Origin of the sequence: Streptacidiphilus pinicola (genome assembly GCF_003258295.1) — a bacterium.
GTDB classification, from domain to species: Bacteria; Actinomycetota; Actinomycetes; order Streptomycetales; family Streptomycetaceae; genus Streptacidiphilus; species Streptacidiphilus pinicola.
On the sequence record NZ_QKYN01000017.1, the window covers coordinates 1 to 57,671 of the forward strand.

The 57,671-nt window shown below is 72.4% G+C and carries 49 protein-coding genes (1 of these 49 running past the window's edge); 35 read left to right on the plus strand and 14 right to left on the minus strand.

The window, feature by feature from the left end:
• The 4 genes from DN069_RS03925 to DN069_RS03935 all read left to right on the plus strand — a co-directional run.
• Positions 1-1,035 (plus strand): alpha/beta fold hydrolase (locus tag DN069_RS03925; protein ID WP_111499443.1); only part of this gene is annotated, 1,035 nt, incomplete at its 5' end.
• A 49-nt stretch (positions 1,036-1,084) separates the two neighbouring features.
• Positions 1,085-1,618 (plus strand): tRNA (adenosine(37)-N6)-threonylcarbamoyltransferase complex ATPase subunit type 1 TsaE, encoded by a 534-nt coding sequence (tsaE, locus tag DN069_RS03930; RefSeq protein ID WP_111499396.1) that lies wholly within the window; start codon positions 1,085-1,087, stop codon positions 1,616-1,618.
• Between the two features lie 100 nt (positions 1,619-1,718).
• On the plus strand, positions 1,719-1,883 hold the full coding sequence (locus DN069_RS39805) for a hypothetical protein (protein WP_165845358.1): 165 nt from the start codon (positions 1,719-1,721) through the stop codon (positions 1,881-1,883).
• A gap of 259 nt (positions 1,884-2,142) precedes the next feature.
• Complete coding sequence (locus DN069_RS03935) at positions 2,143-4,059, plus strand: S53 family peptidase (protein ID WP_111499397.1); 1,917 nt, start codon at positions 2,143-2,145, stop codon at positions 4,057-4,059.
• Between the two features lie 72 nt (positions 4,060-4,131).
• On the opposite strand, the gene DN069_RS03940 is transcribed toward DN069_RS03935, so the two are convergent.
• Positions 4,132-4,716: a hypothetical protein gene (locus tag DN069_RS03940; RefSeq protein WP_111499398.1), complete on the minus strand. Its 585-nt coding sequence runs from the start codon at positions 4,714-4,716 to the stop codon at positions 4,132-4,134.
• Positions 4,717-4,826: 110 nt separating this feature from the next.
• Here DN069_RS03940 and tsaB point away from each other — a divergent pair, with 110 nt between their 5' ends.
• Genes tsaB through DN069_RS03960 form a run of 4 tightly spaced genes read left to right on the plus strand, consistent with a single transcriptional unit; the run spans position 4,827 to position 7,988 of the window.
• A complete protein-coding gene (tsaB, locus tag DN069_RS03945; protein WP_111499399.1) occupies positions 4,827-5,507 on the plus strand; it encodes a tRNA (adenosine(37)-N6)-threonylcarbamoyltransferase complex dimerization subunit type 1 TsaB in 681 nt (226 codons plus the stop codon).
• A 50-nt stretch (positions 5,508-5,557) separates the two neighbouring features.
• Positions 5,558-6,040, plus strand: coding sequence for a ribosomal protein S18-alanine N-acetyltransferase (rimI, locus tag DN069_RS03950; protein WP_111499444.1), 483 nt, complete (start codon positions 5,558-5,560; stop codon positions 6,038-6,040).
• Entirely contained in the window at positions 6,030-7,106 is a 1,077-nt protein-coding gene (gene tsaD / locus DN069_RS03955; protein WP_111499400.1) for a tRNA (adenosine(37)-N6)-threonylcarbamoyltransferase complex transferase subunit TsaD, read from the plus strand. The genes rimI and tsaD overlap by 11 nt, the downstream gene beginning before the upstream one ends.
• A gap of 18 nt (positions 7,107-7,124) precedes the next feature.
• Positions 7,125-7,988 (plus strand): polysaccharide deacetylase family protein, encoded by an 864-nt coding sequence (locus DN069_RS03960; RefSeq protein WP_111499401.1) that lies wholly within the window; start codon positions 7,125-7,127, stop codon positions 7,986-7,988.
• Here the strand turns inward: DN069_RS03960 and DN069_RS03965 are convergent.
• Complete coding sequence (locus tag DN069_RS03965) at positions 7,964-9,199, minus strand: class I SAM-dependent methyltransferase (protein WP_111499402.1); 1,236 nt, start codon at positions 9,197-9,199, stop codon at positions 7,964-7,966. The two genes, DN069_RS03960 and DN069_RS03965, sit on opposite strands and share 25 nt — an antisense overlap.
• Positions 9,200-9,400: 201 nt before the next feature.
• Between DN069_RS03965 and groES the strand changes: the two genes are divergently transcribed.
• Positions 9,401-9,709 (plus strand): co-chaperone GroES, encoded by a 309-nt coding sequence (gene groES / locus DN069_RS03970; protein ID WP_111499403.1) that lies wholly within the window; start codon positions 9,401-9,403, stop codon positions 9,707-9,709.
• A 105-nt stretch (positions 9,710-9,814) separates the two neighbouring features.
• Entirely contained in the window at positions 9,815-11,449 is a 1,635-nt protein-coding gene (gene groL / locus DN069_RS03975; RefSeq protein ID WP_111499404.1) for a chaperonin GroEL, read from the plus strand.
• A gap of 88 nt (positions 11,450-11,537) precedes the next feature.
• Here the strand turns inward: groL and DN069_RS03980 are convergent, their stop codons facing one another.
• Complete coding sequence (locus DN069_RS03980; RefSeq protein ID WP_111499405.1) at positions 11,538-12,191, minus strand: MOSC domain-containing protein; 654 nt, start codon at positions 12,189-12,191, stop codon at positions 11,538-11,540.
• Between the two features lie 54 nt (positions 12,192-12,245).
• On the opposite strand from DN069_RS03980, the gene DN069_RS03985 reads away from it, so the two are divergent.
• The gene (locus tag DN069_RS03985) at positions 12,246-13,136 is read left to right on the plus strand and encodes a LysR family transcriptional regulator (RefSeq protein ID WP_111499406.1); all 891 of its coding nucleotides are present in this window, start codon (positions 12,246-12,248) and stop codon (positions 13,134-13,136) included.
• Positions 13,137-13,261: 125 nt separating this feature from the next.
• Here DN069_RS03985 and DN069_RS03990 read toward each other — a convergent pair whose 3' ends face one another.
• Complete coding sequence (locus DN069_RS03990; RefSeq protein WP_111499407.1) at positions 13,262-13,579, minus strand: WhiB family transcriptional regulator; 318 nt, start codon at positions 13,577-13,579, stop codon at positions 13,262-13,264.
• A gap of 464 nt (positions 13,580-14,043) precedes the next feature.
• Between DN069_RS03990 and DN069_RS03995 the strand changes: the two genes are divergently transcribed.
• From DN069_RS03995 to DN069_RS04045, 11 genes are all read left to right on the plus strand, one after another.
• Entirely contained in the window at positions 14,044-14,655 is a 612-nt protein-coding gene (locus DN069_RS03995; RefSeq protein ID WP_030251459.1) for a response regulator transcription factor, read from the plus strand.
• 175 nt (positions 14,656-14,830) lie between these two features.
• Positions 14,831-15,451 (plus strand): sigma-70 family RNA polymerase sigma factor, encoded by a 621-nt coding sequence (locus DN069_RS04000; RefSeq protein WP_279387868.1) that lies wholly within the window; start codon positions 14,831-14,833, stop codon positions 15,449-15,451.
• Positions 15,452-15,720: 269 nt separating this feature from the next.
• The gene (gene guaB, locus DN069_RS04005; RefSeq protein WP_111499409.1) at positions 15,721-17,223 is read left to right on the plus strand and encodes an IMP dehydrogenase; all 1,503 of its coding nucleotides are present in this window, start codon (positions 15,721-15,723) and stop codon (positions 17,221-17,223) included.
• 100 nt (positions 17,224-17,323) lie between these two features.
• Positions 17,324-18,436, plus strand: coding sequence for a GuaB3 family IMP dehydrogenase-related protein (locus DN069_RS04010; RefSeq protein ID WP_111499410.1), 1,113 nt, complete (start codon positions 17,324-17,326; stop codon positions 18,434-18,436).
• A gap of 151 nt (positions 18,437-18,587) precedes the next feature.
• Positions 18,588-20,297, plus strand: coding sequence for a glycerol-3-phosphate dehydrogenase/oxidase (locus DN069_RS04015; RefSeq protein ID WP_111499411.1), 1,710 nt, complete (start codon positions 18,588-18,590; stop codon positions 20,295-20,297).
• Positions 20,298-20,393: 96 nt separating this feature from the next.
• Complete coding sequence (locus DN069_RS04020; protein ID WP_243638887.1) at positions 20,394-22,241, plus strand: serine/threonine-protein kinase; 1,848 nt, start codon at positions 20,394-20,396, stop codon at positions 22,239-22,241.
• A 4-nt stretch (positions 22,242-22,245) separates the two neighbouring features.
• The gene (locus tag DN069_RS04025) at positions 22,246-23,511 is read left to right on the plus strand and encodes a protein kinase family protein (protein WP_111499413.1); all 1,266 of its coding nucleotides are present in this window, start codon (positions 22,246-22,248) and stop codon (positions 23,509-23,511) included.
• Between the two features lie 211 nt (positions 23,512-23,722).
• The gene (locus DN069_RS39190) at positions 23,723-25,654 is read left to right on the plus strand and encodes a serine/threonine-protein kinase (protein ID WP_165845359.1); all 1,932 of its coding nucleotides are present in this window, start codon (positions 23,723-23,725) and stop codon (positions 25,652-25,654) included.
• A 71-nt stretch (positions 25,655-25,725) separates the two neighbouring features.
• The gene (locus DN069_RS04035; protein WP_111499414.1) at positions 25,726-27,129 is read left to right on the plus strand and encodes a dihydrolipoyl dehydrogenase family protein; all 1,404 of its coding nucleotides are present in this window, start codon (positions 25,726-25,728) and stop codon (positions 27,127-27,129) included.
• Positions 27,130-27,244: 115 nt separating this feature from the next.
• The gene (locus tag DN069_RS04040; protein WP_111499415.1) at positions 27,245-28,867 is read left to right on the plus strand and encodes a succinic semialdehyde dehydrogenase; all 1,623 of its coding nucleotides are present in this window, start codon (positions 27,245-27,247) and stop codon (positions 28,865-28,867) included.
• 116 nt (positions 28,868-28,983) lie between these two features.
• Positions 28,984-30,834 (plus strand): GMC family oxidoreductase, encoded by a 1,851-nt coding sequence (locus DN069_RS04045; RefSeq protein WP_111499416.1) that lies wholly within the window; start codon positions 28,984-28,986, stop codon positions 30,832-30,834.
• A 103-nt stretch (positions 30,835-30,937) separates the two neighbouring features.
• Here the strand turns inward: DN069_RS04045 and DN069_RS04050 are convergent, their stop codons facing one another.
• Entirely contained in the window at positions 30,938-31,810 is an 873-nt protein-coding gene (locus tag DN069_RS04050) for a hypothetical protein (protein WP_111499417.1), read from the minus strand.
• Between the two features lie 144 nt (positions 31,811-31,954).
• On the opposite strand from DN069_RS04050, the gene DN069_RS04055 reads away from it, so the two are divergent.
• The 5 genes from DN069_RS04055 (at position 31,955) to DN069_RS04080 (ending at position 37,170) form a co-directional block, all read left to right on the plus strand.
• Entirely contained in the window at positions 31,955-32,605 is a 651-nt protein-coding gene (locus DN069_RS04055) for a TMEM175 family protein (RefSeq protein ID WP_111499418.1), read from the plus strand.
• Between the two features lie 970 nt (positions 32,606-33,575).
• On the plus strand, positions 33,576-33,923 hold the full coding sequence (locus DN069_RS04065; RefSeq protein ID WP_111499420.1) for a chorismate mutase: 348 nt from the start codon (positions 33,576-33,578) through the stop codon (positions 33,921-33,923).
• Between the two features lie 90 nt (positions 33,924-34,013).
• Positions 34,014-35,609: a glutamine-hydrolyzing GMP synthase gene (gene guaA / locus DN069_RS04070; protein WP_111499421.1), complete on the plus strand. Its 1,596-nt coding sequence runs from the start codon at positions 34,014-34,016 to the stop codon at positions 35,607-35,609.
• Between the two features lie 117 nt (positions 35,610-35,726).
• Entirely contained in the window at positions 35,727-36,524 is a 798-nt protein-coding gene (locus DN069_RS04075) for a class II aldolase/adducin family protein (protein WP_111499422.1), read from the plus strand.
• A gap of 154 nt (positions 36,525-36,678) precedes the next feature.
• Entirely contained in the window at positions 36,679-37,170 is a 492-nt protein-coding gene (locus DN069_RS04080; protein ID WP_111499423.1) for a DoxX family membrane protein, read from the plus strand.
• Here the strand turns inward: DN069_RS04080 and DN069_RS04085 are convergent.
• Positions 37,119-37,349, minus strand: a complete 231-nt coding sequence (locus tag DN069_RS04085; RefSeq protein ID WP_111499424.1) for a hypothetical protein — start codon at positions 37,347-37,349, stop codon at positions 37,119-37,121. The genes DN069_RS04080 and DN069_RS04085 overlap by 52 nt on opposite strands.
• Positions 37,346-38,785 (minus strand): PspC domain-containing protein, encoded by a 1,440-nt coding sequence (locus DN069_RS04090; RefSeq protein WP_111499425.1) that lies wholly within the window; start codon positions 38,783-38,785, stop codon positions 37,346-37,348. Before DN069_RS04090 ends, DN069_RS04085 begins: the two co-directional genes overlap by 4 nt.
• Before the next feature lie 119 nt (positions 38,786-38,904).
• Here DN069_RS04090 and DN069_RS04095 point away from each other — a divergent pair, with 119 nt between their 5' ends.
• Positions 38,905-40,290, plus strand: a complete 1,386-nt coding sequence (locus tag DN069_RS04095; protein WP_243638888.1) for an ATP-binding protein — start codon at positions 38,905-38,907, stop codon at positions 40,288-40,290.
• On the plus strand, positions 40,287-40,955 hold the full coding sequence (locus DN069_RS04100) for a LuxR C-terminal-related transcriptional regulator (RefSeq protein WP_042451868.1): 669 nt from the start codon (positions 40,287-40,289) through the stop codon (positions 40,953-40,955). Before DN069_RS04095 ends, DN069_RS04100 begins: the two co-directional genes overlap by 4 nt.
• A 63-nt stretch (positions 40,956-41,018) precedes the next feature.
• Here the strand turns inward: DN069_RS04100 and DN069_RS04105 are convergent, their stop codons facing one another.
• The 3 genes from DN069_RS04105 to DN069_RS04115 all read right to left on the minus strand — a co-directional run bounded on the left by DN069_RS04105 (position 41,019) and on the right by DN069_RS04115 (position 43,867).
• Complete coding sequence (locus tag DN069_RS04105) at positions 41,019-41,960, minus strand: PhzF family phenazine biosynthesis protein (RefSeq protein ID WP_111499427.1); 942 nt, start codon at positions 41,958-41,960, stop codon at positions 41,019-41,021.
• Between the two features lie 10 nt (positions 41,961-41,970).
• On the minus strand, positions 41,971-43,020 hold the full coding sequence (locus DN069_RS42315; protein WP_111499428.1) for a C40 family peptidase: 1,050 nt from the start codon (positions 43,018-43,020) through the stop codon (positions 41,971-41,973).
• A gap of 298 nt (positions 43,021-43,318) precedes the next feature.
• Positions 43,319-43,867 (minus strand): RNA 2'-phosphotransferase, encoded by a 549-nt coding sequence (locus tag DN069_RS04115; RefSeq protein ID WP_111499429.1) that lies wholly within the window; start codon positions 43,865-43,867, stop codon positions 43,319-43,321.
• Between the two features lie 96 nt (positions 43,868-43,963).
• On the opposite strand from DN069_RS04115, the gene DN069_RS04120 reads away from it, so the two are divergent.
• Entirely contained in the window at positions 43,964-44,452 is a 489-nt protein-coding gene (locus DN069_RS04120) for a low molecular weight protein-tyrosine-phosphatase (RefSeq protein ID WP_207892040.1), read from the plus strand.
• A 43-nt stretch (positions 44,453-44,495) separates the two neighbouring features.
• A complete protein-coding gene (gene pcrA, locus DN069_RS04125) occupies positions 44,496-47,108 on the plus strand; it encodes a DNA helicase PcrA (protein WP_111499431.1) in 2,613 nt (870 codons plus the stop codon).
• Between the two features lie 31 nt (positions 47,109-47,139).
• Here the strand turns inward: pcrA and DN069_RS41275 are convergent, their stop codons facing one another.
• On the minus strand, positions 47,140-48,441 hold the full coding sequence (locus DN069_RS41275; RefSeq protein ID WP_243638890.1) for a M23 family metallopeptidase: 1,302 nt from the start codon (positions 48,439-48,441) through the stop codon (positions 47,140-47,142).
• 108 nt (positions 48,442-48,549) lie between these two features.
• Complete coding sequence (locus DN069_RS04135; RefSeq protein ID WP_111499432.1) at positions 48,550-49,347, minus strand: esterase/lipase family protein; 798 nt, start codon at positions 49,345-49,347, stop codon at positions 48,550-48,552.
• A 316-nt stretch (positions 49,348-49,663) separates the two neighbouring features.
• Here DN069_RS04135 and icmB point away from each other — a divergent pair, with 316 nt between their 5' ends.
• Positions 49,664-50,077, plus strand: a complete 414-nt coding sequence (gene icmB / locus DN069_RS04140) for a coenzyme B12-dependent isobutyryl CoA mutase small subunit (RefSeq protein WP_111499433.1) — start codon at positions 49,664-49,666, stop codon at positions 50,075-50,077.
• 63 nt (positions 50,078-50,140) lie between these two features.
• Here icmB and DN069_RS04145 read toward each other — a convergent pair whose 3' ends face one another.
• Both DN069_RS04145 and DN069_RS04150 read right to left on the minus strand, forming a co-directional pair.
• Positions 50,141-51,688: a DUF5691 domain-containing protein gene (locus DN069_RS04145; RefSeq protein ID WP_111499434.1), complete on the minus strand. Its 1,548-nt coding sequence runs from the start codon at positions 51,686-51,688 to the stop codon at positions 50,141-50,143.
• 227 nt (positions 51,689-51,915) lie between these two features.
• Positions 51,916-53,274 (minus strand): SWIM zinc finger family protein, encoded by a 1,359-nt coding sequence (locus DN069_RS04150; RefSeq protein WP_111499435.1) that lies wholly within the window; start codon positions 53,272-53,274, stop codon positions 51,916-51,918.
• Positions 53,275-53,495: 221 nt separating this feature from the next.
• On the opposite strand from DN069_RS04150, the gene DN069_RS04155 reads away from it, so the two are divergent.
• The 3 genes from DN069_RS04155 to DN069_RS04165 form a co-directional block, all read left to right on the plus strand.
• Positions 53,496-54,626, plus strand: coding sequence for an ATP-binding protein (locus DN069_RS04155; RefSeq protein ID WP_111499436.1), 1,131 nt, complete (start codon positions 53,496-53,498; stop codon positions 54,624-54,626).
• Between the two features lie 72 nt (positions 54,627-54,698).
• A complete protein-coding gene (locus tag DN069_RS04160) occupies positions 54,699-57,185 on the plus strand; it encodes a DUF5682 family protein (protein WP_111499437.1) in 2,487 nt (828 codons plus the stop codon).
• An 11-nt stretch (positions 57,186-57,196) separates the two neighbouring features.
• On the plus strand, positions 57,197-57,671 hold the 5' portion of the coding sequence (locus tag DN069_RS04165) for a vWA domain-containing protein (protein ID WP_111499438.1). 731 nt of this gene lie beyond the right edge of the window; the window shows 475 of its 1,206 coding nt (coding positions 1-475); its start codon is at positions 57,197-57,199; the stop codon falls past the right edge of the window.

Below are 57,671 nucleotides of genomic sequence, written 5' to 3' on the forward strand. Positions count from 1 at the left end.
GCGCGGCCCCGAGCCACGTCCCGACCCCGGACAGCACCCCGCCTGCGCGGCTGGCTGGGGCGACGGCGCGGCGGGGCGGCGGAGCCGCAGCCGGGGCCGCTCGGCGGGGTGCTGTCCGGGGTCGGGACGTGGCTCGGGGCCGCGCCGACGCCGCCGCTGACGGTCGTGTTCGTGCACGGCTACTGCCTGAACCAGGACAGCTGGCACTTCCAGCGCGAGGCGTTCCGCGACGGCCTGCGGCTGGTCTTCTACGACCAGCGCAGCCACGGCCGGTCCGAGCGGTCGCGCAGCTACCTCGCCGGGGAGCCCGCCTCGATCGACCAGCTCGGCGGCGACCTCGGGGCGGTCATCGACGCCGTCGCGCCCACCGGCCCGCTGGTGCTGGTCGGGCACTCCATGGGCGGGATGACCGTGATGGCGCTGGCCGACCAGCGGCCCGAGCTCTTCGCCGAGCGGGTCGCCGGCGTCGCGCTGCTCGGCACCACCGCGGGGAACTGGCGCGACGTCACGCTCGGGCTGCCCGGCGTCGGCGCGAAGGTGTTCCACCGGGTCGGACCGGGCGTCATCAAGGCGCTGGGCAGACAGGCCGGTCTGGTCGAGCGCGGCAGACGTCTCAGCAGCGAGCTCACCTCCGCCGTCTACCACCGGTTCTCCTTCGGCACCGACGACGTCGACCCGGCCCGCGCCCGCTTCGCGCAGCTGCTGCTGGAGTCGACGCCGGTGGACGTGGTCGCGGAGTTCTTCCCCGTCTTCTCCGCCCACGACAAGACCGCCGCGCTCGCGGTGCTGCGCGACCTGCCGGCGCTGGTGCTGGCGGGAGACCGGGACCTGCTCACCCCGCCCGCGCACAGCGAGGCCATCGCGGAGCAGCTGCCCGAGGCCGAGCTGGAGATCCTGCCCGACACCGGGCACCTGCTGATGCTGGAGCGCCCGGAGCTGGTCAACGCCCGCCTCGCGCGGCTGCTGGAGCGGGCCGCCGCCCACTGCGGCGCCGCGCTGCCGCCGCCCGTGCACCTGCTCGCCGAGCAGGCCTGAACTTCGCAGGAACGCAGCACCCACGCACAAGGAAGGACCGCCGAACGCCATGGGCAACGTCGCCACCCTCACCGTCCCGGACCCGGCCGCGATGCAGGAGCTGGGCCGCACCCTGGCCACCGTGCTGCACCCGGGCGATCTGGTGCTGCTCTCGGGCGAGCTGGGCGCCGGCAAGACGACGCTGACCCGTGGGCTCGGCGAGGGCCTGGGCGTGCGCGGCGCGGTCACCTCGCCGACCTTCGTCATCGCCCGGGTGCATCCCTCCCTGGTCGGCGGCCCGGCGCTGGTCCACGTGGACGCCTACCGGCTCGGCGGCGGGCTGGACCAGATGGAGGATCTGGACCTGGACGTCTCGCTGCCGGACTCGGTGGTCGTCGTGGAGTGGGGCGAGGGCAAGGTCGAGGGGCTGTCCGAGTCCCGGCTGGAGGTCCGCATCGACCGGGCGCTCGGCGGCGAGGAGGCGCTCTCGCTGGAGCAGGACCTCGACCCGGAGGTCCCGGACGAGCGCACGGTGACGCTCGACGGCGTGGGTCCGCGCTGGGCCGGGGCCGACCTCGCGGCGCTGGCCGTCGCGCGCGCCTGAGCCGCCCGGAGGGGTGAGGCCCGCCGGTCGGCGGTTGTGTTCCCGACGCACTGTCGGGAAGATGAACCAAGCCAGCGCCGACACCCCTCGGGGAGCCCGCATGCCCGGTATGACCCCCCTCGCCCGGATCGCCGCCGATGCCCGGGAAGTCCCCGCGCACGGTCAGGAGAGCGACCAGAACCCGGCTGTCGCGGCCGAGGTGACGGTGGCTCGACTGCTCGCCTGCAACGCCTCCGTGGCGGCGGTCTCCCAGCCGCCCGAGTGACGGCACATCATTTTTTGTGCATGACACGTCATTTGCGGTAAAGGGATTTGTCGACTCGTGCGAATTGTTGCCGATTGTTAAATCCGGCGGTGCCACCACTCCACTCGGTAACACCTCGTCTCGCACTCTTGACCGCTGAATCATTCCCCGGTTCGATTCCCCCTATCACAACGGGGGGATCGACTAGGCCCTCCGTTCACGGCCCGGGGAGGGACGTTCCATGCACATCAGGGGAGTAAACCGGCGCGCCGGCGTGGCGATGGCAGCGACGCTGCCGCTGCTCGCCGCCGCCGTGGCCGCGGGATCGCCCGCAGTCGCCGCCGCGTCGCCCCAGGGGCACGTCGTCGCGGGTGGCAAGCCGGCGTGGACCGCTGCCGCCGCCGACCGCGGGCAGACCGCGGCGAGCCACACCGTCAACGCCCGCGTCTATCTGACGGGCGACCAGGCCGGGCTGGAGCAGTACGTCGCCCAGGCCTCCAACCCGAGCAGCAGCGCCTACGGGCACTACCTGAGCCCCGCTCAGGTGCAGCAGCGCTTCGGCGCCACCAAGGCGCAGATCGCCAAGGTCGTCGCCTGGCTGAACGGCGCCGGTTTCCACACCTCCGTGGACCCGGCGGGCACCTTCGTCTCCGTCTCCGGTGACGCCACCGCCGCGCAGCGCGCCTTCGGCGTGAAGCTGCACGACTACGCGGTCTCCGGCCACGTCTACCACGCCCCGGCCGGCGCCACCGTCGTGCCGGCCGCCGTGGCCGACGCGGTGCTCAGCGTCACCGGCCTGAGCGACAAGCCGACGATGGCGACGCACGACGACAGCCTGCCCGGCCCCGGCGCGGCCTTCGTCAACGCCGGTCCGATGTCCGGCTACTACGGCCAGGACCCGGCCAAGACGCTGCCCAAGGCCTACGGCCGGACCGTGCCCTACGTCGTCAAGGGCTACAACGGCCACCAGCTGCGCGCCGCCTACGGCGCGACGGCGTCCGGCAAGACCGGCAAGGGCGTGACGGTCGCCATCGTCGACGCCTACGACTCGCCGACCATCAAGGCCGACATCCGCACCTACGCCCACCGCAACGGCGACGCGGCGTACAAGGCGGGCCAGTTCAAGCAGTACGACCCGGCCGCCTGGACGCAGACCGCGGACAACCAGTGCGGCGCCTCCGGCTGGTACGGCGAGCAGACGCTTGACATCGAGGCGGTCCACGCGGTCGCCCCGGCGGCGGACATCCGCTACGTCGGCGCGGCCTCCTGCCAGGACCCCGACCTGATCGACGCGCTCAACAAGATCGTCACCTCGCGCCTGGCCACCATCGTCTCCGACTCCTGGGGCGAGCCCGAGAACGGCAGCGACCCGGCCAGCGACCCGGTCTACAACAACATCTTCCTGCGCGGCGCGGCCGAGGGCATCGGCTTCTACTTCTCCTCCGGTGACAACGGCGACGAGGTCGCCAACACCGGCACGAAGCAGAGTGACATGCCGGCCTCGCTGCCCTACGTGACGGCGGTCGGCGGCACCTCGCTGGCCGTCGGCAAGCGCGGCAACTACGAGTTCGAGACCGGCTGGGGCACCGGCAAGGCCTCCCTCTCCGCGGACGGCAAGAGCTGGACCGGCTTCCCGGGCAGCTTCCACGGCGGCGCGGGCGGCGGCACCAGCGCGCGCACCCCGCAGCCCTGGTTCCAGAACGGCATCGTCCCCTCGGCGCTCGCCAACGTGGGCGGCAAGGGCGCGAAGCGCGTCGTGCCGGACGTCGCGGCCGTCGCCGACCCGAACACCGGCTTCCTGGTCGGTCAGACCCAGACCTTCCCGGACAAGTCGGTCAAGTACAGCGAGTACCGCATCGGCGGCACCAGCCTCGCCTCCCCGGTCTTCGCGGCCATCCAGGCGCTGGCCCAGCAGGAGCAGGGCTTCCCGCTCGGCTTCGCCGACCCGGCGATCTACGCCCGCCACGGTCTCTTCCACGACGTGACCGACCACCCGTTCGGCCCGAAGGTCGGCCTGGCCGAGGCCCGCGTGGACTTCGTCAACAGCGTCAACGCGAGCGGCGGCCTCGCCGTCTCGGTCCGCACCCTGGGCCAGGACTCCTCGCTGCAGGCCACCAAGGGCTACGACGACGTCACCGGCGTCGGCAGCCCGACGGCGAAGTACATCGAGTCCTACAACTGGCGCGCGATCCCCTGATCCGAGCGCCTGAGCGCGAACGGGCCCCTCACGCGGACGGCGTGAGGGGCCCGTTCCACGTTCGCGCGCGGCCTACGCCACGACGACGACCTTGGTGTCGTAGGGCGCGAAGTCGAAGAGCGCCTGACCGTCGGTCAGGGCCTCGCGGATGCCGCCGGTCTTCTTGCTCGGGTCCGCCGGCGGCGTCGAGCCGTCGACCGCCGCGCTGAAGCCGATGATCACGCCCTCGTGCGAGGTGAACAGCACGGCGTTCTTCACCTGCTTGCCGTCGGAGCCGGTGTAGGGGCCCTGCCGGACCCGGAACACCGCGTACGTCCCCGGCGCCGGAGCGACCGAGCCCGGCTGCACCGTGAAGGTGCGCGGCTCGCCGGACTGGCCCGGGTCGACCAGCCAGACCCGCTTCAGGCCCACCGAGTAGACCACGCGCTTGCCGGTGCCGGAGTCCTTGGGCACCGCGACGGCCTTACCCGGGCTGGCCTTGGCGCCCGGCGTGCTGCTGGCGGAGACGCCCGGCGACTTCCCGCTCGGGGCCGACGCCGTCGTCGAGGAGGCGGAGCTCTTCGCCTGCACGGCGAGCACGGCGACGACGGCGAGGGCACCGGCGGTCAGCGCGGTGACGACCGAGCCCGAACCGAGTTTCGCCACGGGATCCTCCATCGAAGCGGCGACAGTGGCAACAGTGGCCTAAGCCTCTCATCCTCCCACCCGTCCCGGCGCGCAACCCGTGCGGCGTCGGCCCCCCGCCGCGCGCCGACTAGGCTGACCCTGTGCTGCTGCTTGCCTTCGACACCGCCACGCCCGCCGTCACGGCCGCCGTCCTGGACACCGGGACCGGGGAGGTCCTGGCGTCCGCCGACCAGATCGACGCCCGCCGGCACGGAGAGCTGCTGCTGCCGACCGTCGACGCGGTGCTGCGGGAGGCGGGTGTCGCCAAGGAGCGGCTCGGGGCGATTGCCGTCGGGGTGGGCCCCGGTCCCTACACCGGGCTGCGGGTGGGCCTCGCCACCGCCGCCGCGCTCGGGCACGCGCTCGGCATTCCCGTGCACGGCGTCTGCACCCTCGACGGCATCGCCCGCGCCGCGCGCGACGGCGGCTTCGTCGACGGGCCGTTCCTCGTCGCCACGGACGCCCGCCGCAAGGAGGTCTACTGGGCCCGCTACGACGCCGACGGTGTCCGCGTCGAGGGCCCCGCCGTGGACCGTCCCGCCGAGATCGACGAGAAGCTCGCCACGCTGCCCGCCGTCGGCGCGGGCGCACTGCTCTATCCCGACGCCTTCCCCGGCGCGCTCGAGCAGGCCCCGGCCCACCAGTCCGCCGCCGCGCTGGCCGCCTTCGCCGCCGACGCGCTGGCCTCCGGCGCCGAGCTCCCCTCCCCGAGTACGCCGCTCTACCTGCGCCGCCCGGACGCCGAGGTGCCGAAGAACTACAAGACGGTGCTGCCGTCGTGACGGCGCAGGCAGAGACGCACGCCGTGCCGCAGACCGCCGTGCTGCGCGAGATGCGCTGGTGGGACATCGAGCCGGTGCTGGAGCTCGAACGGACGCTGTTCCCCGACGACGCCTGGTCGGCGGGCATGTTCTGGTCCGAGCTCGCCGACTCCCGGCACGCCCGCGCCACCCGCTGGTACACCGTCGCCGAGGACGCCGCGGGCCGCGTCGTCGGCTACGCGGGCCTGATGGCGATCGCCGGCGAGGGGGACGTGCAGACCATTGCCGTCGCCGAGAGCCAGTGGGGCACCGGCCTCGGCACCCGGCTGCTGCAGCGCCTGGTCGACCAGGCCGCGGCCGCCCGCTGCACCGAGCTGCTGCTGGAGGTGCGCGTCGACAACGACCGCGCGCAGCGCCTCTACCGGCGCTTCGGCTTCGAGCCGGTCGGCTTCCGCCGCAACTACTACCAACCGTCCGGCGTCGACGCCCTGGTGATGCGCCGTCCGATGACGGAGACGACCGACGAGGAAAGCAAGGACGACGATGGCCGCTGACGAACCGCTGGTCCTCGGGATCGAGACCTCCTGCGACGAGACCGGCGTCGGCATTGTCCGGGGCACCACGCTGCTCGCCGACGCCGTCGCCTCCAGCGTCGAGGAGCACGGCCGCTACGGCGGCGTCGTGCCCGAGATCGCCAGCCGCGCCCACCTGGAGGCGATGGTCCCGACCGTGCAGCGGGCACTGGACCAGGCCGGCGTCAAGGCGAGCGACCTCGACGGCATCGCCGTCACCGCCGGGCCCGGCCTCGCCGGCGCGCTGCTGGTCGGCGTCAGCGCCGCCAAGGCGTACGCGTACGCCCTCGGCAAGCCGCTCTACGGGGTCAACCACCTCGCCTCGCACATCTGCGTGGACCAGCTGGAGCACGGGCGGCTGCCCGAGCCGACGATGGCGCTGCTGGTCTCCGGCGGCCACTCCTCACTGCTGCTGACCGAGGACATCACCAGCAGCGTCCGCTCCCTCGGCGCCACCATCGACGACGCGGCGGGCGAGGCCTTCGACAAGGTCGCCCGACTGCTCAACCTCGGCTTCCCCGGTGGGCCGGTCATCGACCGCTACGCCAGGGAGGGCGACCCGAAGGCCATCGCCTTCCCGCGCGGCCTGAGCGGCGCCAAGGATCCCGCCTACGACTTCTCCTTCTCCGGGCTCAAGACGGCCGTCTCGCGCTGGGTCGAGGCCAAGCGGCGGGCGGGCGAGGAGGTGCCGGTCCGCGACGTCTCCGCGTCCTTCCAGGAGGCCGTGGTGGACGTGCTGACCCGCAAGGCGATCCGCGCCTGCAAGGACGAGGGCGTCGACCACCTGATGATCGGCGGCGGCGTGGCCGCCAACTCCCGTCTGCGCGCCCTCGCCCAGGAGCGCTGCGACCGCGCCGGCGTCACGCTGCGGGTCCCGCGCCCGAAGCTCTGCACGGACAACGGGGCGATGGTGGCGGCGCTGGGGTCGGAGATGGTCCGGCGCGACCGGGCCCCGTCCGCCTTCGATCTCTCGGCGGATTCTTCCCTGCCGGTAACCGATACCCATGTACCGGCGGACCACGATCAGTTGCACCGTCTGTCGGAGTAGAGAGCAAGAGTCGTAGCAATGAAGAAGTGGCTCGGCGCGGTGACCGCGCTCGGGATGGCCCTGACCGTCGCCGCCTGCGGGAGCAGCTCAGGAGGGGCGAAAGCCGCACCTGCCTCCGGAGCCACCGCGTCGGCCACGCCGCTCGGCGACGGCGGGGGTGTCTCCAACGACGGCGTCCCCCCGGGGCTGTGGGCCAAGTGGGGCCTCAAGCCGCTGCTGCCGGCCCCGGCCGCGCCGGGCGACAAGCCCGTCAAGCTGGCGAAGTCGGGCAAGGTCCCGGTCATCTCGCACATCCCGACGACCGACAAGGTCGTCTTCATCACGATGGACGACGGCGCCGAGAAGGACCCGAAGTTCGCGCAGTTGATGCAGGATCTGAAGATCCCGATCACGATGTTCCTGACCCGGGACATCATCAAGAACAACTACGGCTTCTTCAAGCCGCTGCAGGCGCTGGGCAACCGCATCGAGAACCACACGGTCAGCCACCCGCCGATGAACACCATCTCGCTCGCCGCGCAGAAGCAGCAGATCTGCGGCGACCAGAAGACGCTGACCTCCGTCTACGGCACCGCGCCGTACCTCTTCCGCCCGCCGTACGGCGCCGGCGCCTACACCACCAGCCTCAACGAGGCGGTGCAGGCGTGCGGTCCGCGCGCGATCATCCTGTGGAAGGAGACCATGGAGATCACGAACATGGAGTACCAGGCGGCGGACAAGAAGCTGCGCCCCGGCGACATCATCCTGGCCCACTTCCGCGGCCCGTCCGAGCTCAAGGGCGAGAGCGAGGTGGCCATGTTCGTCAACATGGTGAAGCACATCGAGGAGCAGGGCTTCACCGTGGCGCGGCTGGAGGACTACATCGCCCCGCCGGCCGGCTGACCGAGCAGCATCACGGGCGAACCGGCGGCGCGGGTCAACACCACGACCGCCGAGTTCGCTCCTTCGGGCTTCACCTTTTTGCGCAGCTCCTCCGGCTCGATCGCGGAGCCGCGCTTCTTGATGACCAGGGTGCCGATGGAGCGTTCGCGCACCAGGGCCTTCAGCTTCTTCAGGTTGAACGGCAGCACGTCGGAGATCTCGTACGCGGTGGCGTAGGGAGTGGGGGTCAGTTGATCCGTCGTCAGGTAGGCGATGGTGGGGTCGATCAGCGTGGCCTGCAGCTCCTCGGCCACCTCGGCCACCAGGTGCGCGCGGATCACGGCGCCGTCCGGCTCGTAGAGGTAGCGGCGCACGGGCCCCGCCTCCGGGTCCGGCAGCCGACCGCCCGTCAGGCTGACGCCGGCCGGCAGCAGGGTCGCCCGGTGCGGCTCGGCGGCTTTCGTGCCGAACCAGAGAACGGCCTCCTTCACGTCACCACGCTCGGAGACCCACTCCGCCTCGGCGTCGTGCGGCACGGCCTCGTGCGGGATGCCCGGCGCCACCTTGATCGCGCCGACCGGGGCCCTGCGCGCGGCCTCCACCGCCCAGCTGAGCGGCGGCGCGTACGCCTCCGGGTCGAAGATCCTCCCACCCGTCGCCCGACCACCGCCCCTGCTCGAGGCGCTTCGCACCGCCCCCCCTGTTGGTCCCGCGCGGCGCGCCGGGTCCACGAAGACGGCGTCGTAGGGCGTGGTGTCGATCTCGGCGACGTCCGCGCAGCGCGTCTCGATCAGGTCGGCCAGACCGAGGGCCCGGGCGTTCGCCTCGGCGGCCGCGCAGGCCGCCGGATCGCGGTCCACGGCCAGGACCCTGATGCCGGCCCGGGCCAGCGCCAGGGCGTCGCCGCCGATGCCGCCGCACAGGTCCGCCACCGAGGTGACGCCGAGCGCCTTCATCCGCCGGGCCCGCCACTCGGCGACGCTGGTTCGCGTGGACTGCTCGACGCCGTTGGGCGTGAAGTACATCCGCGCCGCGTCCGCCCCGAACTTCGCCGCCGCCCGGGTCCGCAGCCGCGCCTGGGCGAGGGCCGCCGTCACCACGGCCGCGTCGTGCGTGCGCCGCAGGCGCGTCGCCAGCGCGAGCTCGTCGCCGGGGGAGTGGTCCCGCAGCTCGGCCAGGAGTTCCTGGCCCTCGGGGGACAGCAGAAGGTCGAGGTTCTCGGTGTGCTGCACCCGACCATTGTCCTTTATGTAAGCGACGCGTTGGCACTCTGGTTGACCGAGTGCTAACCGCCGCCTACAGTCGTCGTTGGCACTCTCCACACGAGAGCGCTAAGCGTGAGACGGTACGTCCGGCACCGCGACGACGGGCTTGCCATGTCTTCACGCCCCAAGACATGTGTACCCCGGATCTCCGAAGGGGGAGGTCGGATCGTGACGACCACCAGCTCCAAGGTTGCCATCAAGCCGCTTGAGGACCGCATCGTGGTCCAGCCGCTCGACGCTGAGCAGACCACGGCCTCTGGCCTGGTCATCCCGGACACCGCGAAGGAGAAGCCCCAGGAGGGCGTCGTCCTGGCCGTCGGTCCGGGTCGCTTCGAGGACGGCCAGCGTCTTCCGCTCGATGTCGCCGTCGGCGACGTCGTCCTCTACAGCAAGTACGGCGGCACCGAGGTCAAGTACGCCGGCCAGGAGTACCTGGTCCTCTCGGCCCGCGACGTGCTCGCGATCATCGAGAAGTAAGACCTGACCTGACCTGACGCTTGAAGTCGGCAAAGTCGTGACCCGCCCCGGGCACCCGTACCACGGGGCCCGGGGCGCGGTTGTTTCGAGAGGGAACCCCTAGGCATGGCCAAGATCCTGCAGTTCGACGAGGACGCCCGCCGCTCGCTGGAGCGCGGTGTCAACAAGCTGGCCGACACCGTCAAGGTGACGATCGGCCCCAAGGGCCGCAACGTCGTCATCGACAAGAAGTTCGGCGCCCCCACCATCACCAACGACGGTGTCACCATCGCCCGCGAGGTCGAGCTGGAGGACCCGTACGAGAACCTTGGCGCGCAGCTCGTCAAGGAGGTCGCCACCAAGACCAACGACATCGCGGGTGACGGCACCACCACCGCGACCGTCCTGGCCCAGGCGCTCGTCAACGAGGGTCTGCGCAACGTCGCCGCCGGCGCCGGCCCGGCCGCCCTCAAGCGCGGCATCGACGCGGCCGTCAAGGCCGTCGCCGAGCACCTGCTCTCCGTCGCCCGCGAGATCGAGGGCAAGGAGGACATCGCCGCCGTCGCCGCCCTGTCCGCCCAGGACACCCAGGTCGGCGAGCTCATCGCCGAGGCGATGGACAAGGTCGGCAAGGACGGTGTCATCACCGTCGAGGAGTCGAACACCTTCGGTCTCGAGCTCGAGTTCACCGAGGGCATGCAGTTCGACAAGGGCTACCTGTCTCCGTACATGGTCACCGACCAGGAGCGCATGGAGGCCGTCCTCGAGGACCCGTACATCCTGATCCACCAGGGCAAGATCTCCTCGATCCAGGACCTGCTCCCGCTGCTGGAGAAGATCCTCCAGGGCGGCGCGTCCAAGCCGCTGCTGATCATCGCCGAGGACGTCGAGGGCGAGGCCCTGTCGACCCTGGTGGTCAACAAGATCCGTGGCACCTTCAACGCCGTCGCCGTCAAGGCCCCCGGCTTCGGTGACCGCCGCAAGGCCATGCTGGGCGACATCGCCACGCTGACCGGCGCGACCGTCATCGCCGAGGAGGTCGGCCTCAAGCTCGACCAGGCCGGCCTGGACGTGCTGGGCACCGCCCGCCGCGTGACCGTCACCAAGGACGACACCACCATCGTCGACGGTGCCGGTTCCTCCGAGGAGGTCGCCGGCCGCGTCGCCCAGATCAAGGGCGAGATCGACGTCACCGACTCCGACTGGGACCGCGAGAAGCTGCAGGAGCGTCTGGCCAAGCTGGCCGGCGGCGTCTGCGTCATCAAGGTCGGCGCGGCCACCGAGGTCGAGCTCAAGGAGAAGAAGCACCGCCTGGAGGACGCCATCTCGGCGACCCGCGCCGCGGTCGAGGAGGGCATCGTCGCCGGTGGCGGCGCCTCCCTGGTCCACGCGCAGAAGGTGCTCGACGGCGGCCTGGGCCTGACCGGCGACGAGGCCGTGGGTGTCGCGGTCGTCCGCCGCGCCCTGGTCGAGCCGCTGCGCTGGATCGCCCAGAACGCGGGCCTCGAGGGCTACGTCATCACCACCAAGGTCGCCGACCTGGAGGACGCGCGCGAGGGCTACAACGCCGCCACCGGCGAGTACGGCGACCTGGTCAAGGCCGGCGTCATCGACCCGGTCAAGGTGACCCGCTCCGCGCTGGAGAACGCCGCGTCCATCGCCTCCCTGCTGCTCACGACCGAGACCCTGGTCGTCGAGAAGAAGGAGGAGGAGCCGGCCGCGGCCGGTCACTCCCACGGTGGCCACGGCCACTCCCACTGAGCCCTGACGCTCGTTCGGAAGCCCGGCACCCCCTCGGGGGTGCCGGGCTTCCGGCCGTTCAGAGCCTCGCCGTTCAGAGCCTCGCCGTTCAGACTCCCAGCCGCTTGGCGGCGGACTCGCGGTGGCCCTCCGCGAGCGCGGGCAGGTCGAGCATCCGGGGGAGCACCTCGGGCGCGCGCGAGTGCAGGGCGCGGAAGACGTCCGCGGAGCTGACGCCGTGGTCCGGCCGGTGCACCACGGTGATCTCGTCACCGCCGCGGATCTCGCCCGGCGTGAGCACCCTCAGGTACGCGCCGGGGCGTGCGCGGTCCGTGAACGTCCTGACCCAACGCTCCTGCTCCATCCATCCGGCGAAGGTCCGGCACGGGATCCGGGTCGCGCTCACCTCCAGCAGCAGCGTCCCGCCGATCCGCCACCGCTCCCCGATGAGGGCGCCGGAGACGTCCAGGCCCTCGGTCGTCAGGTTCTCCCCGAAGACGCCGTTCGGCAGCGCCCGCCCGAGCTCCTCGGCCCAGCCGTCCAGCTCCTCGCGCGCGTAGGCGTACACGGCCTGGTCCACCCCGCCGTGGTGCCGCACGTCGCAGATCGCGTCCCCGACCAGGCCGCTCACGCCCTTGCGCTCGCTCGGCGCGGTCACCTGGACGGCGCCCTCCACCGGCTTCTTGCCGATCGCGGTGACGCCGGGATCGGAGTGCACGGTCGGCTCGGGTCGTCCGACATTGACGGAGAGCAGGGTTCCCATGGGCCCAAGCGTAGGTCGGGGCACCCCGTGGCAGCAGGTGCTTATCCTGACCCCGTGATCGAGGCCAGACATCTCCGCGTGCTGCGCGCCGTCGCCCGCCAGGGCTCCTTCTCCGCCGCCGCGCGGGAGCTCGGGCTGACCCAGCCGGCGATCAGCCAGCAGATGAAGGCGCTGGAGAAGTCCGTCGGCACCCCGCTGGTGGTGCGGGTCGGACGCGGCGTCGCCCTGAGCGAGGCGGGCCGGGTGCTCGCCGAGCACGCGGCCGGGGTACTGGCCGGACTCGCCGCGGCGGAGGACGCCGTCGCGGGGATCGCGGGACTGCACGCCGGGCGGCTGCGGCTGGTCTCCTTCCCGACCGCCAGTGCGACGCTCGTGCCCGCCGCGGTCGCCGCGCTGCGCGCGCAGGCGCCCGGGGTCCAGGTGTCGCTGACCGAGGCCGAACCGCCGGCGTCGATCGGGCTGCTGCGCGCGGCCGAGTGCGAGCTGGTGCTCGCCTTCCGTTACCCCGCGCCGTCCGAGCCCGAGGACTGGAGCGACCTGGCCGTCACCCGGCTGCGGCGCGACCCGCTGGTCGCGGTGCTGCCCGAGCGGCACCCGCTCGCGGGCGCGCCGGAGCTCCCCGATCTCGCCGCCCTCGCGGCGGAGCCCTGGATCGCCGGGTGCCCACAGTGTCGCGGGCATCTGGCGGACCTGTGCGAGGCGGCGGGCTTCGCCCCGCGGATCGACTTCGCGACCGACGACTACCCCGCCGTGCTGGGGCTCGTCGCCGCGGGCCTCGGCGTGGCGGTGCTGCCGCGCCTGGCCCTCTCCGCGACCAGGGCCGACGGGGTCGCCGTCGTCCCGCTGGCCGCCGGCATGTCGCGGGAGATCGTCGCGCTGACCCTGCCGGACCTGGGACGAGTTCCGGCGGTCGCGCTGATGGTGGAGAAGCTGAAGGGCCTGTAGCGCGGCGAGCGACAGGCCCTTGGGTGGACGGGTCGGGTGTGCGGGTAGCTGTGCAGAAGGTAGCTATGCAGAAGGTAGCTGTGCAGAAGGTAGCTGTGCAGAAACGTTCCGTCAGCTCGATCGTTTCAGTCGACGGGCAGCAGTGAGAGCGGATCGAGGGTGCGGCGGCGCGCACGCCCCAGCAGGTCCTCCCGCTCGTCCTCGGTGAGTCCGCCCCAGACCCCGTAGGGCTCACGTACCGCCAGTGCGTGCGACGCGCACTCCGCGCGCACCGGGCACCGCATGCAGACCTCCTTCGCGGACTGTTCCCGCGAGGTCCGTGCGGCTCCGCGCTCTCCCTCCGGATGGAAGAACAGAGAACTGTCCACGCCGCGACACGCGGCGGAGAGCTGCCAGTCCCACAGGTCTGCGTTCGGGCCAGGGAGCCGTGAGTAGTCGGCCATGGTCGTTGATCCCTTGAGTGGCGCTAGCGATTCAGTACGAACTGATGGAAATATGACTCATGAAGATCTAACGGACAAGAGGTCATCAGCGTTACATAACGTGCTGATAACCATCAAATCCCATGAAAACGGACTAATCCACCACGTGGCGGGGAAGCGTGTCCTGCATGCGGGTGCACTCGTTGGGCCTAACGGCAAGCCCGGCGAGGCGCACGGTCGTCGTACGAGCGACGCATTCGCGCCGGTGCGCACCGCGCGCTGGATGATCCGTAGCGGGTCGGACACGTAGAGTGGTGGAGGCTGCTGCCAGGCCGTAACTCATTCGGGTGACGGTCGTTGGGAGTGCGGAGGCGGCAAACGGCACGGGCGTCGGGGAAGACGCCGGTCCACCGGAGGCCGTGCCGGTGACGATTCGTACCAGCCAGGAGGCTCAAGGTGACGTTCATCAGCTGCGGAGGCGGGTCATGACTTCCGTTCTCGTCTGTGACGATTCCCCGCTCGCCCGCGAGGCGCTGCGTCGCGCGGTCGCGACGGTGCCAGGAGTCGACCGAGTGACCACGGCCACCAACGGGGAGGAGGTGCTCCGCCGCTGGGTGGCGGACCGCTCCGACCTGGTGCTGATGGACGTCCGCATGCCGGGCCTGGGCGGGGTGGAGACGGTCCGTCGGCTGCTCTCGGCCGACCCGGGCGCCCGCATCATCATGCTGACCGTGGCCGAGGACCTCGACGGCGTGGCCCTCGCGGTCGCCGCCGGCGCCCGCGGCTACCTGCACAAGGACGCCTCCCGTGCCGAGCTGCGCGCCACGGTCACCCAGGCCCTGGCCGACCCGACGTGGCGGCTCGCGCCGCGCCGGCTGCGCTGTGCCGAGATGGGCGCGGCGCCCACACTGACGGCTCGTGAGATCCAGGTGCTGGAAGGCATGAGCCATGGCCGCAGCAACGCCGAGATCGGTCGTGAGCTGTTCCTCTCCGAGGACACCGTCAAGACCCACGCGCGCCGGCTCTTCAAGAAGCTGGGCGCCTCCGACCGTGCGCACGCCGTGGCGCTGGGCTTCCGCTGGGGCCTGGTCCGCTGATTCCCCCCTCCCGGGTGGGAGGGGGCATGGCCCGCTTCCCACCCGAGGGCGCACCATGGAGATGGTGTGACGCGGAGTCCGGCAGGGCGGGGGTGGTGGCGTGGCGGATAACGTTCCGATGCACAAGTCAGGGTGCGGTGTCACGTTTTCTTCGGTGACCAGGCACCATGGACCAGTGCGTGACGACGAGGCGAGCCCCGGCCAGGGGTCCGGCATGCCCATCGGTCCGCTCCTCGAGCATGCGGTGGGCGGCGATCCCGACGCGGTCGACGCGCTCCTTTCGCAGGTCCACCCGCTGGTGCTGCGCTACTGCCGCGCCCGGCTGGTCCGCCTGCCCGGCAGCGCCCGGCACCACGTCGACGACGTGGCCCAGGAGGTCTGCCTCGCCGTGCTGTGCGCGCTGCCGCGCTACCGCGACGAGGGCCGGCCGTTCGAGGCCTTCGTCTACAGCATCGCGGCGCACAAGATCGCGGACCTGCAGCGCGCGGCGATGCGCGGCGGCCCCGCGCAGAGCGTCCCGCTGGGCGAGGAGCTCCCCGACACCCCCGACGACGCCCTCGGTCCCGAGGAGCGCGCCCTGCTGAGCAGCGACGCCGCGTGGATGCGCGAGCTCCTCGCGCTGCTGCCCGAGCGGCAGCGGGAGCTGGTCCTGCTGCGCGTCGCCGCGGGCCTCACCGCGGAGGAGACCGGCGCCGTCCTCGGTATGTCGCCGGGCGCGGTCCGCGTCGCCCAGCACCGGGCCCTCTCCCGCCTCCGTGTCCTCGCCGAGAACGGCCCCGAGGGCCTCTCGGCCTAGTCGGCGCAGCCGACCGGAGCGGGGCGACCGAACGGTGGGCTGGGCGGGGCAACTGGGCGGGGCAACTGGAGGATCGTCCCAAGTTCGGGAATGTGACTGCTACCTCAGTTGTTCATGATGCGCAAGGGTGCCTCGCGGCGCCCGGTAGAATTAGTCAACGGTGCCGAGCTGCTCACCCACGCGGCCCCCGTAGGCGCCGTGTCGCGCGGGCGGGTGCGGCCACCAGTCTTCCCGTCCAAGGTCCGCGGATCCACTTCGGGAAGGGTGTCATGTCTTACAACGCAGCTGGGGTACCCGACAAGTTCGGCATGCTCGGGCTCACCTACGACGATGTGCTGCTGCTGCCAGGCCCCTCCGAGGTCCTGCCCAATGCCGTGGACACCTCCTCGCGCGTCTCGCGCAATGTGCGGGTGAACATCCCGCTGCTCTCCGCCGCCATGGACAAGGTCACCGAGTCCCGGATGGCGATCGCCATGGCCCGTCAGGGCGGCGTCGGCGTGCTGCACCGCAACCTCTCCATCGAGGACCAGGTGAACCAGGTCGACCTGGTCAAGCGCTCCGAGTCCGGCATGGTCACCGACCCGATCACGGTCTCCCCGGACGCCACGCTGGCCGACGCGGACGCGCTCTGCGCGAAGTTCCGGATCTCCGGCGTGCCGGTCACCGACGGCGAGGGCCGTCTCCTGGGCATCGTCACCAACCGCGACATGGCCTTCGAGACCGACCGCAGCCGTCAGGTGCGCGAGGTCATGACCCCGATGCCGCTGATCACCGGCTCGGTGGGCATCTCCGGCGTCGACGCGATGGCGCTGCTGCGCCGCCACAAGATCGAGAAGCTGCCGCTCGTCGATGAGCAGGGCAAGCTCAAGGGCCTGATCACGGTCAAGGACTTCGTCAAGGCCGAGCAGTACCCGAACGCCGCCAAGGACGCCGAGGGCCGCCTCATCGTCGGCGCCGCCGTCGGCGCCTCCGCCGAGGCGCTGGACCGCGCGATCGCGCTCGCCGAGGCCGGCGCGGACTTCATCGTGGTGGATACCTCGCACGGTCACAACCGCAACGCCCTCAACTGGATGTCGAAGATCAAGTCGTCCGTCAAGGCCGACGTGGTCGGCGGCAACGTCGCCACCCGCGACGGCGCCCAGGCGCTGATCGACGCCGGCGTCGACGGCATCAAGGTCGGCATCGGCCCCGGCTCCATCTGCACCACCCGCGTCGTCGCCGGCGTCGGCGTCCCGCAGGTCACCGCGATCTACGAGGCCGCCGTCGCGGCCAACGTCGCGGGCGTGCCGCTGATCGGCGACGGCGGCCTGCAGTACTCCGGCGACATCGGCAAGGCGCTGGCCGCCGGCGCCGACACCGTCATGCTGGGCAGCCTGCTGGCCGGCTGCGAGGAGTCGCCGGGCGAGCTGCTCTTCATCAACGGCAAGCAGTACAAGTCCTACCGCGGCATGGGCTCGCTCGCTGCCATGCAGTCCCGCGGCCAGGCCAAGTCCTACTCCAAGGACCGCTACTTCCAGGGCGACGTCACCTCCGACGAGAAGCTGATCGCCGAGGGCATCGAGGGCCAGGTCGCCTACCGCGGCCCGGTCGGCTCGGTCATCTACCAGCTGGTCGGCGGCCTGCGTCAGTCCATGGGCTACGTCGGCGCCGAGTCGGTCGACGCGATGAAGCGCGACGCGCGCTTCGTCCGGATCACCTCGGCGGGTCTGAAGGAGAGCCACCCGCACGACATCCAGATGACGGTCGAGGCGCCGAACTACTCCTCGAAGTAACCCGCTCATCTCACGGAGGGGCCGCCTGGGCGGCCCCTCCGGCGTTGTGCGGGATACTGGGCGATGGCAGTCGCTGAGCACAACCGAGGGAGCAGTTCAGGTGACCGAGATCGAGATCGGGCGGGGCAAGCGGGGCCGGCGGGCGTACGCCTTCGACGACATCGCGGTCGTTCCGAGCCGCCGCACGCGGGACCCGAAGGAGGTCTCGATCGCGTGGCAGATCGACGCCTACCGCTTCGAGCTCCCGTTCCTGGCCGCGCCGATGGACTCGGTCGTCTCCCCGGAGCAGGCCATCGCGATCGGCCGCATGGGCGGTCTCGGTGTGCTGAACCTCGAGGGCCTGTGGACCCGCTTCGAGGACCCGCGCCCGCTGCTGCAGGAGATCACCGAGATCAAGGACGAGCGGGCCGCGACCCGCCGCCTGCAGGAGATCTACAGCGAGCCGATCAAGGCCGAGCTGATCACCCAGCGGCTGAAGGAGATCCGCGAGTCCGGCGTCGTCACCGCCGCGGCCCTGTCGCCGCAGCGCACCGCCGAGTTCTCCAAGGTCGTCGTCGACGCCGGTGTCGACATCTTCGTCATCCGCGGCACGACCGTCTCCGCCGAGCACGTCTCCAGCGCCGCCGAGCCGCTGAACCTCAAGCAGTTCATCTACGAGCTCGACGTCCCGGTCATCGTCGGCGGCTGCGCCACCTACACCGCCGCCCTGCACCTGATGCGCACCGGCGCGGCCGGCGTCCTGGTCGGCTTCGGCGGCGGCGCGGCGCACACCACCCGCACCGTGCTGGGCATCCAGGTCCCGATGGCCACCGCCGTCGCGGATGTCGCGGCGGCGCGTCGCGACTACATGGACGAGTCCGGCGGCCGCTACGTTCACGTCATCGCGGACGGCGGCGTGGGCTTCTCCGGCGACCTGTCCAAGGCGATCGCCTGCGGCGCCGACGCCGTCATGATCGGCGCGGCGCTGGCCCGCGCCACGGACGCGCCCGGCCGCGGCTTCCACTGGGGCAGCGAGGCCGTCCACGAGGAGCTGCCGCGCGGCAAGCGCGTCGACCTCGGCACCGTCGGCACGACCGAGGAGATCCTCCTCGGCCCCTCCCACACCCCCGACGGCACCATGAACCTCTTCGGCGCGCTCCGCCGCGCGATGGCGACCACGGGCTACTCGGAACTCAAGGAGTTCCAGCGCGTCGAGGTCACCGTCGCGCGCTAGCGCGCCAGCACTCAAGGGGCGCGAGGCTCCGCCGCATGGGCAGAGCCGCGCGCCCCTGAGGTGTTCCCGCAACTGACTCCGTGCCTTCAAGCGGATCCCGTCTGCTCTTCCGTACTGTTGATCGGAAGGCCGGGCTATCCGCGGAGGCGTCATGCGAAGCACCAAGCTGGGTCCCACCGAACGCGCGGCGGCGCTCGCGCGGATGGCTGAGCGCGAGCTCGACGTGCTGGTCGTCGGCGGCGGGGTCGTCGGCGCGGGGACCGCGCTGGACGCGGCGACGCGCGGGCTGGTGACCGGGATGGTGGAGGCCCGGGACTGGGCCGCCGGCACCTCCTCGCGGTCCAGCAAGCTGATCCACGGCGGGCTGCGCTACCTGGAGATGCTGGACTTCGCCCTGGTCAAGGAGGCGCTCCAGGAGCGCGGCCTGCTGCTGGAGCGGCTCGCGCCGCACCTGGTCAAGCCGGTGCCGTTCCTGTATCCGCTGCAGGGGCGCGGCTGGGAGCGGCCGTACGTCGGCTCCGGCGTCGCGCTGTACGACGCCATGTCCGTCTCCTCCGGCCACGGCCGCGGCCTGCCGCTGCACCGTCACCTCAGCCGGCGTCAGGCGCTGCGCCAGTCACCCGCGCTGCGCAAGGACGCGCTGGTCGGCGCGGTGCAGTACTGGGACGCGCAGATGGACGACGCGCGCTTCGTGACGACGCTGGTGCGGACCGCCGCCGCCTACGGCGCGCACGTGGCGAACCGGGCCAAGGTCATCGGCTTCCTGCGCGAGGGCGAGCGCGTGGTCGGCGCGCGCGTGCACGACCTGGAGAGCGGCGGGCAGTTCGTCGTCCGGGCGCGGCAGATCGTCAACGCGACGGGCGTGTGGACGGACCAGACCCAGGCGCTGGTCGGCGAGCGGGGCCAGTTCCACGTGCGCGCCTCCAAGGGCATCCACCTGGTGGTGCCGCGCGACCGGATCCACTCGGCGACGGGGCTGATCCTGCGCACCGAGAAGAGCGTCCTGTTTGTCATTCCGTGGGGCCGCCACTGGATCGTCGGCACGACGGACACCGAGTGGACCCTCGACAAGGACCATCCGGCCGCCAGCAGCGCGGACATCGCGTACCTGCTGGACCACGTCAACAGCGTGCTTGCGGTGCCGCTGACCCGCGAGGACGTCGAGGGCGTCTACGCCGGCCTGCGCCCGCTGCTCGCGGGCGAGTCCGAGGCGACGTCCAAGCTCAGCCGCGAGCACGTGGTGCAGCACGCCGCGCCGGGGCTGGTCGTCGTGGCGGGCGGCAAGTACACCACGTACCGGGTGATGGCGAAGGACGCGGTGGACGAGGTCGTGCACGGGCTCGATCAGCGCGTGGCGCCGTGCTGCACCGACACCGTTCCGCTGGCGGGCGCGGAGGGCTACCGGGCGCTGTGGAACGCGCGCGCCGAACTGGCCCGCGAGAGCGGCCTGCACGTGGCGCGGGTCGAGCACCTGCTGAACCGCTACGGCGCGTTGACCGAGGAACTGCTCGAACTCATCGCGCAGGAGCCCGGGTTGGGCGAACCGCTGAGCGGTGCGGACGACTACCTGCGGGCCGAGGTGGTCTACGGGGCCCGCGCGGAGGGCGCCCGTCATCTCGACGACGTGCTCGCGCGCCGCACCCGCATCTCGATCGAGACCTTCGATCGCGGTACCGCGGTCATGGCGGAGGCGGCGGCGCTGATGGCGCCCGAACTCGGCTGGGACCAGGCGCAGATCGACAAGGAGATCGAGCACTACCGGGTCCGCGTGGCCGCGGAGCGCGAGTCCCAGGAGCAGCCCGACGACCTGACGGCGGACGCGGCGCGGCTCGGTGCGCCCGACATCGTTCCGTTGAAGTAGCGCACGAAACTTCGGGGTCGAACCCCGTGTGCTTACGCTTGCGTCTCTCACGGGATGATGGACGCGACAGCGGCACCGCGGAGGGAACGAACCGGCATGAACGGCGATCAACACCGCGACACGACTCCGCAGGAGTCCGGTGGAAAGCTTCTGGCGTCGCGTTACCGGCTCGACGCCGTCCTCGGCGAGGGCGGCATGGGGACGGTATGGCGGGCCACGGACGAGTTCCTGCGACGCGAGGTCGCGGTCAAGGAGCTGCGGTTCGCCGCCGGGGTCGACGAGGACGAGCAGCAGCGGCTCGTCGCACGGACGCTGACGGAGGCGAAGGCGATCGCCCGGATCCGCCACAACGGCGCCGTCACCGTCTACGACGTCGTCGAGGAGGACGGCCGGCCCTGGATCGTCATGGAGCTGGTCGAGTCCCGTTCGCTCAGCGAGGTGATCCGCAAGGACGGCGTGCTGCCGCCGCAGCGGGCCGCCGAGGTGGCGCTGGAACTGCTCGGCGTGCTGGCCGAGGCGCACCGGGTGGGCATCCTGCACCGGGACGTGAAGCCGTCCAACGTGCTGATCGGCCACGACGGCCGGGTCGTGCTGACCGACTTCGGCATCGCCCGGGTCGAGGGAGACCCGTCGGTCACCTCGACGGGCATGCTCGTCGGCGCGCCCTCGTACATCTCCCCGGAGCGGGCGCGCGGCGGCGTGCCGGGACCGCCCGCCGACCTGTGGTCGCTCGGCGCGACCCTGTACGCGATGGTCGAGGGCGTGCCGCCGTACGACAAGGGCTCGGCCCTGTCGACGCTGACCGCAGTGATCACCGAGCCGGTCCCGCCGCTGACCGGTGACCGGCTGCTGCAGCCGGTCATCTCCGGCCTGCTGCGCAAGGACCCGGCCGAGCGGCTGGACGCCCCCAAGACACGGACCATGCTGCGCGGCGTCATCGGCGAGTACGAGCGCCGCGCCCGCGCGACGGTGCAATTGGGCGCCGCGGCGGAGACCTCGACGCAGGCCGTTCCGGCGCCGGAGCGCACGCGGGTGCAGGGGGCGGTGCCGTCGCCCGCCCCGTCGGCGGAGGAGCCGGGGGCGGGGGCCGGAGCCGGGACGGGTGTCTCCGTGGGTGCGGACGAGGGTGCGCCGGGAAGCGCGGCGGACGGTGAGGCCGCGTCGGCGGCCGTGCTGTCGCCCGGCGCCCGTGGTGGGTCCGGCGGGGTCGGTGGGTCCGGCGGCTCCGGCGGTGTGACCACGACGTACTCCGCCGGGTCCGGGCTGACCGGACCGCGGCGGCGGGCGCTGCTGATCGCCGCGATCGTGGTGGCGGCGGTGCTGCTGGTCGCCGCGACGGTGGCCGCGCTGAGCGACAACGGCAGTCAGGGGCACGGCAAGAGCGGCACGAGCCAGGACGGCGCCTCGTCGTCGGCCCGCGCCGGCGCGCCCGACGGTCAGTCCGGCGGCTCCCCGGCGCCCGGTACGGGCGCGGGGACGGGCACCGAGCCCGCCCCGGCGGGCGCCTACCACCGCGTGGCCGGACCGGGCGGCTCCACCCTGGAGATCCCGACGAGCTGGCGGCAGACTTCGACGAGCGACACCAAGGCCACCTTCACCGGCGCGGCCGGGGTCCTCGTCGTCGAGTTCACCCCGCACCCGGTCAAGGCCGGTGCGCTGAAGGCCTGGCAGGACGAGGAACCGCGGGTCGCCCCCACGCTCGCCGGCTACCACCTGATCCGGCTGAACCAGGTCGCCGGCTGGCACGGCTGGGACGCCGCCGACTGGGAGTGGACCTTCCGCTCCGGCGCGGCGGTGCGGCACTCGCTGAACCGCGGCTTCGTGGTGGACCCGTCCCACGCGTACGCGATCTACTGGACCGCTCCCGAGTCGACCTGGCAGTCCGGCCGCAGCGCCGCACTGCTCGGGCACTTCTTCGGCAGCTTCGAGCCGGCGGGGGGCTGACCCGATGCCCAAGGCCTCCGGTGGCCGACTGCTCGCCGAGCGCTACCAGTTGACGGACCGTCGACGGGCGGGCGCGGTCGAGGCGCGCGATCTGCGCAGCGGCGCTCCGGTGCTGCTGGAGGCGGTGCCGTTGCCGGAGCTGGTGACCCCGTTCGACCAGGACGCCTTCGGCGAGGCTGCGTTCGACAAAGCTGCCGACGACGTGGCGTCCGGGCGGATATCCGAGCCGGACGGCGAGGACGCGCGCGCACTGGCGCTGCGGCACGCCACGACCGCCGCGGGCGCGGTGCCCGACCACCCGCGGCTCAGCCAGGCGTTCCAGGTCTTCGCCGAGGACGGCTACCTGTGGGTGGCGGGGGAGTGGGTCGCGGGTGTGCCGCTGGCCCAGCTGCTGGAGCGCGGGCCGATGTCGCCCTACCGGGCCGCCGAGGTCGCCTACGACGTCAGCGCGGGGCTGGAGGCGGTGCACCGGGCGGGCCTGGTCCACGGCAACCTGACCGCGGCGACCGTGACCGTCTGCGAGGACGGGGCCGCGCTGCTGGGCGGTCTCGCGGTCGCCGCCGCGCAGGAGGCGCTGTGTGGGGGACCGGGCGCGGTGGAGGCCGGCGCGTCCGTGCCGACGGCCCTGTGGAGCCCGGCGCGGGTCCGGGCCCGCGACGCGCGGGCGGTCATCGTGGGCGCCGCCGCCGAGCGGTGGGCGCCCGAGCAGCTCGGCATCGTCGGCGGCGCCGGCCAGCCCGTCGGCCCTGCGGCGGACGCGTGGGCCCTCGGGGTGCTGCTCTACCGCTCGGTGACGGGCGTGCCGCCGTATCCGGAGACCGGCGTCGACGACCTCTTCGACGCGGTCCGGGCCGGTTTCCGGCCGGACACCCGACCGACCGGGCCGCTGCGTCCGCTGCTGGACCGCCTGCTGGACCAGGACCCCGCACGTCGTCCGGGCCTCGCCCAGACCCGGGCCACCTTGCGCCAACTGCTGCTGCGCGCCCCGGAACCCTTGGACCGGGCGGCGCAGCTCGACGCGCTGCCGCCGGGGGTGGCGGGCTTCACCGAACTGCCGACCGGCACCCGCCTGCCCGTGCCGCGCCCCGGTCATCTCCCGGCGCAGCGCTCGCGGGCCTCGCGCGAGCTCGTCGAGCAGGCCGGGCCCGCGCACCCGCACCACCATGCCGCGCCGCGACGCCGCAACGTCCTGCTGGGGCCGCTGCTCGTGGGTGCGATTATCCTTGTGGTTCTGGTCGCTCTGGCGCTGGCGGCGACGCTCAAGGGCTGAACCGGGGCGGGCGCTCTGGAACCGGGGCGTGGGCGCACGACGTGTCATCCGCTGCCGAAGCGTCACATCCCGGTCTCAAGGCCATGCCCGGGACGCCGGAGTGTTCGACGATCGGGATAGGGTGCGCGGTACCGCGGTCCCTGCCGCGGAACTGGAGCGTTCGGCAGGAGCCGCGACGAGGGGGCAGACGGTGGGCACGGATGCGGGCCGCGTGCTCGCGGGCAGATACCTGCTCGGCGCGCGCCTGGGGCGTGGCGGCATGGGCACGGTCTGGCGTGCGACGGATCAGATGCTGGACCGCGAGGTCGCGGTCAAGGAGCTCTCCGTCGGGCACCTGGCCGAGGAGGATCTGCAGATCGTCCAGTCCCGGATGAAGCAGGAGGCCCGCGCGGCCGCCCGGATCAAGCACCCGGGTGTGATCACCATCCACGACGTCGTCGAGCAGGACGGCAAGCCGTGGATCGTGATGGAGCTGATCGACGGGCGCTCGCTGTCCGAACTGGTCGAGCAGGACGGCGTGATCGACCCGCGCGAGGCGGCGCGGATCGGTGCGCAGGTGCTCGCCGCGCTCGAACGCGCCCACGCGGTCGGCGTGATCCACCGCGACGTGAAGCCCGCCAACGTGCTGCTGGAGCGCGGCACCGGCCGCGTCGTGCTGACGGACTTCGGCATCGCCACCTTCGTCGGCGACTCGGCGCTCACCCGCACCGGCGACCTGGTCGGCTCGCCCGACTACCTGGCCCCCGAGCGCGTCCACGGCGGCCGTCCCGGCCCGGAGTCGGACCTGTGGGCGCTCGGCGCGACCCTGTACGCGGCGGTGGAGGGCCAGTCCCCGTTCCGCCGTGAGTCGCCGCTGACGACGCTGGCGGCCGTGGTCACCGACCCGCTGCCGGAACCGCGCAACGCCGGGGCGCTGGCGCCGGTGCTGTCCGCGCTCATGGCCAAGGAACCGCAGGAACGCCCCGGCTCGGCGGACGTGCTCCGGATGCTGGAGAACATCGCGGCCGGGCACACCACCAACATCACGCTGGAGAGCCTGGGCGCGAGCCCGCTGCGCACCCCGACGCAGTCCGTGCCGGCCGTGGACCGGCAGGGCGGCGCGGAGACCGATCCGGACGCCGCCTACAGCGCGACGGTGCTCGGCACGGCGGTCGACGGGACCGCGGTGTCTGCGGCTTCGATGTCCGGGGGCGCGATGTCCGGGGAGGCGGCTCCGCTCGCGGCCGAGGGGCTCGCGGGCGGCATCCCGACCGGGCCGACGGCCCGCGTCCCGGCCAAGCCGGGCGGGCACGTCCCGGCGTCGGCCTCGGGCGCGCCGCGCGCGCTCGGCGGTCCGCTCTACGCCGACGAGTCGGTGCGCTCGACGCACCGCGCGACGCACCACACGACGAACGCGGCCGGGCACGAGTCCGGATACGAGTCCGGATACGGCACGTCCCGGGAGCCGGTCCCCGGGCAGGCGACGGCCACGGTGCCGGGCGCCGGTCAGGGGCAGGCGCGGCGGCCGCGTCGTGGGCGCCGCTGGGCGTGGCTGCTGGTCGCCGCGCTGGTTGCGGGCGCGGGTGGCGCCGGGGCCACCTACTGGTACAACCACAGGCATCAGAGCAGCGGGACGAACACGCAGCAGCCGCCGAGCACCTCGCCGTCGGCGGTGGCGTCGCCCTCCGCGTCCGGCGCCCCGGGCACGATTCCGTCGGGCTACCAGCTGGTCCACGACGGCTTCGGCTTCAGCTTCGGCCTCCCGGTCGGGAGCCCGGCCTGGACCAGGAACGCGGCCAAGGCCCCGGGATCGATCGACTACTCCCCGGACGGCGGGAAACACCTGATCCGCTTCGGCGTCACCATCGCCAACTCGCGCACGGCCATGGAGCAGGCGGAGTGGCTGCGGGAGCAGATCAAGGCCCACGACAGCAGCTACCAGGAGCTGCACTTCGGCGGCAACACGTACAAGGGCAGCCCGGGCGCGCAACTGGACTTCCTGTTCACCGATCTCAAGACCGGGCAGCAGCGGCACGGCATCGAGCAGTTCTACAAGGCGCCCGACGGCAACGAGTACGACGTCTTCGTGTCGTATCCGGTCGACGACTGGGGCCACGGCTACGAGCGCTTCGAGGAAGTTCTGCAGACGCTCACAGTGCCGTAGCACCCGCATCCCGGTACCGTGGTGTGAACCGAGCCATCCCCTGAAGTTCACCCGCTCACCGGGAGGCCGTCATGTCCGCAACGGTGCGAGAGACCCCGGACGCGGTGGTCATCGGTTTGGGGCCCGGGGGTGAGGACCTGGCCGGGCGGCTGGCCGACGCGGGCTGGGACGTGGTCGGCGTGGACGAGCGCCTGGTGGGCGGCGAGTGCCCGTACTGGGGCTGCATCCCGTCGAAGATCATGGTGCGCTCGGCCGACCTGGTCGGCGAGGCCCGCCGGATCCCCGGTATGGCCGGCATCGTGCGGGTCCATCCCGAGTTCCGACCGGTGGCGCGGCGGGTGCGCGAGGCCACCGACGACTGGAACGACAAGATCGCCGTCGACCGCTTCACCGCCCGCGGCGGCCGCTTCCTGCGCGGCACCGCCCGGCTCACCGCCCCGGGTGAGGTCACCGTGCTCGGCGCGGACGGCCGGGAGACGGAGCTGAGGCCGCGTCAGGCCATCGTGCTGGCCAGCGGATCGGAGCCGGTCGCCCCGCCCGTGCCGGGCCTGGCCGCCACGCCGTACTGGACCAACCGGGAGCTGATCGAGGCCGAGGAGCTGCCCGAGTCGCTGCTGGTCCTCGGTGGCGGCGCGATCGGCCTGGAGCTCGGCCAGGCCTGGCAGCGGCTCGGCTGCGCGGTCACCGTCATCGAGGCCGGCCCGCGGCTGATCGGCCGCGAGGAGCCGGAGGCCGGGGACTTGCTGACGCGGGTGCTGAGCGCCGACGGGGTCGCCGTCCACACGGGGGTGGAGGTGCAGGGCATCGAGTACCGCGACGGACGTTTCCAGATGCTCTGCAAGCGCGGGGAGCGCTTCTCCGCGGAGCGGCTGCTCGTCGCCACCGGCCGTCGGATCGCGGTGGACCGCATCGGCGGCGGGGTGCTGGGCCTCTCCTCGGACGCCCGTGCCGTCCCGGTCGACGAGCGGCTGCGCGTCGTCGGCACGCCGGGCGTCTGGCCGGTGGGGGTCTGGGCGATCGGGGACATCACCGGCAAGGGCGCCTTCACGCACATGTCGATGTACCAGGCGGATGTGGCGGTGCGCGCCATCCTCGGCCGGGGCGGCGCGCCCGCCCGCTACCACGCGGTGCCGCGAGTGACCTTCACGGACCCGGAGATCGGCGCGGTGGGCGCCACCGAGGCCCAGGCCCGGGCGGACGGCCACCGGGTGCGCACGGCCACCACCGAGCTGTCCGGCAGCAGCCGCGGCTACATCCACGGCGCCAACGGCAACGCGGGCTTCATCAAGCTCGTGGCCGACGGCGACGTCCTGATCGGCGCGACCTCCGCCGGCCCGACCGGCGGCGAGGTCCTGGGCCTGCTCTCGCTGGCGGTCTCGGCCCGCATCCCGCTCGATGAGCTCGCCTCGACGATCTGGGCCTACCCGACCTTCCACCGCGCGGTCGGCACGGTGGTGGCGGAGCTGGCCCGATGAGGCGGGGCGGGGTGCTTTCTCGTGCCACCTATGCGCCCACAAACAGTTCGTAACCGGAACGCTTTCTGTTACTGGTGGGTATCGCAACGGCCCGAAACGGCCTACGCTGCCTGGCATGACTGACATCAGCACTGGCAGCAGCACCGCGGTCCAAGGCAATCCCGTGGCCACCTCCGGGGCGCGGAGCGTCGCCGACGCGGTGCCGCCACAGCTGGTCACGCGCCTGGTCAGCGCCGTCGTGACGGGAGACCAGCCGACGCTGGCGACCAGCCGGTGCCCGTTCACCGGAGACGTGCTGGCAGAGATCCCCGAGTCGTCCCCGGCCGACGTGGCCACCGCCTTCGTGCGGGCCCGCGCCGCCCAGCTCGACTGGGCCAAGCGGCCGGTACGCGAGCGCGCCGCCGTGCTGCTGCGCTTCCACGACCTGGTGCTGAAGCACCGGGACGAGCTGCTCGACCTGATCCAGGTCGAGACCGGCAAGACCCGCGCCCACGCCTTCGAGGAGGTGCTGGCCTCCGCGATCGAGGCCCGCCACTACGGGCGCGCCGGTGCCGGCTACCTCAAGCCGCGCCGCCGCGGCGGTGTCTTCCCGGTGCTGACCCAGGTGCTGGAACTGCGCCAGCCCAAGGGCGTGATCGGCCAGATCTCCCCGTGGAACTACCCGCTGGCGCTGTTCACCGGCGACGCCGTCCCGGCCTTCGTCGCGGGCAACGCGGTGGTCACCAAGCCCGACTCGCAGACCGCTCTCACCGCGCTGCGCGCCCGGGAGCTGATGATCGAGGCCGGACTGCCCGCCGAGGTCTGGCAGATCGTCATCGGCGACGGTCCCGTCGTCGGCCCCGAGGTCGTCGCCCACGCCGACTATGTCTCCTTCACCGGCTCCACCCGCACCGGCCGCGATGTCGCGCAGCGTGCCGCGGCGCGCCTCATCGGCGCGTCCATGGAGCTCGGCGGCAAGAACGCCATGCTGGTCCTGGCCGACGCCGACCTGGACAAGGCCGCCGAGGGCGCCGTCCGCGCCTGCTTCTCCTCGGCCGGTCAGCTGTGCATCTCCATCGAGCGCCTCTACGTGGCCTCCTCGGTCGCTGACGCGTTCCTGGAGAAGTTCGTCGCCCGCACCAAGGCCCTCAAGCTCGGCAACAGCCTCGCCTGGGGCGCGGACATGGGCTCGCTGGTTTCCCAGCGTCAGCTCGACACCGTCACCCGCCACGTCGAGGACGCCGTCAAGAACGGCGCCGAGGTGCTGACCGGCGGCAAGCCGCGCGCCGACGTCGGCCCGCTCTTCTTCGAGCCGACCATCCTCGACGGCGTCACCACCGAGAGCGCGGTCTGCAACGAGGAGACCTTCGGCCCGGTCGTCTCCATCTACCGGTTCGACGACGAGGAGGAGGCCGTCGCACGTGCGAACGGCACCTCCTACGGTCTCAACTCCAGTGTCTGGAGCAAGAACCTGCGTCACGCCAAGGCCGTCGCGGCCCGGCTGCACACCGGCACCGTCAACGTCAACGAGGGCTACGCGCCGGCTTACGCGAGCGTGGCCGCGCCGATGGGAGGCATGCGCGACTCCGGCATCGGCCGCCGCCACGGCTCCGAGGGCATCCTCAAGTACACCGAGGTGCAGACCGTCGCCGTGCAGCGGGTGATGCAGATGACGCCGTCCTTCGGCCTGGACGACGAGGGCTACGCGAAGCTGCTGGGCAAGTCGCTCGGCATGCTCAAGGCCCTGCGCTTCAAGTAGGCCGACCGGGCTTCCACCAGGCCCATCGGACCCCCCACCAGGTCCATCGGGCCCCCACCAGGCCCACCAGGCCCACCCGTTCCACCACCGACACACATCCGAAGGCGGGCGCGTAGATGAGTTCTCAGGATCAGGGGAAGCCGAAGCCGACGGCCGACGCGGGCTACGACTACGACGTGGTCGTGGTCGGCTCCGGCTTCGGCGGCTCGGTGTCGGCCCTGCGGCTGACCGAGAAGGGCTACAAGGTCGGCGTGCTGGAGGCCGGTCGTCGGTTCACGGCACAGACGCTGCCGAAGACCTCCTGGGACACCAAGAACTACGTCTGGGCGCCCGCCCTCGGCCTCTACGGCATCCAGCGCATCCACGTGCTGGACAACGTGATGGTGCTCGGCGGCGCAGGCGTCGGCGGCGGCTCGCTCAACTACGCCAACACGCTCTACGTGCCGCCGAAGCCGTTCTTCCAGGACCCGCAGTGGAAGGACATCACCGACTGGTCCGAGGAGCTCGCGCCCTACTACGACCAGGCGCAGCGGATGCTGGGCGTGCGGAAGAACCCCACTGTCACGCCGTCGGACGTGCACCTGAAGTCGGCCGCCGAGAAGCTCGGTTACGGCGACACCTTCCACATGGCCCCCGTCGGCGTCTTCTTCGGCGACGGCCAGGACTGCGGCGGGGCCGGCGCGAAGGCCGAGCCGGGCGCGGCCGTGGACGACCCGTACTTCGGCGGCGTCGGCCCGCAGCGCCGCGCCTGCACCGAGTGCGGCGAGTGCATGACGGGCTGCCGGCACGGCGCCAAGAACATGCTGACGGAGAACTACCTCTACCTCGCCGAGAAGGCGGGCGCGGAAATCCTCCCGATGACGACGGTGGCCGCGATCCGGGTCGACGGCGACGGCTACGCCGTCGACACCCAGCGCACCGACTCGCGGTCCAAGAACCCTGCCAAGAACGGCTTCCGGACCGTCCGGGCCAAGCACGTCGTGGTCTCGGCCGGCACCTACGGCACGCAGAAGCTGCTGCACCGCCTGCGCGACGAGGGCGTGCTCCCGGGCATCTCGGCCAAGCTCGGCGAGCTGACCCGCACCAACTCCGAGGCGCTGGTCGGCGCGATGACCACCGACCGCCGCTACGGCAAGCGCGCCGACTTCACCAAGGGCGTCGCGATCACCTCCTCGGTCCACCCCGACGAGCACACCCACATCGAGCCGGTCCGCTATGGCAAGGGCTCGAACGCGATGAGCCTGATGACGACGCTCCAGGTGCCCGGCGAGGGTCGGCTGCCGCGCCTGCTGCGCGCCGTCGGGCGCGGCCTGCAGCGCCCGGACCTGATGATCCGGATCATGGACAAGCGTCGCTGGTCCGAGCGCACCATCATCGGCCTGGTGATGCAGTCGCTGGACAACTCGATCGTCGTCACCCGGCGCCAGAGCGGCCTGCTCAAGGGCCAGCTGAGCTCGCGTCAGGGCCACGGGGCGCCGAACCCCAAGTTCATCCCCGCCGCGGAGGTCGCGGCCGGGGCGATCGCCACCGAGATCGGCGGCTACCCGGGCGGCAACGTCGGAGACCTGATGGGCCGCACTCTGACCGCACACTTCCTGGGCGGCTGCGCCATCGGCGAGTCCCCGGAGCGCGGGGTCGTCGACCCCTACCAGCGCCTGTGGGGCTACCCGGGCATCACCGTGGCGGACGGTTCCACGGTCTCCGCCAACCTCGGCGTCAACCCGTCGCTGACCATCACCGCCCAGACCGAGCGCGCGATGGCGTTCTGGCCCAACAAGGGCGAGGCGGACCCGCGTCCGGCCCAGGGCGAGCCCTACGAGCGCGTCGCCCCGGTCGAGCCGACGCACCCGGTCGTCCCCGAGACCGCCTTCGGCGCCCTGCGACTGCCGCTGCTGGCGGTGCCCCAGGTGCCGCCGCGCGAGGCCGCGGAGGCAACGGAGACCGCCGAGACCGCCGAGGTGGAGTAGCGGGGGAGCGCGCACCGAGCGCGCTGCCGAGTCTTGCGGGCCGGGACGCCGAGGGGGCGTTCCGGCCCGCGACGCGTTCCGGGCCGGGAGCGTCAGCGGGGGCTCAGTGCAGGGTCATCAACCGCGCCAGGACCGAGGACGCCGCGGCGTGGCCGGCCGCGATCGCGGCGGCATCCTTGACGCCCACCGCGCCGGAGTTCGGGCCGGACATGGTCAGGTAGAGGAAGCGGCCCTCGACAGCGTGGCTCTGCGCGCAGGCCACCTTCTTGCAGAAGGCCACGTCGCCCTTGTGCCAGAGCGGGTTGATCTTCCCGCGGAACTGCGTGGCGGTCGCCATGGCCTCGCTCACGTCGGGGAGCGCGGCGACCCCGACCGTGACCGAGACCTTGCCGGAGCTGTAGGTGGCGCGGAGCACCTGCTCGCAGTGCTGCCCGGTCAGCAGACCGGCCAGGCCACCGCCGACCGCCTTCGAGCAGACGGTCTGCACGTCGGTCGCGACCCGGCTGAACGGCTTGCCGCCGATCTTCAGCGACGCGGCGAAGAGCTGGTCGGGATGGAGCGCCGGCGGCGTGCTGACCTGGGGCGAGGGGGAGACGGACGGCGCGGCGCTCGCACTCGGCGACGCGGGGACGCTGGCCGTCGGGGCCGCGCCGGCGGTCGGACCGGTCGACTTCGCCGAGTTCCAGGCGAACGCGGTGACGCCGCCGACCAGTCCGACCGCGAGCACGCCGCCCGCGACGGCCAGGATCCGCTTCCGCTTGGCCTGGGCGTCGTAGTGATCCGCCATCACCGACCAGTCCGGTTCCCCGGCTGCCGCCTGGTACGCGGGCTCGCCATAGGGCTGCGCGGTGTACGGCTCCCCGTAGGGCTGCGCCGGCAGCGGTTGGGTGGGCAGCGGTTGGGTGGGCTCAGCCCCGTAGCCTGCCGCTGGGCCGAAGCCGGGTATGTGCGGGCCGGGCTGTTGGGGTGTGGTCATCTTCGCGGCGGCCTTCCTCGGCGACGGCAACGCTGGAACTGAGGCGCGATTGTGCCATGTACATGTGTCGACGCGTCAGCCACAGCCGTCGCACCCGGCCACGAGCACCCCACAATTCCCTTGCGGCGTCTAGAGTTGCGGGCCATGAACGAATCCGGCCGCGTCGAGGCGTTCAGTGACGGCATCTTCGCCATCGCCATCACCCTGCTGGTCCTGCAGTTGACGGTGGTGAACCCCAGTCAGGTGACCACGTCGAAGGATGCCTGGTCCCAACTGGGCCACCTCTGGACGGCCTACGACGCCTATCTGGTCAGCTTCCTGGTCATCGGGATCATGTGGCTCAACCACCACACCGTCTTCAGCTACGTGGCCCGGGTGGACCGCGGCCTGTTGGTGATCAACCTGGTGCTGCTCCTGGTGGTGGCCGCGCTGCCGTTCCCGACGGCCCTGGTCTCCGACTGGCTGAATCAACCCGGCCCGGCCGAGGTGGCGGTGGCCGTCTTCAGCTGCTTCATGGTCGTCCACGCGCTGGCTTTCCAGTCGCTGTGGTGGTGGCTGACCCGGACCGGGCATCTCTTCGACCGGCGCGTGGACGTGGAGGCCGCCCGGCAGACGCGGCGCCGCTTCGCGCTCGGTACCGTCGTCTACCCGATTCTGGTGGGGCTGTCCTTCGTCTCCCCGGTGCTCACCCTGGGCCTGCACTTCGCGCTGGCCGTCTACTACGCCTTCAACCAGCTCCCCATCCCGCTCAAGCCCGACGCGTCCACGGACGACGAGGGCCACGTGTCGCTCTGATTCCGATCGGCTCGCCGGATTGGCAAGGGGCCCCGCGGGGGAAGACGGGGCCCCTTGCTGTCAGCACGCGACGTCAGGGCAACGTCGGTGCTGTGGCAACGGCACCGGGGGAGGGCGCCGTCGGTCATGTGGTTCCGGTCGGCTTTCGGGTCACTGCTGAGCAAGGGGCGCGCGGTGGGTGTGTGCGCCCGTCATCCTCAGCTTGAGGCCGTCTCGCTACCGAGTGTCACCGAATGCTGTCGGTGACCAGCCTCCTACCGCTTCAGGGACCGGCCTGCTGCCGGGCGCCCCCGATGCCTGTGGTCCACCCCCTCACCAGCATCGTGGGGGATATGGCCTACTCGGCGCAACCAGTTCGACAGACTTCGGCCTTGTCGATTTTCGTCACGCTCCGCAAGGATCGACTCATGGTGAGAGACCGGTAGCGCGGAGTCCGCTGTGCGCCGGGTGGCGTTGCGCCACCCCGGGCTGGCGGGGACGGCGACACGGGAAGGGACAGGCGAGATCGGGGGTGGCCGACGCCGGGCGTCCCCCTCGCCGGCCACCCCTTCTCCGCAGTCGCAACCGGGCCGCTGTCCCCTGCTGTCCGGTCACAGCGTGGCCGCGAGGTCCCACGGCGCGCGCCACAGCACACGCCTCATCGCGTCCACGGACTGGGTCACTCCCACGCGTGGTCCTGCCTGCCGCACGACCGCCCCGGAAGGAGGCTGGTGCTTGTCCCTGGCGGGGACAACCACCCCGTGCGGTCATGGGGGACAACGATTCTCCTTGCGGCGGGTCACGCGCTAGGATCGGCGCATGTTCCAGATGGCGTACATCTTTAGCTATGGCACCGGAGGCTCCGGTCGCCATGGTGATGCCGTCTGAACTGACGCAGACCCTGCAGGCGCCCCGGGCCGATGGCCCAGGGCGTCTTTGTTTTTGCCGCCGGGGCCCTCGGAGCCGGAGCCGGACCCCGGAGGACCCAGAGATGAACACCGTCACCAGCCCCGTGAATCACGCCCCGAGCCGCATCGCGCCCAAGGCCGGGGAGACAGCGGAACCCCTGACAGCGGAGCCTCTGACGAAGGAGGCCGCCGAGGCCGTCATCGCCGAGGCGCGCGGACGGATCGACGCGCTGGACGCCGAGATCCTGGACGCGGTGCGCCGCCGGATCGCCACCTCGGCCGAGGTGCAGGCGGCGCGGATCGCCGTGGGCGGGCCCCGGCTCTCGCTGACCCGGGAGATGGAGATCCTCGACCGCTACCGCGCGCAGCTCGGCGGTCCGGGCACCGAGGTCGCGATGCTGCTGCTGGAGCTGTGCCGCGGGCGGGTGTGATCATCGCCGCCCTCGTCGTGGCAGGGGGTCGGCGGCTCGACCGTTAGAATGAGGGTCGACCCCCCATAGCAACCGCCGGAAGGCCGCACTGTGGCATCAGCGACCCCCGACCCCGCGGACACCGCCGTCGACACGGTTCTCGTCGTCGACTTCGGCGCGCAGTACGCCCAGCTCATCGCACGGCGTGTCCGTGAGGCCCGTGTCTACAGCGAGATCGTGCCGCACAGCATGCCGGTCTCGGAGATGCTCGCCAAGAACCCCAAGGCGATCATCCTGTCCGGTGGCCCGTCCTCGGTCTACGAGCCCGGCGCCCCCACCGTCGACAAGGCACTCTTCGAGGCCGGCGTGCCGGTCTTCGGTATGTGTTACGGCTTCCAGCTGATGGCCACGGCCCTCGGCGGCGTCGTCGACAACAGCGGAGCGCGCGAGTACGGCCGCACCCCGCTGTCCGTTTCGCAGACCGGCTCCACCCTCTTCGAGGGCACGCCGGCCGAGCAGCCGGTGTGGATGTCCCACGGTGACGCCTGCTCGGCGGCGCCCGAGGGCTTCACCGTGACTGCGTCCACCAGCGTCGTCCCGGTGGCGGCGTTCGAGAACGACGCCAAGCGCCTGTACGGCGTCCAGTACCACCCCGAGGTGATGCACTCCACGCACGGGCAGCAGGTGCTGGAGCACTTCCTCTACCGCGGTGCGGGCCTGGCCCCGACCTGGACCACGCACAACGTGGTCGAGGAGCAGGTCGCCGCGATCCGTGCCCAGGTCGGCGACAAGCGCGCGATCTGCGGCCTCTCCGGCGGTGTCGACTCCGCCGTGGCCGCGGCTTTGGTGGCGCGCGCCATCGGCGACCAGCTGACCTGCGTCTACGTCGACCACGGCCTGATGCGCAAGGGCGAGACCGAGCAGGTCGAGAAGGACTTCGTCGCGGCCACGGGCGTGAAGCTCAAGGTCGTCGACGCCGAGGAGCGCTTCCTCTCCGCACTCGCCGGGGTCACCGACCCCGAGGAGAAGCGGAAGATCATCGGTCGCGAGTTCATCCGCGTCTTCGAGCAGGCCCAGGTGGAGATCATCGCCGAGGCCGGCGCCACCGGCCAGCCGGTCGAGTTCCTGGTCCAGGGCACGCTCTACCCGGACGTGGTGGAGTCGGGCGGCGGTACCGGCACCGCGAACATCAAGTCGCACCACAACGTTGGCGGGCTCCCGGAGGACCTGGAGTTCCAGCTGATCGAGCCGCTGCGCAAGCTGTTCAAGGACGAGGTCCGGATGGTCGGCCAGGAGCTCGGGCTGCCGGAGGAGATCGTCCAGCGGCAGCCCTTCCCGGGCCCGGGCCTGGGCATCCGCATCGTCGGTGAGGTCACAAAGGAGCGGCTCGACCTGCTGCGTGACGCCGACGCCATCGCGCGCGCCGAGCTGACCGCGGCCGGCCTGGACCGCCAGATCTGGCAGTGCCCGGTCGTCCTGCTGGCGGACGTCCGCTCCGTCGGCGTCCAGGGCGACGGCCGCACCTACGGCCACCCGATCGTGCTGCGCCCGGTCTCCTCCGAGGACGCGATGACCGCCGACTGGTCGCGCCTGCCCTACGAGGTGCTGGAGCGGATCTCCACCCGGATTACCAACGAGGTGCGCGACGTCAACCGTGTCGTCGTCGACGTGACCAGCAAGCCGCCGGGCACCATCGAGTGGGAGTGAGCCTCCCGTAGGCCCCGACGGGCCCCAGCCGCTCCCGGCTGGGGCCCGTCCCCGTTGGGCCCGGAAGGGGTGGGCGGTCCTCTGGTGCAATGTGCAACCCGGCGGTAACTTCCGGTCATGACGAACCCACCCCCGCAGCCGATCCCTGTGGACCAGCTCCACTTCGCCATGCCGCCGACCTTCCAGACCGTCGAGGAGGAGCGGGCCCATCGCAAGGCCCGCCTCGTGACGGCGCTGCGGCTGTTCGGCAAGTTCGGATTCGAGGAGGGCGTCGCCGGGCACATCACCGCGCGCGACCCGGAGTGGACCGACCATTTCTGGGTCAACCCCTTCGGAATGTCCTTCAAGACGATCAAGCAGAGCGATCTGCTCCTGGTCAACCACGACGGCCGGGTTGTCCACGGGCGGCACCACGTCAACCAGGCCGCCTTCGCGATCCACTCCGAGGTGCACGCCGCCCGCCCCGACGTCGTCGCGGCCGCCCACAGCCACTCCACCCACGGGCGCGCCTTCTCCACGCTCGGGCAGTTGCTGGACCCGATCACCCAGGACGTGTGCGCCTTCTACCAGGACCACGCCCTGTTCGACGACTACACCGGAGTCGTCCTCGACCGGGAGGAGGGCCGCCGTATCGGCGTTGCCCTGGACCGGCACAAGGCCGTGATCCTGCGCAACCACGGGCTGCTGACAGTGGGGACCACCGTCGACGCGGCGGCCTGGTGGTTCATCACCATGGAGCGCTCCTGCCAGGTGCAGCTCCTGGCCCAGGCCGCCGGCAAGGCCGTGTCGATCGACCACCAGAGCGCGGTGCTGACCCGCGACCAGATCGGCAGCGATCTGGCCGGTTGGGTCAACTACCAGCCGCTCACGACCGGCCACGCTGACGCGCTGGTCGGCGCCTACGACGAGGACTGACCCCGCCCGCTCGCCCCGGCAACCGGCCGCGTACCGTTCCGGCGTGTCCGCAGCGGTACACGGCCGTGAACCCGAACGGGTGCCGCAGCGTAGTAACCCCAGGACGGGTCGGGGAACGGGAAGCGTGCGTCGAGGAAGGCCGGGAGCAGTCGACATGGGTGGAACGCTGACGCTGCAGCGTCTGAAGGCACAGGGCACCACGTATGCACTGCTCCCGCTGCGGGTCTTCCTGGGGGTGACGTTCGTCTACGCCGCCCTCTACAAGTACACCGACCCGCACTATCTGGGCGGCCTTTCGGACCCGACGTCCTTCGCCGCCATGACCCAGGGGGTCAAGGGGTCCAGCCCCATCGGCCCGCTGCTGGATCTCGCCCTGAAGGCGCCGACCGCCTTCGCGGTCGTTTTCGCGGTGGGTGAGTTGGCGGCCGGCCTCGGCATCCTGTTCGGTCTCCTCGGCCGGGTCGCCGCCGTGGGCGGTGTGCTGCTGAACCTGAGCCTCTTTCTCACCGTCAGCTGGCAGGTGTCCCCGTACTTCCTGGGCAACGACCTGATCTACCTGATGGCCTGGCTGCCGCTGGTTCTCGCGGGCACGCCCTACCTCTCCGTGGACTCCTGGCTGGCCTCGCGGCGCGGTCGCCGGGAGTAGACGGCGGCCAGCAGGCCGGCCAGGACCAGGCCGCCGGCTCCCAGGGGGAGGACCACCCAGCTGGCGAGCCGGAAGGCCCCTCCCGCTTGCAGCAGGTAGAGCACCCCGACGAGCAGGAAGAGGAGCCCTGCGAGCACCGGGAAGAGCTGGACCCGTCGGGGGCGGAGCGGCGTGGTCATCGGACCACCTCCAACTGGCCGACGCCGATCTGGAGATCGAGCTGGATCGTGCCGTGGCCGGCCGCCCCCGACTGGTTCAGGTCGATGGTGCGTGAGTCGCCCACGCCCGAGATGCGGGTGCCGTCGGGGAGCCTCAGCTGCCCCGCGCCCGTCTGGGCGTTGATCTTGACCTCGGGGCTGTCCGCCCCGTCGCCTGGCAGCAGGACCTGCAGCGATCCTGCTCCGAGGCTGACGTGGGAGGAGACAGTCTGGCCCGAGGCGGGCAGGACCTGGGTGAGGTCCAAGGTGGCGTCCCCGTAGTGCAGCGAGTAGCCCGTCTGGAGCTGGGCAGCCGAGACCGGGGCCCAGGTCGTGCGGGACCAGTGCTGCCACGGGGCGGCTCCCACGGTGACCGTGGCCAGGGAGAGCAGCAGCGCCACCACGGTCAGGCCGATCGCCCGTCGGCGCAGGAACCCGTTGACCACCAGGCCCAGGGCCAGGACCACGAGGGCCGAAGCCAGCACGGCCACGGCATTCACCTCGTGGTGGGACTTGCCGACGCCGTACACGACGGCGGCGGCGCCCGCCGCGAGCAACAGGGTGAGCAGTCCCCAGGGACCGCGGACCCGGCGCGGAGCCGCGGACTCCGGTTCGGAGGCCCGGGACCCGGCCTGGGCCGGGGGCGGCGGTGTCGTACGCCCCGCGTAGGCCCAGGCGCTCGGTTCGTCCATGCCGGACGCGCTCGCGGGCGAGTCGGTGAGCGAGGCGCCCCAGGACGGGCCGTCCGTCGGCGGAAGGTCCGCCGGGGCCGTACCCGCAGGCAGCGGGCCCGAGGACAGCAGGTCGGGCGCCTCGTCGGCCGGGACCGCCGGTGCGGCGGCCTTCAGCAGCGGATCGGGTCGCTGCCACCAGTTCGGTGCGGCCGGGGGCGGTTCCGGTGCGACCGGGGTCTTCGGTTCGCGCGGCGGGAACTGGTGCCGCTTGGGGTCGTAGCGCAGGGCCGCGAAGGCCAGCGCCGCGATGAGCAGCAGCGGGAACACGTGGTCCCTTGCACCCATGTAGGAGAAGAAGATGCCGGTGCCGAGCACGGTGACCAGCACCGCGCCGAGCGACTGTCCGTCCACCCGGCCCGACATCAGACGCTGCAGCTCGTTCTTGCCCGTGCCCTCCATCGGGATCATCAACCAGGCCACGCCGTAGATGAAGAGCCCGACACCGCCCCACAGACAGAGCACGGCGATGACGACGCGGAACACCAGCGGATCGATGTCCAGCCGGCGGCCGAGCCCGCCGCACACACCCGTCACGACGCGGTGGCTGGCACTGCGCTCGAGCGGCGGGCGGGAGCGCTCGGGCTCCTGGCTGCCGTCGGTGACGCTGTCGCCGTCCGGTCGGGGCTGCGTGCTGGTGGTCGCGTCCATGCCCCCATCCTGCAGGCCGTCGGTGTCTGTGCCCATCCGGCATCTCCCTGGTCGAACCCTTAGTTCAACCCTGACACAGGGCCGCGGCCGAACCAGGGCGACCTTCGGGGTCGACCCTGATGCTTTTCCCTTGCGTGTCGTGTGACGATCGACCCGTGGCAACCAGCGAGCTCAACCCCGACCGCCCGGACCCGCGGACCGATCCGGCCGCAGGGTCCGCGGCGCCGGTCCGCAAGCTCTACCGCCGCCCCGAGGGGCGCGTGGTGGGTGGCGTGGCCAGCGGCCTCGCCGCCCACCTGGGCATCCCGGTGCTCTGGGTGCGGGCCGCCTTCGTCGTGCTGACGTTGGGCCAGGGGCTGGGCCTGGTGCTGTACGCCGCCTTCTGGTTCGTGGTGCCCATGGGCCGGGCCGGGGGAGCCGGCGTGTCCGGGCGGTCCTCGGGGGCCGCCGAGACAGCCCTGGACGAGCGACGGCCCGGTGCGCTGAGGCGCGCCCGGACCGCACTGCAGCAGCTCTTCCGGGGCGACCCCACCGAGGGCGAGGTCGCCCCGGCCGGGGCGGGGACCGGCGCACGGGACCGCGGGCGTCTGCTGGTGCTCGTGGCCGTGCTCGCCGGCATCCTCGTGATGATCAACGTGCTGACCGCCGGCCAGGACGACCCGTACTTCTGGCCGGTGATCATCTCCGGGGCCGGTGTGGCCCTGGTCTGGCGGCAGGTGGACGACGCCCGTTGGGCCCGCTGGTTCTCGCTGGACGAGAGCAGCAGGGGCGCGGTCACGCTGCGGCTGGGCGCGGGGGTGGTGCTGGTCGCCGGCGGGGTGATCAGCTTCCTGGTGGTCTCCGGCTCCCTGGCGGAGTTCGGCAAGGTCATGCAGGCCGTCCTGGTGGTCCTGGCCGGGGTGCTCCTCCTGGCGGGTCCTTACCTGCTGCGGATGTGGCAGGACCTGACCGCGGAGCGCCGCGAGCGCATCCGGGCCCAGGAGCGGGCCGAGGTCGCCGCCCACATCCACGACTCGGTGCTGCACACCCTCACGCTCATCCTCCGTCACGCGGACGACCCGAAGGAGGTCGCCCGTCTGGCCCGGGCCCAGGAACGGGACCTGCGCCAGTGGCTCTACCGCTCCGGCGAGCCCAAGGACGAGGGCACCCCGGAGACGCTCGCCGAATCCGTCCGCAAGGTCGCGGCGGAGGTGGAGGATCTCCACGGCGTGCCGGTCGAGGTGATCTGCGTGGGCGACGCCCCCATGGACGATGGACTCGGCGCCCAGCTCCAGGCCGCCCGGGAGGCCATGGTCAACGCCGCCAAGTACGGTGGCGGGGAGCCCGTCTCCGTCTACGCGGAGGTCGAGGGCAGTACGGTGTGGGTGTTCGTCCGTGACCGCGGGCCCGGCTTCGATCTGGACGCGGTACCGGAGGACCGGATGGGCGTGCGCGGCTCGATCATCGGGCGGATGCAGCGCAACGGCGGGCACGCCCGCGTCCGCCCGGCCCCCGCGGGCGGCACCGAGGTCGAGCTGGAGATGGAGAGGGCGAGCGGATGAGCGGCGCGAACATGGACAAGCCCACGGCGCGGGTCGTCCTCGTCGACGACCACCGGATGTTCCGCACCGGAGTCCGCGCGGAGATCGGCCAGACCGAGCGCACCAACGTCGACGTGGTGGGCGAGGCGGCGGACGTGGAGCAGGCCGTCTCCGTCGTCACCTCCACCATGCCTGACGTGGTGCTGCTCGACGTCCACCTGCCCGGTGGCGGGGGCGTCGAGGTGCTGCGCCGCTGCGCCTCCCTGGAGGGCGTCAAGTTCCTCGCGCTGTCGGTCTCCGACGCGGCCGAGGACGTGATCGGCGTCATCCGCGGCGGAGCCCGTGGCTACGTCACCAAGACCATCACCGGTACCGACCTGGTCGACGCCGTCTTCCGGGTCCGGGACGGGGACGCGGTCTTCTCGCCCCGCCTGGCCGGCTTCGTCCTGGACGCCTTTGCCGCCACCGACACCCCGCCGGTCGACGAGGACCTGGACCGGCTCACGCAGCGCGAGCGCGAGGTGCTGCGCCTGATCGCCCGCGGCTACGCCTACAAGGAGATCGGCAAGCAGCTGTTCATCTCGGTCAAGACGGTGGAGAGCCACGTCTCCGCGGTGCTGCGCAAGCTGCAGCTGAGCAACCGTCACGAGCTGACGCGCTGGGCGACGGCCCGCCGGTTGGTGTAGCGGAGGGCGCGGCCTGCGGGTGGTGAGGGCCGCCAGGGCGGCGGCAGCCCGCCCGCACGCTGTTCAGCCGCGTCGAAGCGTGCTCGTGCCGACGCCTGTGACCAGCGCGGTGCCACCTACGCGCACGACCGGCGACGATCCCCTGCCCGGGGTGACGCTCGTCGTGATCGTGGCCGGGCTCCCCAACGAGTCGCCCATGTCGACGGCCGGCCCGGTGACCGGTCGCCCCGCCTCGGGTGATCCGCCGCCGAGGGTGCCGCTCGCGTGCAGGTGCGCGGCCAGGCAGGCGGTGCTGTTGGCGTTGGCGATGTCCTCCGGCACACCGATGGCGGGCGCGAACATTCGCGCGGCGTAGCGCTGTCCCGGGAAGGTGGGGGCGGCGTAGGTGTAGCAGCCGAGCAGGTCGAGGTCGTGGCAGGCCTGCTCGAGCGCGCGCAGGTCCGGGGCCAGCGCCTCGAGTGAGGCCCGGCTCTGCACCCGGGCCAGTAGGCGAGGGCGCCCCAGCGTGGCTATCCGGGCCGTCGCGACGAGCGGCAGCCCGAGTGCCGGGAGCAGCAGGCCCAGTTCCTCGGTGGTCGGTTCGCGCAGCGCCACCGGACCTGCGTCGAACTCGGCCTGGACGAGCGCGCCCTGACGGGTCGTCCGGCCATGGATGAGGCGGCCGTCCGTGGAGCGCAGGGTCTGCTCGTGCTCCTGCGTGCCGGCCTGTTCGGCGAGGTAGGCGAGCGCCGCCACGGTGCCGTGACCGCAGGCGGGCAGCTCGCCCTCGGCGGTGAAGAACCGCACGGCGGTGGCGCCGCCGGCCTCCGGGCGCGCGCCGACGAAGACGGCGTGGGAGGCGCCGGACAGAGCCGGGATGCGGCGGCGCGCCTCGTCGTCGAGGACACCGGTGTCGGCGACGACGGCGGTCGGACTGCCGCCCGTCCCGTCGCGCAGGCAGGCGTGGACGAGTGTCACGGGGACCGGGCCCGCCTGACCGGTCGAACGCGGGCGGGGAGGAGCCATGGGATCGACCCTAGCCCGGCCGTACGGCCCCCACGATCGGCATCTCACCGATCGGGGCGTACTCCACCGACGCGCCCGGGTGCGGGGCGTGGATGATCTCGCCGTTGCCCACGTACATGGCGACATGGGTGACGCCGGGGTAGTAGAAGACGAGGTCGCCCGGCCGCAGGTCGGCCGTCGAGACCCGCTGACCGGCGTTGATCTGGTCGTACGTGGTACGGGGCAGCGCCACGCCGGCGGTGGCCCAGGCGGCCTGCACAAGGCCCGAGCAGTCGTAGGAACCCGGCCCGGTGGCGCCCCAGACGTAGGGCTTGCCGACCTGGGCGCGGGCGAAGGAGACCGCGAGGGCGGCGCGGCCGGTGGCCACGACCGAGCCGAAGTCGGCCGGGGGCTGCACGCCGGTACCGGCGGCACCCGCGCCGTCCAGCGAGGAGGTGACGGAGTTCCGGGTGGCCGCGTCGAGGCTGTCGAGCAGCTGCTGGGCGGCGGCGAGCTTGCGCTGGATCTGCTCCTTGGCGGCGGCCAGGCGTCGCTGCTCGGCCTGCAGGGCCGACAGTTTGGTCCGGGCGGCCGAGCGCTGGGCGGCGAGGCTGCGCGCCTGCGCCTCGAACTCGCGGACCAGGCCGGTCTGGGAGGCGAGGGCCTGGGAGAGGTCGCCGGCCTGCTGCAGGTAGTCGTCCGGGTGGGCGGACATCAGCAGCTGCAGCTCGGGGTCGAGAGCCCCGTTGCGGTACTGGAGGGCGGCCATGCCGCCGAGGCGGCCCCGCAGCGTGTTGAGCTGGTCGTCGGTGACGGCGGCCTGTTGCTGCAGTTGGTTGGCCTGTGCTTGCAGGGCCTGTGCGGCCGCGGCGGCGCCGTCGTACTGCTGGGTCGCCTGCTCGGCCTGCTGGTACAGCGCGTCGACCTGCGCCCTGACCTGGTCGGCGGTCGGCTTGGGGTCGGCCTGTCCCGGTTGGGCCAGCGCGGCGACCGAGGCCGCTGCGGCCGTCGCCAAGGTGGCGGCGGTGCGGGCCGCGTGGCCCGCGAGCGGGGAGGTCCTGGGTTTTCGGTGCGACGCCACGAGGGCGTTCCCTTCGCCGGGAGAGGTGTTGGTCGGCGACGCTAGCCCCAGCGGGTGGCGCTCGCCCCCTGGTTGACGAGCCTGCTCGGAAGTGCGCGGAGCGGACCGTTCCGGCTGCTGCTTCAGGTCCATTCCAAGGCGAATGGAGACCGATTGACGATCGCCCAGTGAATCAATCCGACGATCGGACCGTCGTTCGTGAACGGGTTCGAGCGATGGACGGGTGGGCGCATCGGGTGCGCAGGCGGCGGGGGTGGCGGCGCGAGGGGCGCGCGGCCGAACGGGAGGGCGAGAGTAGCTAACCGGATCCCAGGTACTCCGGCGGGACACGCTCTGTCAGCCATACCCCGTTCGCGCTGACCTGGAACACGAAGCCCGCCGTCGACATCGCCGCCGCGTCGACGGTGAACAGCACCGGGCGGCCGCGTCGGCCGCCGACCCGCTCGGCCGTCGCCCGGTCCCGGGAGAGGTGGACGGCGTGGCGCTGCATCGGCCGCAGCCCCTCGCGCCAGATCGCGTCCACCGCACCCGGGTGGGTGCCGTGGTAGAGCACGGCGGGCGGCGTGGCCGTCTCGTAGCCGAGCTCCACCGGCACCGTGTGGCCCTGGCTGGCCCGGATCCGCAGCCCGTCCGCGCTGAACGCGAACCGCCGCTTGTCGTTCTCGGCGACGATCCGCTCCAACTCGGACCGGGTGATCGGGCGGCCGTGCGCGCCCGCCGCCGCAAGCAGTTCGGCCACGTCCACCCAGCCCGCCTCGTCCATCCGTACGCCGACCAGGCCCGGTTCGTGCCGCAGGACCCGGGAGAGGAACTTGGAATTCCGGACCATCGTTCTGTTGTCTTCCATACCGCGACGGTAGGGGCGGTCGAAGCGGGCTGTCCTGCGAGTTTCGGCGTCTGCTCCCGCCCGGTGCGGGGCACGGCCTCGGGGCAGCAGGGGAACATGGTGCCTGTGATGCGCATCTGCTTCGTCTGCACCGGGAACATCTGCCGCTCGCCCATGGCCGAGCAGGTCATGCGGGAACGCCTCGCGGAGGCCGGGCTGGAAGGGCTCGTCGCGGTCGACAGCGCCGGCACCGGCTCCTGGCACGAGGGAGACCCGGCCGACGAGCGGGCGGTCCGCGTCCTGCGGAAGGCCGGATACGGCAGCGGGCACGTCGCGCGGCAGTTCCACCCCGAGTGGTTCCGCCGGCTGGACCTGGTGATCGCGCTCGACCAGGGGCACGAGCGCGTGCTGCGCCGCCTGGCCCGCACCCCTGAGGAGGCGGCCAAGATCCGCCTGCTCCGCTCCTACGATCCCGGCGCCGATGCCGGGGAGCTCGACGTTCCCGACCCCTACTACGGCGACGAGGCGGGCTTCGAGGAGGTGCTCCGGCTCTGCGAGGCGGGCTGCGACGGGCTGCTCGCCGAGGTCAGGAGCCAGGTGGGGTGAAGCCGTCCCGGGCTGTCCGTGGGGCGTCCTAGACTCGTGGGTGATGAGCAGCCTCTTTGACGACATCCCCCTGCCCGGCCTGGATGCCCCCGCGCCCACTCCGCCACCCGCCGCGGACGAGCCCCCCTACGAGGGCGACTTCGGCCCTGCCTTCGGCGACGCGTACGGGGAGGCGGGCGGCTACGAGGAGGAGATCCCCAGCGGGCTCTTCCAGACCTTCGACCCGGCCGAGCCGGTGCCGGCGTCGTACTACCGCAACGGGACGGCCCACCCGGTCATCGACGCCGAGACGCTGCTCGACGGGATGAACCCGCAGCAGCGCGAGGCCGTCGTGCACGCCGGTTCCCCGCTGCTCATCATCGCGGGCGCCGGCTCCGGCAAGACCCGGGTGCTCACCCACCGCATCGCCTACCTGCTGGCCGCGCGGCGGGTGCAGCCCGGCGAGATCCTGGCGATCACCTTCACCAACAAGGCCGCCGGGGAGATGCGCGAGCGCGTCGAGGCGCTGGTCGGTCCGCGGGCCAAGGCCATGTGGGTGTCCACCTTCCACAGCGCCTGCGTCCGCATCCTGCGCCGGGAGAGCAAGCGGCTCGGCTTCACGTCGAGCTTCTCGATCTACGACGCGGCCGACTCGCAGCGCCTCATGGCGCTGTGCTGCCGCGACCTGGACCTCGACCCCAAGCAGTTCCCGCCGAAGTCCTTCAGCGCCAAGGTCTCCAACCTCAAGAACGAGCTCATCGACGAGGAGACCTACGCGGCCAAGGCCGAGAACCCGATGGAGCGCAAGCTGGCCGAGGCCTACGCGCTCTACCAGCGGCGCCTGCGCGAGGCCAACGCGCTGGACTTCGACGACATCATCATGACCACGGTCAACCTGCTCCAGGCCTTCCCGGACGCCGCCGAGCACTACCGTCGCCGGTTCCGGCACATCCTGGTCGACGAGTACCAGGACACCAACCACGCCCAGTACATGCTGGTTCGCGAACTCACCGGCGGCGCCAGCGGCCAGGGCCCGAAGATGACCGTCGACGGCGAGTTCGTGAACCCCGCCGAGGCGCAGCTGGCCGAGATCCCGCCCGCCGAACTCTGCGTGGTCGGTGACGCGGACCAGTCGATCTACGCCTTCCGCGGCGCGACGATCCGCAACATCCTCGATTTCGAGGAGGACTACCCGAACGCCACCACGATCCTGCTGGAGCAGAACTACCGCTCCACGCAGACGATCCTGAGCGCGGCCAACTCGGTCATCGAGCGCAACAGCAACCGGCGCAAGAAGAACCTGTGGACAGCCGGCGCCGAGGGCGTAAAGATCATCTCTTATGTCGCCGACGACGAGCACGGCGAGGCTCAGTTCGTGGCCGACGAGATAGACAAACTGAGCGACAAGGGCGAGGCCAAGCCGGGCGACGTCGCGGTCTTCTACCGCACCAACGCGCAGTCCCGTGTCTTCGAAGAGGTGTTCATCCGCGTCGGCCTGCCCTACAAGGTCGTCGGCGGGGTGCGCTTCTACGAGCGCAAGGAGGTCCGGGACGTCCTGGCCTACCTGCGGGTGCTGGCCAACCCGGAGGACGCGGTGCCGCTGCGCCGCATCCTGAACGTGCCCAAGCGCGGCATCGGCGAGCGGGCCGAGGCGATGATCGAAGCGCTGGCGAGCCGAGAGCGCATCTCCTTCCCGCAGGCGCTGCTGCGCGTGGACGAGGCGTACGGCATGGCCGCGCGCTCCGCCAACGCGGTGAAGAAGTTCAACGAGTTGATGGCCAAGCTGAGCGGCGTCGTCGAGTCGGGTGCCGGTCCCGCCGCGATCCTCGAGGCGGTGCTGGAGGAGACCGGCTACCTGGCCGAGCTCCAGGCCTCCACCGACCCGCAGGACGAGACGCGCGTCGAGAACCTGCAGGAACTCGCGGCCGTGGCCCTGGAGTTCGAGCAGGAGGAGCCGCTGGAGGGTCCCGACGGCGAGCCGGTCCAGACCGGCCTGCCCGGCTTCCTTGAGCGGGTCGCGCTCGTCGCCGACTCCGACCAGATCCCGGACGAGGACGGCGAGGGCAGGGGCGTCATCACGCTGATGACCCTGCACACCGCCAAGGGCCTGGAGTTCCCGGTGGTGTTCCTCACCGGCATGGAGGACGGCGTCTTCCCGCACATGCGGGCGATGAACAACACCAAGGAGCTGGAGGAGGAGCGCCGGCTCGCCTATGTCGGCCTCACCCGCGCCCGAGAACGGCTCTACCTCTCGCGCGCGGTGCTGCGCAGCGCCTGGGGCCAGCCCTCCTACAACCCCGCCTCCCGGTTCCTGGAGGAGATCCCGACGACGCTGGTCGACGAGCGCCGCACGGCTGCCGCGGCGATGCCGGGCGGCTACGGGAGTCGATCCGCCGCTTCCGGCTCGGGCTACGGCGGTGGCTCGGGCGCTGGAGGCGGGGCCGGGGCCGGTCGACGTTCCTCGCCGGCGGCGGGCTGGGGCAAGAGCAAGGGCCGGGTCAACGACCGGCCGATGATCACCTTGGCCGTGGGGGACCGCGTCACCCACGACCGCTTCGGACTGGGCACCGTGGTCTCCGTCGCCGGCCCGGCGGACGACGCCAAGGCGACGATCGACTTCGGCGCCGAGGGCACCAAGCAGCTGCTGCTGCGCTACGCGCCGGTCGAGAAGCTGTAGCGCCGACTGGGGCCGGGGCCGGTGGACGCGCTCAGCGCGGGTCCAGGCCCCGGGCCAGCAGCCACGGCAGCGGGTCGACGGCAGGGCCCCCGTCGGGGTGCACCTCGAAGTGGAGGTGCGGACCCGTGGAGTTCCCGGTGTCGCCGGAGTAGGCGATTATGTCGCCGACCTTCACGTGCCCACTGCGCACGCGGTACGAGCTGAGGTGGCAGTACCAGGTGACCGTGCCGTCGGGCGCGGTCAGCTTCACCATGTAGCCGTAGAAGGGGTTCCACTCCGTCGTCACCGTCCCGCCCGTGACGGCGTGTACGGGCGTGCCCTCGGGGACAGGGAAGTCGATCCCGGTGTGCAGCTGCATCCAGTGCGTGCCGGCCTGCCCGAACAGGGCGCTCAGGCCGGAGTGGAACGAGATCGGCAGGACGAAGCGTGGTGCCTCGGCCGCGGCCTTGCGGGCGGCGGCCTCGCGCAACTGCAGGGCGGTGCGAGCCTTGTCGCGGGCCGCGCGCTGGGCGGCGTCGCGCGCCTCCGAGGTGGCCAGCGCCTGCGCCTTGGCCTGGGCGGCGGCTTCGGTCCTGGATGAGGAGGCTGCCGTCGTGTCGTGGTGGTGCGCGCGCAGCGGACCGATGGTCGCGGCGGCGGCGCCGGCGACCCCGATTACCGCGATGGACGGGACCGCGATGGTCAGCACCGCCGAGCGGCGCCGCGCGCCGCGCCGTCGGCCGGCGCGCCCGCCGGGACAGACCTCGTCCGGCTGCGGCGCCTCGGGGTCGTCGAAGGCCACGTCGCCAGGGTCCGTGTGGTCCTCGGGGCCGTCCGTCCTTCCGAATCCCTCGACCGGCAGGGCGTCCGCTTCGTCGAACCGGGTCAGTGGTGCCGTCTCGGCGTAGCTCCAGGAGTCGGCGAGCGCGCTCGTGAACGAGACGTCGGCGACGGTGTCATAGGCGCTGTAGTCCGGCTGGGCGGGGTGCGGCGGATAACCGTGCTGGGCCTCGTAACCGTGGTAAGCGCCGTGGTCGACGTGGCCCGGGTAGCCCTCGAACGTGGTGACCAGGGTCGGCTCGTGGTACGCCGCGTAGTAGTCGGGCTGGGCGGCGTAACCCGCGTCGTGGTACCCGCCGTGTCCGTATCCGTACTGCTGCCCGTAGCCCTGCGGCTGTTGGTGTCCGTACTGCTGGGCGTAGCCGTACTCTTGTGGGTGGCCGTGCTGCGCGCGGCCCGCGTACGGATCCGGGTGGCTTCCGTCCGGGTAGGTCCCGTAGGGCGCGTACGGCTGGTGGTTGTAGTCGGGGTGAACCAGTGCCTGCTGGCCGTACCAACTGGTGTCAGCGGTCACGGGATCCTATCCACCTCGACAGCGGGAAAGTGACCGTGACTGTATCCCTCTGGGTGGAGCTTGAACAAGGGATCCGACTCTTTGTCGCCCGCCTGGCGAATTGCCCGATCAAGCGATCTGACTACTGGTCATATCGCTTTCGGCAATCGGATCTTGAGTTTGTGCGAGCCATTCGCGAACCCGTGCGAGCACTTCGCCGTGGATCGGAAGGGAGAGGTGGCCTGCATTCCGGATCAGCAGATTCTCTGCATGAAGATCCGGATGGTTCAGCGTGGCGTTGCGCGGCGGCAGGATCAATGGGTCCAAATCACCTGAGATGCACAGGAAATGCGTATAGCAGCCCGGCGCGGGCCTGTTCAGCTCGGCCAGTACCTCGCTGTTCGGGCGCAGTTGTCGCACGATCGGTAACGGGTGCAGCAGCCGGGCCGTCTCGGTGCCCTGGTGCGGGGTGGCCAGCGTGACGACGCGTGGGACCAGTGCGCCGCCGCCCAGTCGCTGCACGTAGTAGCGGGCGATGACGCCGCCCAGGCTGTGGCCGATGATCGTCACCGGGTCGCCGTCGTAGACGCGGTGCAGGCGCTCGACGTGGCGGCCGAGGAGAACCGCCGCGCGCGGTATGTCGAGGCTGAACGGACTGTAGTTCACCGCGTGGACATGGTCCCACCCGTGGACGAGCAGGCTGTTTCGGAGCACCGTGAAGACGGCCCGGTTGTCGAAGAGTCCGTGGATCAGCAGTACCGGTCTGTGCCCGGAACCTGACGGGTGCGCGCAGTGCAGATCGTCGCGGGAGGGGCGTCGCTCCGGCGCGATGCCGCCCGGGTAGAGCAGCAGATGGCCGGTGAGGGCGGCCCCCTCGAGACCGACGCCGCGGGCGAGTGCGGCGGCACGACAGAACGGGATGCTCACGGCTCCCACCTCCCCCTTGGTGCGGGCCCCGCGCGCGGCGAACGACGGACACAAGGGTGTGAAGAAGAGGCCCGGGTGACAAGAAGGGTCCCCGGGACGGGTGCAGACTGGCTTGAGAACCGGTGGCGAGCCGGCAGGCGAACGAGCGGAAGACGAGCGGCGAACGGGTGGGAGAACGCGCGAATCGATGTGATTCTCCCCTCGCTTGGGTCGCCGAAACGGCGTTTGGGGCCTGCTGGCGATAACGTTCCACCACCGGGTGGTAACGCCCGTTAACGCAAGCGCTGCAAGGACGCAGAAACGCAGGAGGCAGAAGATGGGCGTGTCCGGCCCGATCCGCGTTGTGGTGGCCAAGCCCGGGCTCGACGGTCATGACCGCGGTGCCAAGGTGATCGCGCGGGCCCTGCGCGACGCCGGCATGGAGGTCATCTACACCGGCCTGCACCAGACCCCGGAGCAGATCGTGGACACCGCGATCCAGGAGGACGCCGACGGTATCGGCCTGTCCATCCTCTCCGGTGCACACATGACGCTCTGCGCCAAGATCGTCGAGCTGCTGCGTGAGCGCGACGCGGAGGACATCGTCGTCTTCGGCGGCGGCATCATCCCCGACGACGACATCCCAGAGCTCAAGGCGCTCGGCGTGGCCGAGATCTTCACCCCGGGCACGCCGACGCACGCCGTCGTCAGCTGGGTCGAGTCCCACCTGCGCGCGGGCGCGACGGCCTGACCCGAGCGTCCCACGGAGCCACAGTCGTAGCTCCGGTTGCAGCCGCAGTTGGGCGCGGGCGGCTCAGTCCTGCGCCAGCTCGGCGAGCATCGCCGCGCGCGTACGCAGCGTGTCGGCGAGCCGGGTGAGGACCTCCGCCCAGGCGGAGGACGCCTCGCCGGCCAGAGCGTCGATCCGGGCCGCTGCCGCGAAGGGCAGGCAGCGCTCGGCGACGCCCAGCACCCCGCTGTGGCTCCACGGATAGGAACCGGTGCCGGCGGCTTGGGCCAAGGCGCCCAGCACCGCGCCGGAGAGGTCCTCCGGCCAGGGCGCCGGGCAGGTCACCAGCAGCTGGAACGCCTCGGCGAGCCCGTGCTCCGCCACGAACCGGGCCGTCCACGACGCCCGCTCCGTGGCGGGCAGCACGGAGAGCAGGCGCGACGGCGCGCCGCCCGATGCGGCCCGCGCGTTCTCCTCCCCGCGCCGCTCGGCCAGGAGCGCCCGCGCCCAGGCGGCGTCGTGCTGGCGCACGGCGGCCCGTGCCCAGGCCTCGCGCAGTTCGTCGGCCCAGGCCGGGGTGACGGCGCGGCCCAGCACCCGGGTGGGTGCGTCCGCTCCGTCTGCGGCGTTCGCGTCTCCCGAGGAGCCGGCCAGCTCCACCCAGCACGACAGCGGCGTCGCCGCGACGATCTCCCCGAGCCAGAAGGCCCGGTCGCCGCGCCCCGTCGGCGAGGTGGCGGCGATGCCGTCACGCTGCATGGCCGCGTCGCAGCTGTCGGGCGGCTCGACGAGCAGCCCGCCGTCCTCGGTGACCCTGACCGCCTGCCGGGCACGATCGGCCATCCGCGCGGCGAGTGCGGACCCGGGAAGCGTGGAGAGCAGCTCGGCAGCGGTGGCCCGGACGTTCTTGGCCCGGTCCCTGAGCGCCGCCTCCAGGAACGGCTCGTCGTCAAGGTTCAGCCCCTCCTGCAGGGCGTCCAGGAAGAGCAGGCGGTCCTCCGCGCGCTCGCTGCTCCAGGTGGAGTGCAGCAGCGCCAGGCCGGCCGCGGGATCGCGGCGTCGGAGCCGGGTGAGGTGGGTGACCCGTTCGGCGAAGAGGCCCTCCTGCCAGACGGCGTCCGCCCCACCCGTGGGCCCGGCTGCCGAGTCCGCCCCCGCCGGGTGCGGCTCGGTGGGGCTCTCCTCGAGCGGGACGCGGAGCGCGTAGCGCCAGTCGGGATTGAGGGCCGCGAGCCAGTGGCCGCGCGGTCCGGCGAAGGCCACGGCGTCGCCGCGCAGATCACTGCGCTGGCGGGCGGCGTCGAGCAGCGCGGGCAGCAGCTCCGGAGGCGCGGCGAAGCCGCGGCCGCGTGCGGTGGCCAGCCACTGGGGCAGTAGTTCGCTGCTGTTCTCCGCGAGCAGCGCGGCCAGCCGCCGGACCGCCGGCGCGGGAAGCGCGGCGCGCTCGTCGAACGGCGCGGGCGCGGGTAGCTCCGGTGCGGGGGCGGGTCGCAGCCCGGCGCGCCGGGCGACCGTCGCCAGGGCGGCGTGGTCGAGCAGACCGGGACTCGGCCGGCGGTTGGTGCCGAGCAGCGCGTCCTCGACGAGGTCGGTCCAGGATCCGGCCGGCCTGGTGTCAGCAGTCGTGGTCACTGCGGTCCTTTCAGAGAGGAGAGAGCTCGCCGCGCTGACGCGGGCCGGTGGCCGGCGTGCGTGGTCAGCGGGTGCGGTCCGTGAGCTCGGTCAGTGAGCGCGGTCGGCCATGTGGGTCGGCCGGGCGGCTCGGCCGGGCGGGTTGGGCGCGCGCGGCTCGGGGGTGGTGCCGCAGCAGCGACGTGACCCGCCGAGACACGCCGGAGGGGACGCCGCAACCCGCGCCGTCACAGTGTCAGCGGACCGTTGTCCGTCCAGCAGGTGACGGCGTGGAAGCCGCGGTGGCCGCACTCACCGAAGACGGTGAGCGGCCTGCCCGTCGAGGCGGCCAGCAAGCGCCACGGCGAGGGGGTGAACAGCGGCACGGCGCCCGTGGCGTCGACGAGCTGCCAGCCGTGGTCGGTGGGCACGGGGGTGGCCTCGGTGATGACGGCGGGCCAGGAATCGAGCCACGGGTCGTCGCCGAGAGCGGCCGCGTAGGAGCCCAGCGCCGCGTCGACGGAGCCGCCCGCCGGGTGTGGTGCGGAGGGCGCCGCAGGGGCCGCGTGGCGCGGGCCGAGAGCCGCGCGCAGGGCCGGGGCCGTGGGATGGAAGGCCAGCTCGGCGTCCAGCTCCAGGCCGGTGGGCAGGGACAGCTCCGGCGCGACGCCCGGCCGGCCGAAGGAGAGCAGCAGCGCGTCCCGACCGGACTGAGTGCCCCGCAGCCAGAGGCGACGCGTCGTCAGACGGTCGTCGGAGGTGTCCCGGGAGCCGAGGACGAGCCAGCGGTCGCGGACCAACGGGCCGGTGCGCAGGACTTCGGCGTTGTCGACGGTGAAGCCCACACGGGAGCGGACGGTGGCCGCGAGCGGTGCGGGGAGGGCGTCGCGGCCCTGGTAGCCGGTGGCGAGGAGGTGGAGCATCGCGTACTCCTCCAGCAGGCGGGTGGGCCACTGCGCGCCGGAGGCCGGAAGCGCGCCCAGATCGCGGGCGCGGGAGGCGAGCCCGGGTGCCTGGGCGTCGACCATTCGGGCCGCGACGCCGTCCCAGAAGGCGTAGCCGCGCGATGGGGCCTCGGCGAGGCCGCCGCGCAGCTGGTCGGCGAGGCGGGCCAGCAACTCCTCGGCGCCGGAGGCGACTCGGGCCTCACGCCGCTGGCGCCTGGCCGCTGCGGCCGCCTCGTCCCGCGGCCCGGCCTGCGACGAGCCGGCGTCGTCTCCTGGTGCTGCGCCTCCTGATGCCGCGTCGCCGGGCATGTCGGCGCTCGCTCGTTCGGCACGCCTGCGCCGCCCCGACAGCCAGGACTCGGCCCACTCCGGCGCGCCGGCGCCGGTCAGGGTGTCGGCGGACCAGAGCAGCAGCAGACCGAGAGCGTGCTTGCAGGGGAACTTCCGGCTGGGGCAGGAGCAGTGGTACGCGGGCCCGTCCAGGGCGACGACCGTCTGGTACGGGCGGGACCCGCTGCCTTTGCACGCGCCCCAGACCGCCTCGGCGCTCGCGCCCGTGCCCGACCAGGGATCGGGCCTGCCGAGCTTGGCCGCGGCCTTCTGTGAGGAGGCGTCAGGAGCGAGGGAGAGAACGTGATCGGTAGTCCAGCGATCGTTCATGCACTCGACGTTAGAGGGGCCCACTGACAACCCGCCGAGCCGTCCACGGGCTGGGTTGTCCACAGGCCGGCGCGATTGTCAGACCCAGGGTGCAGAGTTGTTCTCGCAGGCGGCGCTTCGCACAGCGAGCGCCCTTCCAATGCCTTTGACCTGCTCACTTTCCTTCTGTCGCTTCCTGTCGCCCTTTCGACGCCCTGGTGCCTCTCTCTTCGAGGAGAAGTATGTCCACGTCCCTGTCATCATCCGTGTCACGGCCGTCCGACCAGGCTCCGGCTGTGCTCCGAGCGCACGCGGAGACGGCGTACGCCGCCGAGCTCGACGCGCTCGCGGCGGCGGACGACCGGCCGCGTCCGGAGCGCTGGCGGCTCTCGCCCTGGGCGGTCGCCACCTACCTGCTGGGCGGCACCCTGCCGGACGGCACGGTCGTCACCCCCAAGTACGTCGGCCCGCGCCGGATCGTCGAGGTCGCGGTGACGACGCTGGCCACGGACCGCGCCCTGCTGCTGCTCGGGGTGCCGGGCACCGCCAAGACCTGGGTGTCCGAGCACCTCGCGGCCGCGGTCAGCGGCGACTCGACGCTGCTCGTCCAGGGCACGGCCGGCACGCCCGAAGAGGCCATCCGCTACGGCTGGAACTACGCCCGGCTGCTCGCCGAGGGGCCGAGCCGGGAGGCGCTGGTGCCGAGCCCGGTGCTGCGCGCGATGGCCGAGGGCAAGACCGCGCGGGTCGAGGAGCTGACCCGCATACCGGCCGACGTGCAGGACACCCTGATCACCATCCTCTCCGAGAAGACCCTGCCGATACCGGAGTTGGGGGAGGAGGTACAGGCGGTCCGCGGCTTCAACCTGATCGCCACGGCGAACGACCGCGACCGCGGGGTCAACGAGTTGTCCTCGGCGCTGCGCCGCCGCTTCAACACGGTGGTGCTCCCGCTGCCGGCCACGCTGGACGACGAGGTCTCGATCGTCGCCCGCCGGGTCTCCGAGCTGGGCCGCTCGCTCGATCTCCCGGAGCCGCCCAGCGCGTTGACGGAGATCCAGCGGGTGGTCACGGTCTTCCGTGAGCTGCGCGCCGGGGTCACCGCCGACGGGCGGACCAAGCTCAAGTCGCCCTCCGGCACGCTCTCCACGGCCGAGGCGATCTCCGTCGTCACCAACGGGCTCGCGCTGGCGGCGCACTTCGGCGACGGGCAGCTGCGCGCCGGGGACGTGGCGGCCGGCCTGCTCGGCGCCGTGGTGCGGGATCCGGCGACGGACCGTCTGATCTGGCAGGAGTACCTGGAGTCCGTGGTGCGCGAACGCACGGACTGGAAGGACTTCTACCGCTCGTGCCGCGACGCGGCGGCGCTCTAGGAACGGGGGGTTCCTGCTTTGGCTTCGACACAGGTTTCCACTTCGTCACATGGTTCGTCCTCGCCGAGGGGGGTGAAGGGAACGACGACGGCACTGCTCGGGGTGCGCCATCACGGGCCCGGTTCGGCGCGGGCCGTGGGGGCGGCGCTGGCCCAGTTCCGGCCCGACGTCGTGCTGATCGAGGGCCCGCCGGAGGCGGACGCGCTGCTGCCGCTGGCGGCGAGCAAGGAGATGACGCCGCCGGTCGCGCTCCTCGCGCACGTCGTGGACGAGCCCGCCCGTGCCGCGTTCTGGCCGTTCGCCGCGTTCTCCCCGGAGTGGGTCGCGCTGCGGTACGCACTCGACGCAGAGGTTCCGGTCCGATTCATCGACCTGCCGGCCGCGCACACCTTCGCGCTCGCCGCCCAGGCCGAGGCCGCCCGCGACTCCGTCTCCAGCGACGACGGTGCCGAGGGTGACGCGGACGAGTGTGATGCGGACGAGGACGCGCACGAGGGCGAGGAGCGGCACGCCGCGCGCTTCGATCCGATCGCCGAACTCGCGCGTGCCGCAGGGCAGGAGGACGCGGAGCGCTGGTGGGACGACGTGGTCGAGCACGTGGGCCACCAGGCGCGCGGCAGCGGCGACGGATCGGACGTGGGGCCGGACGTGGGAGCCGTTCCCGGAGCGGCGGGGGCCCGCGCGGCGCCCGACGCCATGGCGCCGTTCCAGGCGCTCGCGACGGCGATGACCGTGCTGCGCGAGCAGGCACCCGAGGTGCCGGAGGACGCACGCCGCGAGGCGTACATGCGCAAGCAGATACGCGCGGCCTCCCGGGCCGGGCACCAGCGGATCGCCGTTGTCTGCGGGGCCTGGCACGTGCCGGCTCTCTCGGCGAAGGTGTCCGTGGCGGCGGACAACGCGCTGTTGCGGGGTCTGCCGAAGGCCGCGGTGGAGGTCACCTGGGTGCCGTGGACGCACCGGCGGCTGTCCCAACACACGGGCTACGGCGCGGGGATCGCCTCGCCGGGCTGGTACCAGCATCTCTTCGAGTCCGGCGGGCGGCACGTCGTCGAGCGCTGGTTCACCAGGATGGCGGCGCTGCTGCGGGAGGAGGACCACCCGGTCTCCTCGGCGCACGTCATCGAGGCGGTGCGGCTCGCCGAGACGCTGGCGGCCGTGCGCGGCCGTCCGCTCGCGGGGCTGACGGAGACGACCGACGCGGCACGGGCGGTGCTCTGTGACGGCTCGGATGTGCCGCTGCGCCTGATCGAGGACCGGCTGATCGTCGGCGACGCGCTGGGCCAGGTGCCGGAGGCGGCGCCCGCGGTGCCGCTGCAGCGTGATCTGACGCGGCTTCAACGGTCGCTGCGCCTCAAACCGGAGGCGCGGGTGCGGGTCCTCGAGCTCGACCTGCGCAAGGACCTGGACGCCGAGCGGAGCCGGCTGCTGCACCGGCTGGCACTGCTCGGTATCGACTGGGCGGTGCCGACCGCCTCCCAGACCCGCTCGACCGGCACGTTCCGGGAGAGCTGGGAGCTGGCCTGGGAGCCGGAGCTGGCGGTCCGGGTGGCCGAGGCGGGTGTGTGGGGCACGACGGTCGAGGCGGCCGCCTCGACCAGGACGGCGTCGCGCGCGGTCGAGGCGCGGAAGCTGGCGGACGTCACCGCGCTGGCGGAGCGCTGCCTGCTCGCCCGGCTGCCCGAGGCGCTGCCGATCGTGCTGCGGTGCCTGTCCGACCGGGCCGCGCTGGACACGGATGTCGCCCACCTCGCTGAGGCGCTGCCGGCTCTGGTCCGCTCGTTGCGCTACGGCGACGTACGGGCGACCGGCACCGCGCTCCTCGCCGAGCTGGCGGACTCCCTCGCCACCCGCGTCTGCATCGGCCTCCCGGCCGCGGCCGCCGCACTCGACCCGGCGGCGGCGCAGCCGCTCGCCGAGCAGGTCGCCGCGACGCACGCGGCGATCGGCCTGCTGGCCGCGGCCAGGGCGGGCGAGGACAGGTCACCCGCCGATGCGGGCGCAGGCGCAGGTCGTGGCTCGGACGCGCGCGCAGACGCAGGCGCAGACGGTGTGCAGGCGCGCTGGGAGGCGTGCCTGCGGACGCTCGTCGCGCGGGAGACGGCGGCCGCCGTGGTCCGTGGGCGGGCGGCAAGGCTGCTGCTGGACGACGGGCGGCTGCCGGACGAGGAGGCGGCCCGGTTGCTGGGGCTGGCGCTCACGCCCGGGGTGCCGCCGGCCGAGGGCGCGGCCTGGGTGGACGGGTTCCTCGCCGGGAGCGGCGTGCTGCTGGTCCACGACCAGCGGCTGCTGCGGCTCGTCGACGAGTGGATCACGGCGATCCCGGCCGCTGCCTTCCCGGACGTGCTGCCGCTGCTGCGACGCACCTTCTCCCGGTTGGAGACCGGCGTGCGGCGCGGCGTCGGCGAGCTGATCCGGGCGGGCGGCCGGGACGTGGCCGCAGGTGCGCCGGGCGAGGCGCCGCGCGGCTTCGCCACCGAGCTGGACACCGCGCAGGCCGGACCGGCTCTCGCGACCGTCCGGCTGATTCTCGGAACCCTGAGCATCAGTGAGAAGTGAGAGGAGTCCTCATGACGCTCCCGACCGTCAGCCCGACCTCCGAGCAGACGTCCCACCAGACCGCCGACACCCCAGGGGCAGCGCGTGAGGAGCGGCTGCGGCGGTGGCGGTTGGTGTTGGGCGGGGAATCGGACGGCACCGGGTGCGCGCTGAGCGGCCGGGACGCGGCGATGGACCGGACGCTGGCCGCCGTCTACGCGCCGGGCGCGGCCGCCACGGGCGGCGGGTCGCGCAGCGGTGGGCTCGGCGGGTCGGCGCCGCAGGTCGCGCGGTGGCTGGGCGACATCCGCAGCTACTTCCCGACCAGCGTCGTGCAGGTGATGCAGCAGGACGCGATCGAACGCCTGGGCCTGACCCGGCTGCTGATGGAGCCGGAGATGCTGGAGGCGGTCGAGCCCGACGTGCATCTGGTCGGGACGTTGATATCGCTCGGCAAGGCGCTGCCTGAGACGACGCGGGAGACGGCCCGGGCCGTGGTCCGCAAGG

Bases quoted from the DNA above. Each gene is read 5' to 3' on its own strand.
- tsaE (WP_111499396.1), top strand. From the start codon at position 1,085: ATGGGCAACGTCGCCACCCTCACCGTCCCGGACCCGGCCGCGATGCAG.
- DN069_RS39805 (WP_165845358.1), top strand. From the start codon at position 1,719: ATGCCCGGTATGACCCCCCTCGCCCGGATCGCCGCCGATGCCCGGGAA.
- DN069_RS03935 (WP_111499397.1), top strand. From the start codon at position 2,143: ATGGCAGCGACGCTGCCGCTGCTCGCCGCCGCCGTGGCCGCGGGATCG.
- DN069_RS03940 (WP_111499398.1), bottom strand. From the start codon at position 4,716: ATGGAGGATCCCGTGGCGAAACTCGGTTCGGGCTCGGTCGTCACCGCG.
- rimI (WP_111499444.1), top strand. From the start codon at position 5,558: ATGCGCTGGTGGGACATCGAGCCGGTGCTGGAGCTCGAACGGACGCTG.
- tsaD (WP_111499400.1), top strand. From the start codon at position 6,030: ATGGCCGCTGACGAACCGCTGGTCCTCGGGATCGAGACCTCCTGCGAC.
- DN069_RS03960 (WP_111499401.1), top strand. From the start codon at position 7,125: ATGAAGAAGTGGCTCGGCGCGGTGACCGCGCTCGGGATGGCCCTGACC.
- groL (WP_111499404.1), top strand. From the start codon at position 9,815: ATGGCCAAGATCCTGCAGTTCGACGAGGACGCCCGCCGCTCGCTGGAG.
- DN069_RS03980 (WP_111499405.1), bottom strand. From the start codon at position 12,191: ATGGGAACCCTGCTCTCCGTCAATGTCGGACGACCCGAGCCGACCGTG.
- DN069_RS03990 (WP_111499407.1), bottom strand. From the start codon at position 13,579: ATGGCCGACTACTCACGGCTCCCTGGCCCGAACGCAGACCTGTGGGAC.
- DN069_RS03995 (WP_030251459.1), top strand. From the start codon at position 14,044: ATGACTTCCGTTCTCGTCTGTGACGATTCCCCGCTCGCCCGCGAGGCG.
- guaB (WP_111499409.1), top strand. From the start codon at position 15,721: ATGTCTTACAACGCAGCTGGGGTACCCGACAAGTTCGGCATGCTCGGG.
- DN069_RS04015 (WP_111499411.1), top strand. From the start codon at position 18,588: ATGCGAAGCACCAAGCTGGGTCCCACCGAACGCGCGGCGGCGCTCGCG.
- DN069_RS04020 (WP_243638887.1), top strand. From the start codon at position 20,394: ATGAACGGCGATCAACACCGCGACACGACTCCGCAGGAGTCCGGTGGA.
- DN069_RS04025 (WP_111499413.1), top strand. From the start codon at position 22,246: ATGCCCAAGGCCTCCGGTGGCCGACTGCTCGCCGAGCGCTACCAGTTG.
- DN069_RS04035 (WP_111499414.1), top strand. From the start codon at position 25,726: ATGTCCGCAACGGTGCGAGAGACCCCGGACGCGGTGGTCATCGGTTTG.
- DN069_RS04040 (WP_111499415.1), top strand. From the start codon at position 27,245: ATGACTGACATCAGCACTGGCAGCAGCACCGCGGTCCAAGGCAATCCC.
- DN069_RS04045 (WP_111499416.1), top strand. From the start codon at position 28,984: ATGAGTTCTCAGGATCAGGGGAAGCCGAAGCCGACGGCCGACGCGGGC.
- DN069_RS04050 (WP_111499417.1), bottom strand. From the start codon at position 31,810: ATGACCACACCCCAACAGCCCGGCCCGCACATACCCGGCTTCGGCCCA.
- DN069_RS04055 (WP_111499418.1), top strand. From the start codon at position 31,955: ATGAACGAATCCGGCCGCGTCGAGGCGTTCAGTGACGGCATCTTCGCC.
- DN069_RS04065 (WP_111499420.1), top strand. From the start codon at position 33,576: ATGAACACCGTCACCAGCCCCGTGAATCACGCCCCGAGCCGCATCGCG.
- DN069_RS04075 (WP_111499422.1), top strand. From the start codon at position 35,727: ATGACGAACCCACCCCCGCAGCCGATCCCTGTGGACCAGCTCCACTTC.
- DN069_RS04080 (WP_111499423.1), top strand. From the start codon at position 36,679: ATGGGTGGAACGCTGACGCTGCAGCGTCTGAAGGCACAGGGCACCACG.
- DN069_RS04085 (WP_111499424.1), bottom strand. From the start codon at position 37,349: ATGACCACGCCGCTCCGCCCCCGACGGGTCCAGCTCTTCCCGGTGCTC.
- DN069_RS04090 (WP_111499425.1), bottom strand. From the start codon at position 38,785: ATGGGCACAGACACCGACGGCCTGCAGGATGGGGGCATGGACGCGACC.
- DN069_RS04100 (WP_042451868.1), top strand. From the start codon at position 40,287: ATGAGCGGCGCGAACATGGACAAGCCCACGGCGCGGGTCGTCCTCGTC.
- DN069_RS04105 (WP_111499427.1), bottom strand. From the start codon at position 41,960: ATGGCTCCTCCCCGCCCGCGTTCGACCGGTCAGGCGGGCCCGGTCCCC.
- DN069_RS04115 (WP_111499429.1), bottom strand. From the start codon at position 43,867: ATGGAAGACAACAGAACGATGGTCCGGAATTCCAAGTTCCTCTCCCGG.
- DN069_RS04120 (WP_207892040.1), top strand. From the start codon at position 43,964: ATGGTGCCTGTGATGCGCATCTGCTTCGTCTGCACCGGGAACATCTGC.
- pcrA (WP_111499431.1), top strand. From the start codon at position 44,496: ATGAGCAGCCTCTTTGACGACATCCCCCTGCCCGGCCTGGATGCCCCC.
- icmB (WP_111499433.1), top strand. From the start codon at position 49,664: ATGGGCGTGTCCGGCCCGATCCGCGTTGTGGTGGCCAAGCCCGGGCTC.
- DN069_RS04150 (WP_111499435.1), bottom strand. From the start codon at position 53,274: ATGAACGATCGCTGGACTACCGATCACGTTCTCTCCCTCGCTCCTGAC.
- DN069_RS04155 (WP_111499436.1), top strand. From the start codon at position 53,496: ATGTCCACGTCCCTGTCATCATCCGTGTCACGGCCGTCCGACCAGGCT.